At 72.7% G+C, this 57,671-nt stretch carries 40 protein-coding genes (1 of these 40 running past the window's edge); 9 read left to right on the top strand and 31 right to left on the bottom strand.

Features of this window, described 5'->3' with window-relative positions; all coding sequences use genetic code 11:
* From ACFT2C_RS14280 to ACFT2C_RS14250, 7 genes are all read right to left on the bottom strand, one after another.
* Window positions 1-154 carry the 5' end (the start) of a hypothetical protein gene (locus tag ACFT2C_RS14280; protein ID WP_377207715.1) on the bottom strand. Its footprint begins 884 nt before the window's first position, so only the first 154 of its 1,038 coding nucleotides appear in the window; its start codon is at window positions 152-154; its stop codon lies off the left edge, out of view.
* Window positions 155-192: 38 nt separating this feature from the next.
* Window positions 193-1,491: a tRNA 2-thiouridine(34) synthase MnmA gene (gene mnmA / locus ACFT2C_RS14275; RefSeq protein WP_377207714.1), complete on the bottom strand. Its 1,299-nt coding sequence runs from the start codon at window positions 1,489-1,491 to the stop codon at window positions 193-195.
* Window positions 1,488-2,729 (bottom strand): cysteine desulfurase family protein, encoded by a 1,242-nt coding sequence (locus ACFT2C_RS14270; RefSeq protein ID WP_377207729.1) that lies wholly within the window; start codon window positions 2,727-2,729, stop codon window positions 1,488-1,490. Before ACFT2C_RS14270 ends, mnmA begins: the two co-directional genes overlap by 4 nt.
* 243 nt (window positions 2,730-2,972) lie before the next feature.
* Entirely contained in the window at window positions 2,973-5,141 is a 2,169-nt protein-coding gene (locus ACFT2C_RS14265) for a PhoX family protein (RefSeq protein ID WP_377207713.1), read from the bottom strand.
* A 127-nt stretch (window positions 5,142-5,268) separates the two neighbouring features.
* On the bottom strand, window positions 5,269-6,354 hold the full coding sequence (locus ACFT2C_RS14260) for a ThiF family adenylyltransferase (RefSeq protein WP_377207712.1): 1,086 nt from the start codon (window positions 6,352-6,354) through the stop codon (window positions 5,269-5,271).
* Window positions 6,355-6,359: 5 nt separating this feature from the next.
* Complete coding sequence (locus tag ACFT2C_RS14255) at window positions 6,360-7,337, bottom strand: electron transfer flavoprotein subunit alpha/FixB family protein (RefSeq protein WP_377207711.1); 978 nt, start codon at window positions 7,335-7,337, stop codon at window positions 6,360-6,362.
* An 8-nt stretch (window positions 7,338-7,345) separates the two neighbouring features.
* The gene (locus tag ACFT2C_RS14250) at window positions 7,346-8,158 is read right to left on the bottom strand and encodes an electron transfer flavoprotein subunit beta/FixA family protein (RefSeq protein WP_377207710.1); all 813 of its coding nucleotides are present in this window, start codon (window positions 8,156-8,158) and stop codon (window positions 7,346-7,348) included.
* Window positions 8,159-8,231: 73 nt separating this feature from the next.
* Between ACFT2C_RS14250 and glgX the strand changes: the two genes are divergently transcribed.
* Together glgX and ACFT2C_RS14240 are read left to right on the top strand one after the other, a co-directional pair.
* On the top strand, window positions 8,232-10,580 hold the full coding sequence (glgX, locus tag ACFT2C_RS14245) for a glycogen debranching protein GlgX (RefSeq protein ID WP_377207709.1): 2,349 nt from the start codon (window positions 8,232-8,234) through the stop codon (window positions 10,578-10,580).
* Window positions 10,581-10,671: 91 nt separating this feature from the next.
* Window positions 10,672-12,387, top strand: coding sequence for an FAD-binding dehydrogenase (locus ACFT2C_RS14240; protein ID WP_377207708.1), 1,716 nt, complete (start codon window positions 10,672-10,674; stop codon window positions 12,385-12,387).
* A 91-nt stretch (window positions 12,388-12,478) separates the two neighbouring features.
* Here the strand turns inward: ACFT2C_RS14240 and ACFT2C_RS14235 are convergent, their stop codons facing one another.
* The 5 genes from ACFT2C_RS14235 to ACFT2C_RS14215 form a co-directional block, all read right to left on the bottom strand.
* A complete protein-coding gene (locus ACFT2C_RS14235) occupies window positions 12,479-13,546 on the bottom strand; it encodes a prephenate dehydrogenase (protein ID WP_377207707.1) in 1,068 nt (355 codons plus the stop codon).
* A complete protein-coding gene (locus ACFT2C_RS14230; protein WP_377207706.1) occupies window positions 13,543-14,547 on the bottom strand; it encodes a prephenate dehydratase in 1,005 nt (334 codons plus the stop codon). Before ACFT2C_RS14230 ends, ACFT2C_RS14235 begins: the two co-directional genes overlap by 4 nt.
* Window positions 14,544-15,383, bottom strand: coding sequence for a hypothetical protein (locus ACFT2C_RS14225; protein WP_377207705.1), 840 nt, complete (start codon window positions 15,381-15,383; stop codon window positions 14,544-14,546). Before ACFT2C_RS14225 ends, ACFT2C_RS14230 begins: the two co-directional genes overlap by 4 nt.
* Window positions 15,384-15,417: 34 nt before the next feature.
* Entirely contained in the window at window positions 15,418-18,336 is a 2,919-nt protein-coding gene (locus ACFT2C_RS14220) for a VanW family protein (RefSeq protein WP_377207704.1), read from the bottom strand.
* Between the two features lie 449 nt (window positions 18,337-18,785).
* Entirely contained in the window at window positions 18,786-19,181 is a 396-nt protein-coding gene (locus tag ACFT2C_RS14215; RefSeq protein ID WP_377207703.1) for a hypothetical protein, read from the bottom strand.
* Between the two features lie 112 nt (window positions 19,182-19,293).
* On the opposite strand from ACFT2C_RS14215, the gene ACFT2C_RS14210 reads away from it, so the two are divergent.
* Window positions 19,294-19,809, top strand: coding sequence for a hypothetical protein (locus ACFT2C_RS14210; protein WP_377207728.1), 516 nt, complete (start codon window positions 19,294-19,296; stop codon window positions 19,807-19,809).
* A gap of 74 nt (window positions 19,810-19,883) precedes the next feature.
* On the opposite strand, the gene ACFT2C_RS14205 is transcribed toward ACFT2C_RS14210, so the two are convergent.
* The 13 genes from ACFT2C_RS14205 to fdxA all read right to left on the bottom strand — a co-directional run bounded on the left by ACFT2C_RS14205 (window position 19,884) and on the right by fdxA (window position 39,782).
* The gene (locus ACFT2C_RS14205) at window positions 19,884-20,987 is read right to left on the bottom strand and encodes a PIG-L family deacetylase (protein WP_377207702.1); all 1,104 of its coding nucleotides are present in this window, start codon (window positions 20,985-20,987) and stop codon (window positions 19,884-19,886) included.
* A gap of 101 nt (window positions 20,988-21,088) precedes the next feature.
* Entirely contained in the window at window positions 21,089-23,032 is a 1,944-nt protein-coding gene (typA, locus tag ACFT2C_RS14200) for a translational GTPase TypA (RefSeq protein WP_377207701.1), read from the bottom strand.
* Window positions 23,033-23,260: 228 nt separating this feature from the next.
* Window positions 23,261-25,012, bottom strand: a complete 1,752-nt coding sequence (locus ACFT2C_RS14195; RefSeq protein WP_377207700.1) for a dipeptide ABC transporter ATP-binding protein — start codon at window positions 25,010-25,012, stop codon at window positions 23,261-23,263.
* On the bottom strand, window positions 25,009-25,971 hold the full coding sequence (locus ACFT2C_RS14190) for an ABC transporter permease (protein WP_377207699.1): 963 nt from the start codon (window positions 25,969-25,971) through the stop codon (window positions 25,009-25,011). The genes ACFT2C_RS14195 and ACFT2C_RS14190 overlap by 4 nt, the downstream gene beginning before the upstream one ends.
* Window positions 25,964-26,890 (bottom strand): ABC transporter permease, encoded by a 927-nt coding sequence (locus tag ACFT2C_RS14185; RefSeq protein WP_377207698.1) that lies wholly within the window; start codon window positions 26,888-26,890, stop codon window positions 25,964-25,966. The genes ACFT2C_RS14190 and ACFT2C_RS14185 overlap by 8 nt, the downstream gene beginning before the upstream one ends.
* Before the next feature lie 152 nt (window positions 26,891-27,042).
* On the bottom strand, window positions 27,043-28,668 hold the full coding sequence (locus ACFT2C_RS14180; protein ID WP_377207697.1) for an ABC transporter substrate-binding protein: 1,626 nt from the start codon (window positions 28,666-28,668) through the stop codon (window positions 27,043-27,045).
* A 247-nt stretch (window positions 28,669-28,915) separates the two neighbouring features.
* On the bottom strand, window positions 28,916-29,620 hold the full coding sequence (locus ACFT2C_RS14175) for an ABC transporter ATP-binding protein (protein ID WP_377207696.1): 705 nt from the start codon (window positions 29,618-29,620) through the stop codon (window positions 28,916-28,918).
* The gene (locus tag ACFT2C_RS14170) at window positions 29,617-30,669 is read right to left on the bottom strand and encodes an ABC transporter ATP-binding protein (RefSeq protein ID WP_377207695.1); all 1,053 of its coding nucleotides are present in this window, start codon (window positions 30,667-30,669) and stop codon (window positions 29,617-29,619) included. Before ACFT2C_RS14170 ends, ACFT2C_RS14175 begins: the two co-directional genes overlap by 4 nt.
* 40 nt (window positions 30,670-30,709) lie before the next feature.
* Window positions 30,710-33,547 (bottom strand): FtsX-like permease family protein, encoded by a 2,838-nt coding sequence (locus ACFT2C_RS14165; protein WP_377207694.1) that lies wholly within the window; start codon window positions 33,545-33,547, stop codon window positions 30,710-30,712.
* Complete coding sequence (locus ACFT2C_RS14160) at window positions 33,547-36,807, bottom strand: hypothetical protein (protein ID WP_377207693.1); 3,261 nt, start codon at window positions 36,805-36,807, stop codon at window positions 33,547-33,549. The genes ACFT2C_RS14165 and ACFT2C_RS14160 overlap by 1 nt, the downstream gene beginning before the upstream one ends.
* A gap of 91 nt (window positions 36,808-36,898) precedes the next feature.
* Complete coding sequence (locus tag ACFT2C_RS14155; protein ID WP_377207692.1) at window positions 36,899-38,206, bottom strand: citrate synthase; 1,308 nt, start codon at window positions 38,204-38,206, stop codon at window positions 36,899-36,901.
* Window positions 38,207-38,321: 115 nt separating this feature from the next.
* Window positions 38,322-39,452 carry a succinyldiaminopimelate transaminase gene (dapC, locus tag ACFT2C_RS14150; protein WP_377207691.1) on the bottom strand — a complete coding sequence of 377 codons (1,131 nt, stop codon included), beginning with the start codon at window positions 39,450-39,452 and terminating at the stop codon, window positions 38,322-38,324.
* 12 nt (window positions 39,453-39,464) lie between these two features.
* On the bottom strand, window positions 39,465-39,782 hold the full coding sequence (fdxA, locus tag ACFT2C_RS14145) for a ferredoxin (protein WP_108495780.1): 318 nt from the start codon (window positions 39,780-39,782) through the stop codon (window positions 39,465-39,467).
* 137 nt (window positions 39,783-39,919) lie between these two features.
* On the opposite strand from fdxA, the gene ACFT2C_RS14140 reads away from it, so the two are divergent.
* Window positions 39,920-40,222 (top strand): DUF6725 family protein, encoded by a 303-nt coding sequence (locus ACFT2C_RS14140; protein ID WP_377207690.1) that lies wholly within the window; start codon window positions 39,920-39,922, stop codon window positions 40,220-40,222.
* Here the strand turns inward: ACFT2C_RS14140 and ACFT2C_RS14135 are convergent.
* Both ACFT2C_RS14135 and glgP read right to left on the bottom strand, forming a co-directional pair.
* The gene (locus ACFT2C_RS14135; protein WP_377207689.1) at window positions 40,197-40,394 is read right to left on the bottom strand and encodes a ferredoxin; all 198 of its coding nucleotides are present in this window, start codon (window positions 40,392-40,394) and stop codon (window positions 40,197-40,199) included. The genes ACFT2C_RS14140 and ACFT2C_RS14135 overlap by 26 nt on opposite strands.
* A 112-nt stretch (window positions 40,395-40,506) precedes the next feature.
* Window positions 40,507-43,083: an alpha-glucan family phosphorylase gene (glgP, locus tag ACFT2C_RS14130; protein WP_377207688.1), complete on the bottom strand. Its 2,577-nt coding sequence runs from the start codon at window positions 43,081-43,083 to the stop codon at window positions 40,507-40,509.
* A 147-nt stretch (window positions 43,084-43,230) separates the two neighbouring features.
* On the opposite strand from glgP, the gene ACFT2C_RS14125 reads away from it, so the two are divergent.
* The 4 genes from ACFT2C_RS14125 (at window position 43,231) to glgB (ending at window position 51,084) form a co-directional block, all read left to right on the top strand.
* The gene (locus ACFT2C_RS14125; protein ID WP_377207687.1) at window positions 43,231-45,351 is read left to right on the top strand and encodes an alpha-1,4-glucan--maltose-1-phosphate maltosyltransferase; all 2,121 of its coding nucleotides are present in this window, start codon (window positions 43,231-43,233) and stop codon (window positions 45,349-45,351) included.
* Window positions 45,352-45,437: 86 nt separating this feature from the next.
* Window positions 45,438-47,264, top strand: coding sequence for a maltose alpha-D-glucosyltransferase (treS, locus tag ACFT2C_RS14120; protein WP_377207727.1), 1,827 nt, complete (start codon window positions 45,438-45,440; stop codon window positions 47,262-47,264).
* Window positions 47,261-48,757 (top strand): aminoglycoside phosphotransferase, encoded by a 1,497-nt coding sequence (locus tag ACFT2C_RS14115; protein ID WP_377207686.1) that lies wholly within the window; start codon window positions 47,261-47,263, stop codon window positions 48,755-48,757. The genes treS and ACFT2C_RS14115 overlap by 4 nt, the downstream gene beginning before the upstream one ends.
* A gap of 56 nt (window positions 48,758-48,813) precedes the next feature.
* Window positions 48,814-51,084, top strand: a complete 2,271-nt coding sequence (gene glgB / locus ACFT2C_RS14110) for a 1,4-alpha-glucan branching protein GlgB (RefSeq protein WP_377207685.1) — start codon at window positions 48,814-48,816, stop codon at window positions 51,082-51,084.
* 61 nt (window positions 51,085-51,145) lie between these two features.
* On the opposite strand, the gene ACFT2C_RS14105 is transcribed toward glgB, so the two are convergent.
* The 4 genes from ACFT2C_RS14105 to ACFT2C_RS14090 all read right to left on the bottom strand — a co-directional run bounded on the left by ACFT2C_RS14105 (window position 51,146) and on the right by ACFT2C_RS14090 (window position 55,690).
* Window positions 51,146-52,108: a tetratricopeptide repeat protein gene (locus ACFT2C_RS14105; protein ID WP_377207684.1), complete on the bottom strand. Its 963-nt coding sequence runs from the start codon at window positions 52,106-52,108 to the stop codon at window positions 51,146-51,148.
* Window positions 52,109-52,188: 80 nt separating this feature from the next.
* On the bottom strand, window positions 52,189-53,214 hold the full coding sequence (locus ACFT2C_RS14100) for a hypothetical protein (RefSeq protein ID WP_377207683.1): 1,026 nt from the start codon (window positions 53,212-53,214) through the stop codon (window positions 52,189-52,191).
* 65 nt (window positions 53,215-53,279) lie between these two features.
* Window positions 53,280-54,299: a hypothetical protein gene (locus ACFT2C_RS14095; RefSeq protein WP_377207682.1), complete on the bottom strand. Its 1,020-nt coding sequence runs from the start codon at window positions 54,297-54,299 to the stop codon at window positions 53,280-53,282.
* 8 nt (window positions 54,300-54,307) lie between these two features.
* Entirely contained in the window at window positions 54,308-55,690 is a 1,383-nt protein-coding gene (locus tag ACFT2C_RS14090) for a hypothetical protein (RefSeq protein WP_377207681.1), read from the bottom strand.
* Window positions 55,691-56,040: 350 nt separating this feature from the next.
* Here ACFT2C_RS14090 and ACFT2C_RS14085 point away from each other — a divergent pair, with 350 nt between their 5' ends.
* Window positions 56,041-57,603: a DivIVA domain-containing protein gene (locus tag ACFT2C_RS14085; protein ID WP_377207680.1), complete on the top strand. Its 1,563-nt coding sequence runs from the start codon at window positions 56,041-56,043 to the stop codon at window positions 57,601-57,603.
* Window positions 57,604-57,671: the final 68 nt, after the last annotated feature.

The raw sequence follows: 57,671 nt of genomic DNA, 5'->3' as shown, positions 1-57,671 counted from the left end.
CGGCACCGGCACCACGCTCCGGCAGCTGCGTCAGGAACGGCACACCGTCGACGCCAGTCGGCAGCTCCGCGAGCTCGCCCAGAGCCAGCTGCTGCACCTCGAGCACGTCGCGCTCGCCACCGGGCCATGGCCCGTGCCCGCTCACAGCAGTCATCGGCTCTCCTTGTTCACGTTTCGGCGTACGCCGCAGCTCTACCGCGCCGCGGGGGCCCGCCAGGCTCGGCAGACCGTCGCCTGGCCCAGCACGCGCGTGCCGCGGTACACCACCACCGACTGCCCCGGCGCGACACCGCGCAAGGGCGCCCCGGTCAGCTCGATCTCCATCGCGGGAGCGGACGGGTCCGTCCACTCCACGGCCGACGCCGGTCGCGCACCTTCCGGTACGCCGTCACCATACGCGTCCCCGGCCCGTGCAACTGACCGCACCCGCGCCGGGACGGGCGCCCCGTGCGCGCGGACCTGCACCTCGGCGTCGAACCACCCGTCGGCGTCGGGGACGACGTCGGCGGGGGGCTCGACCTCTTCGGCTCGCGGGGACGGGGTCCCGACAGGCTCGACCAGCGGGGCAGGCCCGGCCGCCGGGAGCACACCGTCGAACCACAGGGCCTTCTCCCCCGCGATCCGGTCCACGCTGAGCAGCTCCGCGGACCCCACCACCACGGTGTTCGTCGCGGGCTGGACGTCGACCACGTACCGGGCCTTGCCGTCGGCGGCCGGGCGCCCGAGCGCGAGCCCGCGCCGCTGGCCCACCGTGAACGCGTAGGCGCCGTCGTGCTCGCCGACCACCTCGCCGGAGACGTCCACCACCTCGCCGGGGCGCGAGCCCAGGCGGGACTGCAGGAAGCCGCGGGTGTCGCCGTCCGCCACGAAGCAGATGTCGTAGGAGTCGGGCTTCGCGGAGACCGACAGCCCACGACGCGCGGCCTCGGCACGCACCTCGTCCTTGGACGCGAAGCCGCCCAGCGGGAACATCGCGCGCGCCAGCCGCTCGGGGCCGGCGACGGCCAGCACGTACGACTGGTCCTTGGCGTCGTTCGGCGAGCGGTGCAGCTCGCGCACGGTCCGCCGGCCGCCGTCGGGCAGCGTGGCCTCGCGGGTCTCGATCCGCGCGTAGTGACCCGTCGCGACGGCATCGAACCCGAGGGCCGTCGCCTTGTCGAGCAGGGCCTCGAACTTGATGTGCTCGTTGCAGCGCACGCACGGGTTGGGGGTGCGGCCTGCCTCGTACTCCGACAGGAAGTCGGCCACCACGGTGTCCTCGAACTTCTCGGACAGGTCCCACACGTAGTACGGGATGCCGAGCATGTCGGCCGCGCGGCGGGCGTCGCCGGCGTCCTCGATGGAGCAGCAGCCGCGCGATCCTGTGCGGAACTGGTCGCGGTTGCGGGACAGCGCCATGTGCACGCCGACGACGTCGTGCCCCGCCTCGACGGCGAGCGACGCTGCGACCGCGGAGTCGACGCCGCCGGACATGGCCGCGAGCACCCTCATGACATGCCTCCGATCGCGCGTCCGGACACCAGGCCCGCGGCCTGCGCCCGCGCCACGACCTGCGGCAGGGCTCCGACGAGCCGGTCGACGTCGGACTCGGTGGACGTCGCGCCGAGCGTGAACCGCAGCGCGCCGCGGGCCTCGGTCTCCGGGACCCCCATCGCGAGCAGCACGTGCGACGGCTGCGGCACGCCCGCCTGGCACGCCGACCCGGTGGACGCCTGCACCCCGGCCGAGTCCAGCAGGTACAGGAGGGAGTCGCCCTCCGCGCCGGGGAAGGTGAAGTGGGCGTTGCCCGCCAGCCGGTCGCCGGACGCCGGGTCGGCGCCGCGCAGCACGGCGTCCGGCGCGGCGGCACGCACCCGGGCGATGAGGTCGTCGCGCAGGGCTGCCAGGCGGGCCCTGCGCTGCGGCAGGCAGTCGACGGCGTGCAGCGCGGCGACGCCGAACGCGGCGATCGAGGCGACGTCGAGCGTGCCGGACCGGACGCCGCGCTCCTGCCCGCCGCCGTGCAGCACGGCGTCGAGCGCGAGGTCGCGCTTGGCGAGGAGGGCGCCGACGCCGACCGGGCCGCCGAACTTGTGCCCGGTCACGGTCATGGCGTCCACGCCGGACTCCGTGAAGTCGACCTCCGTCTGACCCACGGCCTGCACGGCGTCGGTGTGCACGGGGATGCCGTACGGGCGCGCGGCGCGCACGACGTCGCGGACCGGCTGGACCGTGCCCACCTCGTTGTTGGCCCACATGACGCTGATCAGCGCCGTCTCGTCAGCGTGGGCGGCCAGCTCGGCGCGCAGGGCGTCGAGGTCGATCCGGCCGTCGCCGTCGACGGGCAGGAGGACGATGTCGGCGCCGGCGTGGCCGGCCAGCCAGAACGCCGGGTCGAGCACGGCGTGGTGCTCGACGGCGGAGACGAGGATCCGGGTGCGGCGGGTGTCCTGCGCCCGGCGCCCCCAGAAGATGCCCTTGATCGCCAGGTTGTCCGCCTCGGTACCGCCCGAGGTGAAGATGACCTCGCTGGGTCGCGCGCCGAGCGAGCCGGCGAGCGTCTCGCGCGCCTCCTCGACGGCCCGTCGCGCCGTCCGGCCCGCGGAGTGCAGCGACGACGCGTTGCCGGTGCGCTGCGCCTCGGCCACGAACGCCGCGAGCGCCGCGGCCGACATGGGCGTGGTCGCGGCGTGGTCGAGGTACGCGCCGTCCGGCTCGCGCGGCGGCTCGCCGTGCGCGCCGCTCACCATCAGGGGTGCGCGCGCGGCGTCGGGGGGCGGGTTGGTCACGGTCATCAAGTCTACGAACGCCGGGAGACCCGAATCGCATCCCGAGGTGTGACGCTGTGCGGACACACGCTCTATCTCGCACACCCCGCAACGCCGAGGTAGAGCGTGTGTCCGGACGCACGCTCTACTTCGGCGAGAGGACGAGCGTGAGGTAGAGCGGGCGTCCGGACGCATGCTCTACCTCACGGTCAGCGGTAGGTCAGGTCAGCGCTTGCGGTAGACCTGCACCGTCGTCGGGCGCGGGCCGCGGAAGTCGCCGGCCTCCGGGGTGACGCCCTCGGCGACGTAGTCCGGGAAGTACGACTGCGGGGCGGCGAACGTGCCGTCCTCGCCCGGGTGCTGGACGTTCACGTAGACCATGCCGTCGCGGGAGTCGACGAGCGGGCCGCAGGTCTCGGCGCCGGCCGGCACCGAGAGGAACTGCTGCACGTGCCCGCGCTGCGAGCCGGCGACCGGCACCTTGAACAGTCCGTCGCACTTCACGATGGAGCTGGAGCTCGGCTGGCCGTCGGTCGAGATCCAGAGGTTGCCCTCGGCGTCGAACGCGAGGTTGTCCGGGCAGGAGATCGGCGAGACCTGCTCCTTCGGGTAGCCCGAGAAGTACGTGCCCTCGACGGCGGGGTCGCCGCAGACGAGCAGCAGGTTCCACGTGAAGCTGGTGGAGGTCTGGTCGCCCGACGGGATGAGCTCGACGATGTGCCCGTCGCGGTTGCCGTTGACGGTAGCGCCGCTCACGACCTTGTGGTCGCGCGGGTTGGGCTCCGTGGCGCCCTCCTTGGTGTTGCCCGGGGTGCGGCTCGAGTTGTTGGTGCACGCGATGTAGATGCGGCCGTTGACCGGGTTGATGTCGACGTCCTCCGGGCGGTCCATCTTGGTGGCGCCGACCTTGTCCGCGGCGAGGCGCGTGTAGACCAGCACCTCCTCGGCGGACATGCCGGGCACCTTGCTGGCGCCGCCGACCACCAGGGGCAGCCACTCGCCGGTGCCGTCGAAGGCGCCGTCGGACGGGACCGCGCCCGAGCCGTCGATCTCGGCCGCGGGCGAGTCGCCCGTGAACTTGGCGACGAACAGGTCGCCCTCGGAGAGCAGCGTCTTGTTGTGGGCGCGGGCCCACCCGGAGTCGCCCTTGACCACCCGGTTCTTGGACACGAACTTGTAGACGTAGTCGAACGCCTGGTCGTCGCCCATGTACGCGACGGCGTGGCCGCTGCGGGACACGGTGAGGTTTGCACCCTCGTGCTTGAACCGGCCCATGGCGGTGTGCTTCACGGGCGGCGCGGACGGGTCGTGCGGGTCGATCTCGACGATCCAGCCGAAGCGGTTGGCCTCGTTCTCGTAGCCGGCTCCGCCACCGAAACGGGGGTCGTCGGCCTCCCAGCCGTAGCTGGTGGTCGCGCCGATGCCGTAGCGGGCGTCGGCGGTCGGGTTCGCTCCGGCGGCCTTGAAGTAGCCGTTGAAGTTCTCCTCGCCCGACACGACGGTGCCCCACGGCGTGGTGCCGCCCGAGCAGTTGTTCATGGTGCCGCGCACCCGAGTGCCGGTCGGGTCCGCGACAGTCTTGAGCAGGTCGGAGCCGGCCACCGGGCCGTCGACGACGAACTCCGTGTCAAGGTGGACGCGGCGGTTGAAAGGGCTGATCCGCTGGTAGGTCCACGGCTTGCCCGGGGCCGGGCGCCGGACCTCGACGACCGACATGCCGTGCGCGGCGCGCTCGATGGCGCGGGCGTAGGCGTTCTTGGTGGTGGTGACGACGCCGGCGGCGTCGGTCTCCCAGTACTTGGCCGTCGGCGGGAACATGATCGCCGCGTTCGTGTACTCCTGGTTCGAGACGAGCAGGCCGCGGGTGCCGCGGCGCTCATCGCCGAGGTCGAACGGCAGGATGTCGAGGTAGTCACAGTTGTAGCCGAACTGCTTGGCCTGCTGCTCCGGCGACTGGTTGTTCGGGTCGAACGTGCGGGCGCCAGGGAGGATCGGGTCGCCCCAGCGGATGATCGGGCTCCAGGTGTAGCCCTCGGGCACCACCAGCGCGTCGACGTCGACGGGCTGCGGGTCGATGGCGCCGAAGGCCAGGCCGCTGCCGCCTCCGTAGCCGGGGAAGCGCCCCTCGGGCAGGGTCGCGGCGGCGGCCGACGGCGCGCCGACGCCCTGCGCACCGATCACCACGGCACCGGCGGCGACCGCCAGCGTGCCGAGCATCGCGCGGCGCGACAGCACCGAGCTCACGACGTCCTTGAAGTACTCGTTGGCGCTCTCGTTCGGAGCGGGGTGTAGGCACGCGTCGTTGCACTTGAGGCGGCACGTGACGGGGCTGCGCTTGCCGCGCGCGTGCGTCTGCACCGTCAGCAGCGTGCGGTGTTCAGGGGCGATCGTCATCGGAGGTTCTCCGGTCCGAGCTGGGGGGTAGGTCGTCGTCAACCTAGGAGCAGGCGGTGTCTCGGCCGCGAAAGGTCCGGTACGTCCAGATGAACGTGACCTGTCCAGCAGGTGGGCCGGCCGGTCTTCACCCGAGGATCGCGCGGCTCGTGACGTCGTGCCACCCCTCGGCGCGGAGCAGCTGCTCGGCGCCGCGCGACCGCAGACCCCGCTCGCACACCACGACCACCGGCTCGTCGACCGGGTGGTCCAGGAGCTCCGGCGGGAAGTTCCCGGCCGCCAGGTCCTCCAGCCGCGCGAACACCGCACCGGGCACGGCCCCCGGCCGCAGGCCGACGTCGAGCACCAGCACGCCGGGGACCGCCGCGGGATCCGCGGCGGCCGGGGCCGGCGCGAGCGCCGTCCCCTCCACGATCTCCGCGGCCTGAACGGCCTCGGCGGTCAGGACGGCGGCGGGGTCCGACGTCGCCGGGGCCAGCTCGATCGTGTCCCACCCGGAGGTGCGCGCGTCGTAGGCGAGCAGCCGCCCCAGCGCCGGGTCGCCCGTGCCGGTCAGGACCTTGACGGCCTCGACCGCCATCGTCGAGCCCACGACGCCGCACGCCGGGCTGAGCACGCCGACCGTCGCGCAGGACTCGCCCTCGGGCGGCTGCGGGCCGAACACGTCCGGGTAGGTGATCCCGCGTCCCTCAGGCGCGGCCGACCAGAAGACGCTCACCTGGCCGTCCCAGCCGAGCACCGTGCCCCAGACGACGGGCAGGCCGAGGCTCGCGGCGGCGTCGGACACGGCGTAGCGCGTCTCGAACGTGTCCGAGCCGTCCACCACCAGGTGGTAGCCGCCGAGGATCACCTCGGCGTTGTCGCGGGTCAGCCGCTCGCTGTGCGCGATCACCTCGACGTCGGGCGCCAGCCCGCGCAGCACGTCGGCCGCCGACGCCGTCTTGGCGCGCCCGACCTCGGCCACGGAGTGCAGCACCTGGCGCTGCAGGTTGGACGCCTCGACGACGTCGTCGTCGATGATGCCGAGCGTGCCGACGCCGGCCGCCGCGAGGTACTGCAGCACCGGCGAACCCAGGCCGCCCGCGCCCACGACCACCACACGCGACGCGGCGAGGCGCTCCTGCGCCGCCAGGCCGAACCCGTCGAGCAGGAGATGCCGCGCGGCCCGGCGCCGCTCGGCGGGGCCGAGCACCGGCACCTCCCGGTCGTGCATCGTGCTCAGCTCCTGCGCTTGCGGATCTCTGCCGCGGCCTGCGGGAGGACGTCGGCGAGCTGCCCCACGACCGCGAAGTCGCAGATCTCGAAGATCGGCGCCTCCGGGTCGCTGTTCACCGCGACGATCACCTGAGAGGCCTGCATGCCGCCGCGGTGGTGCGGCGCGCCCGAGATGCCCGCTCCGATGTAGACGCGCGGGGCCACGGTGACGCCGGTCTGCCCCACGTAGGTGTCCCACCAGCCCTCGAACGCCGCGTCGCGGGAGGCTCCGACGGCCGCGCCCAGCGCGTCCGCGAGCTCTTCCACGGGGCCGAAGTCGCCGTCGGTGCCGCGTCCGCCGGCCACGACTATCGCCGCCTGGTCGAGCGGCGGCCGGCCGCTGGTGTCGGCCTTGACCTCGCGGGAGAGGAGCGTCACCGCGGACGGCGCCACCTCCACGGCGAAGCCCTCGGTCACGGGATCGACGGCGGCCTCGGCGGGCTGCGCGACCGCGGAGTTGGCCCGGACGGTCACGACCGCGACGTCGGTGGTCACCGCGCACTCCGTGTCCCATGAGCCCGCGAAGACCCGCTTGCCTGCCACGATCCGGCCGTCCAGGTCGCGCAGGGACGCCGCGTCGATGACGAGCCCGGCCCCGAGCTCGTGGGCCGCGAGCGCCGCGGCCTCCTTCGCGGCGAACGACGTGGGCAGCAGCACGACGTCGGCGTCGGTGAGGCGCACGGCGGCGGCCAGCCCGGCCGCGACGACGGCGGGCAGGTGCCGCTCGTCGCCGGTCACGCAGGTGCCGTCGCGGGCGGGCTCGGCCTGGTGCACGGTCTCGACGCCGTACGCGCCGAGCTGCGCGAGCACCTCGACCGTGGGTGCCTCCAGGGCGACGGCCTCGACCCGGCCGAGGCCGCGCGCGATGGTGAGCAGCTCGAGCACGCTGGTGCGGACCTCGGTGGCGGGGTCGAGCAGGACCAGGACTGTGCGGTTGGTCATCGTCTCTCTCAAACCAGGTCGTTGCGGATGAGGAAGTCGGCCAGCGCCACGCCGCCCTCGCCCTTGTCGGTGACGATCTCGGGCTCGGCGCGCTCCGGGCGCGGGGCCGCCGACAGCGTCTCGGTGCGTGCCCCGGCGGTGCCGGCGACGGCGGTGTCGAGCCCGAGGTCGGCCGGGGACCACACCTCGATCTCCTTGGTGCGGGCCGCCATGATGAGCTTGAAGCCGGGGAAGCGCGGCTGGTTGGCGCCGTCCGTCACGGACAGGACGGCGGGCAGCGGGCCGGAGATCCGCTCGGTGACGTCGTCGATCTCGCGGGTGATGGTGAGTACGCCGCCCTCGAGCTCGACCTTCTTGGCGAGGTTCAGGGTGGGCAGCCCGAGCTCGGCGCCGAGCAGCGTCGGGACCACGGAGCCGAGGCCGTCGAGGGCGGCCATGCCGGTCACCACGAGGTCCACCGGGGACTCCTCGCCGAGCTTGCGGACGGCCGCGGCGAGCACCGCGGCGGTGCCGAAGTAGTCGGAGCCGGCCAGGGCGTCGTCGGACACGCGGATGCCGCGGTGGACGCCGAGCTGGAACGCCTTGCGGAGGGCGACGTCGCCGTCGGGCGCGGCCATCGTGACGACGATGACCTCGCCGTCGTCCGGCCCGATCCGACCCGCCTCACGCTCGGCCTCGACGAGCCGCAGGGCGGCCTCGATGGCGTTCTCGTCCAGCTCGTTGAGGGTGCCCTCGCCGGCGTCGCGCACTACCCGGTTGTCCTGGAACCCACGCTCGGTGTTGATGTCCGGGACGTACTTGGCGGTGACGACTATGCGCATGGGGTAAACGGTACGACGTCGCGCGGCGTGGCACGGATCTCGTCCACGGCGCCGTCTCTGCGACGATTGTCCCATGGTGCAGTCACGACGAGCAGAACCGCAGCGGGCGCCGGGCGACCCCGTACCCCGGCCGGTGGTCCGCCCGCTGATCCGGCCGACAGCCCGCCGCAGCCACGTCCCGCCCCTGGGTGTGTACGTCACGCCCGACGGCGGGATCGACGCCGCCGTCCTCGCATCGCACGCGACCGCCGTCGACCTGTGCCTGATCGACGTCACGGACCCGTCCCTGGACGAGCACGACCCGGACCGGTACACCGAGCGGCGGGTCGAGATGGTGGGCCCCGTGTACGGCGTCTGGCACACGCACGTCCCCGACATCGGTCCCGGTCAGCGCTACGGCTTCCGGGTGTACGGGCCCTGGGACCCGCGCGCGGGGCTGCGCCACAACCCGACCAAGCTGCTGATCGACCCGTACGCCCGCGGGTTCGCGGGCCGGCTGAGGTACGGGCCGGAGGTCGTGGGCTCGGTGTCCACCCGGCGGGATGAGGGGCCGGGTCCGGGCTGGTGGCTGGGCCACCGCTACGGCCCGCCGAGCGAGACCGACTCGCTGGCGTACGTGCCGCACTCCGTCGTCGTCGGACCGCTGCCGCCGCCAGCTCCCCTGTCGCGGCCGCGCGTGCCCTGGGCCGACACCGTGATCTACGAGGCGCACGTGCGCGGCCTGACGATGCTCCGCGAGGACATCCCCGCCGAGCTGCGCGGCACGTACGCGGGGGCGGCGCACCCGGCCGTCATCGAGCACCTGTTGAGCCTGGGCGTGACCACGCTCGAGCTGCTGCCGATCCACAAGAACCTGGCCGAGGCGCGGCTGGCCGCCTACGGCCTGCCGAACTACTGGGGCTACAACACGCTCGGGTTCTTCGCGCCGAACGCCGCCTACGCGACGCGCGCCGCCCAGGAGGAGGGCGCCGAGGCGGTGCTCGACGAGGTGCGCGGCATGGTGCACCTGCTGCACGAGGCGGGCATCGAGGTGCTGCTGGACGTCGTCTACAACCACACCTGCGAGGGCGGGGACGACGGGCTGCACCTGGCCTGGCGCGGCCTCGACAACCCGGTCTACTACCTGCACGACGGCGCCTCGCCGGCCGCTCTCGCGGACGTCACGGGCACCGGCAACTCGCTGGACTTCCGGCGCCCGCGTGTGATCCAGATGGCTCTGGACTCGCTGCGGTACTGGGCCGAGACCGTCGGCGTGGACGGTTACCGCTTCGACCTCGCGGTCACCCTGGGCCGCGGCAACGCCGGCTTCGACCCGGACCACCCGTTCCTCGTGGCCCTGCAGACCGACCCGGTGCTGTCGGGCCTCAAGCTCGTGGCGGAGCCCTGGGACGTGGGGCCGGGCGGCTGGCAGACCGGGTCGTTCCCGGCGCCCATGGCGGAGTGGAACGACCGGTTCCGCGACGCCGTGCGCGGCTTCTGGCTGGACGCGCCCAAGCAGGGCGCGCGCGGGGACCAGATGCTCGGCCTGCGCGACCTCGCCACGCGGCTGGCCGGGAGCGCCGACCTGTTCGGCCCGGGCGACCCGCCGCTGGTGCGCGGGCCGGTGGCGTCGGTCAACTACGTGACGGCGCACGACGGCTTCACCCTGGCCGACCTGGTGGCCTACGACTACAAGCACAACGAGGCCAACGGCGAGGACAACCGGGACGGGTCGGACAACAACCTGTCGTGGAACCACGGGATCGAGGGCCACACCCCGTCGGGCGACGACGCCACGACGGAGCCGTGGCAGGCGATAGTGCCGCCGCGCCGCAGGTCGCAGCGCAACCTGCTCGGCACGCTGCTGCTCGCGGCCGGAACGCCCATGCTCACGGCGGGCGACGAGTTCGGCCGCACCCAGGGCGGCAACAACAACGCGTACGTCCAGGACAACGAGGTCTCCTGGCTGCGCTGGGCGACGGACGAAGCCTCCACCGACCTCTTGGAGACCACCAGGTACCTGCTCCGGCTGCGGCGGGAGCACCCCGCGCTGCGGGCCGACTCGTTCTACCTGGGCATGCCCAGGCCGCGGGAGTCGGACCCGGACTTGCTCTGGTTCGATCGGACGGGCGCCCCGATGGAGCCCGCCACCTGGAACGATCCGGGCCGCCGCGTGCTGCAGATGCTGCGGCCCGGGCCGGCGCCGGGAGACGCCGACGTGCTGCTGGTCATCAACGGCGGCCTGAGCGACGCCGAGGTGATCCTGGCGCCACGCGCCGAGCCGGGTGACCGGCCGGACGGCGGGCCGGGCGACCTGCCGTGGGAGCTGGTCTGGGACTCCACCTGGGACTTCCCCGCGGTCCCCGAGGACGAGGCGGGGCCGCGGACCTCCGGGAAGCTGGACGCGCTCAGTCTTCAGGTGCTCATATCGCCGGGCGTGTGACCGGTCCCGGGCCGGGGCGATCACGCACTTCACCCCGGATCCGGATCGCCGAATTGCGGCGCGCGAGGTATGCCCTGGTTACAGTTCGCACATGACTGACTCAGTCCACAACAACGACGTTGCCGCGGTGGTCGACACCGACGTCATTGTCATCGGCGCCGGGCTGTCCGGGCTCGTCACCGCCACCGAGCTGACGGCGGCGGGCAAGCGGGTGGTCCTGCTCGACCAGGAGCCGGCCGCGTCGCTCGGCGGGCAGGCCTGGTGGTCGTTCGGCGGGCTGTTCCTCGTGGACTCCCCCGAGCAGCGCCGCCTGAAGGTCAAGGACTCGTTCGACCTCGCCTTCGCCGACTGGCTCGGCTCCGCCCAGTTCGCGCCCGGCGCCGAGCACGGCGAGGGTCCCGACCGCTTCGGGTACCGCTGGGCCAAGGCGTTTGTCGAGTTCGCGGCGGGTGACATGCGGTCGTGGATGCACGCCAAGGGCGTGCGCTGGTTCCCGCTCGTGCAGTGGGCGGAGCGGGGCGGCTACCCGACCGGGGGGCACGGGAACTCGGTGCCCCGGTTCCACGTCACGTGGGGCACGGGCCCGGCGGTCGTCGAGCCGTTCGTCGCCGCAGCGCACGAGGCGAACCGGGCCGGGCTCCTCGACCTGCGCTTCCGGCACAGGGTCACGTCCCTGGTCACCACGGACGGCCGGGTCACCGGGGTCCGCGTGGAGATCCTGGCGGACGACGCCGCGGGCCGCGGCGAGCCCTCCAACCGCACGGTGACCGGCGAGGTCGAGCTGTCCGCGCGCGCCGTCGTCGTCGCGAGCGGCGGCATCGGCGCGAACCACGACCTGGCCCGCGCCCACTGGTCCGCGGACGCCGGGCGCCTGCCTGCTCGGATGCTGTCGGGCGTGCCCGACTCGACGGACGGGCTCATGCTCGGAGTCGCCGCGGAGTCAGGCGCCGCCCTGGTGCACGAGGACCGCATGTGGCACTACCCCGAGGGCATCGCCAACCACTCGCCCGTGTGGTCCAAGCACGGCATCCGGATCCTGCCCGGCCCGTCGTCGCTCTGGCTCGACGCCGACGGCGGCCGCCTGCCCGGCCCGCTGTTCCCCGGCTTCGACGCACTCGGCGCGCTGCAGCACGTGACCAGCCGCGGCGACGACCACTCCTGGTTCGTGCTGAACAAGACCATCATGGAGAAGGAGTTCGCGCTGTCGGGCTCCGAGCAGAACCCCGACCTGACCGGCAAGTCCGTGCCGCTGCTCCTGGACCGCGTGCGCGGGCGGTCGGTGCCGGTCCGGACCTTCGCGGAGCAGTCGGACGAGTTCCTCTGGGCCGACACCCCTGCCGAGCTCGCCGCGAAGATGAACGCCCTCACCGACGCCACGCCCGGGTCTTCGGGGCACGTCGACGGCGAGGCTCTCGCGGCCCTGATGACCGCCCGCGACGCGCAGGTCGCTACCGGGCTGGGCAAGGACCCGCAGGTCGTGGCGACGTCGGCCGCCCGGCACTTCATCGTGGACAAGGCCATCCGCGTGTCCCCGCCGCGCTCGCTGAGCGACCCGAAGGACGGGCCGCTGCTCGCCGTCCGCCTGTCGGTGCTGACGCGCAAGACGCTCGGCGGCATCTGGTGCGACGAGACGGGCCGCGCCCTGAACCCCGCGGGCGAGGTGCTGGAGGGCCTGTGGGCCGTGGGCGAGGCAGCCGGCTTCGGCGGCGGCGGGGTGCACGGCCACCGCGCGCTGGAGGGCACTTTCCTGGGCGGCTGCCTCTTCACGGGCCGGACGACGGGGCGGGCTCTGGCGAAGGCGCTGTAGGTCCCAGCCGACCGCCGGGCATGACGAAGGCGGCTGGGCTGTACGTGGGCACTGCCTGCCGCCTTCGCTCACAGGCTATCGCGGCGGGGCATCAGCGTGGCGACTGCAGCTCCACGCCGCGTTCGTCGAACCCGATCACCACGGCGCCCGCCGCGCAGCGGGTGACCAGCTCCGTCGGCCAGTCGCCCGTCAGCGGCACCACCTCGATGTCCGATCCGACGTCGGCCCCGCTCCCGTCGCCCGGGCGCAGGCCCGTCACGCGGGTGCCGCCGGAGCGGCCGATCCGCTCGCGCACCGGGTCGGGGCGGTCGAAGAACCAGTGCGTCGGCGCGTTCGAGTCCAGCTCGTCCGCGAGCCGCTCCAGGTCCCGGGCCGCGAGCCGCAGCACGGGCGCCACCCAGGCGGCGTTCTCGGTCACCATCGCCTCGGTGCGGCGCGGGTCGGTCAGGCCCACTCGCGTCCCGTCGCGGAACGAGCCGGCGGCCAGCCCCAGCGCGAGGTCCCGCACCGGCGCGCCCGCGACGACCCCCAGCAGCTGGGTGGCCAGCACGTGCGGCACGTGCGACACGAGGGCCACGGCCTCGTCGTGCAGCTTGTCGGTGAGCACGGCCGCCGTCCCGCCCAGCGGGCCCGTGACCAGGCGCAGCACCCGCTCGAGACGGTCCGGGTCGGTCCCCGCGACGCCGGCCTCCGCGTCGCCCGGCCGGCAGGTCACCGCCCACGGGATGCCCTGCATCAGCTCCGCCGACGACGACTCGAACCCGCTCCGCTCCGTCCCGGACATCGGGTGCGCCCCCACGTAGCGGTCGCCCAGCCCGGCGTCGGCGACCGCCTCGCGCACGGGTGCCTTGACCGAGCCGACGTCGGTCACCGTCGGGTCCCAGCCCGGCTCCCCGGCCAGGGCCTCGGCGAGCTCCGCCGCGACGGCCCGCATGGCCCGCAGCGGCGCGGCGAGCACCACGATCTCGGGTCGGTGCAGCGCGAGCCCGGCGACGTCGTCCACCACCGAGAGGCCCGCCGCCCGGGCCTCCTCGGCCGACGACGGGTCGGTGGCCACCACCGGCAGGCCCGCCGCCTGCAGGGCGCGCGCCAGGGAGCCGCCGATCAGGCCGAGGCCCACGATGCCCACCGGCCCGCCGTGGGGGCCGAAGCCGCTCACCAGAGCAGCCCTCGGTCGCGCTCCTGGCCGGAGTCCTTCGCCGACACGGAGCCGACCGGCACGTGGTCCGGGTCGAGCACGCCGTCGAGGGCCCGGAATCCCGCGCCGGCCGGGAACAGGCCGAGCGTCTTGAGCGAGTCGCCCGCGGCGAGCAGGTCGCTCAGCACCTCGCGCGCGCCCTGGTCCCAGGGCGCCTCGTCGAACGTCACCACGAACACGTACTTGCTCTCCTGGGCCTTGAGCGGCCGGGTGATCAGGCTCGACATGTTCACGCCCCGGTCGCCGAACGCGGCGGTGATCCGCGCCAGCACGCCCGGCCCGGTCACGGACGGGGTGATCGCGAGCATCGTCTTCCAGGCCGCCGCCCCGGCTGCGCGCGACCGCGCCAGGTGCGCCTCGGCATCGCCCCGCCTGGTCAGGACGAGGAACCGGGTGCGGCCGCCGCGGAAGTCCTCCACGGCCTTCGCGTACGCCTGAAGCCCGTACAGCTCGCCGCAGATCGTGGGGCCCAGCGCGATCGTCCCGGGCCCGGCATCACGGCACGCGGCCGCGTTGGACGACGCCGGGGCGGTCGCCAGCCCGGTGCTCATGACGAACCCGGCGCACTGCGCCAGGCCGTGCGGGTGCGCGGACACCTCGGTCAGCTCGCCGTGCCCGGGGCGCACGAACGCGTCGAACGACACGTCGAGCGCGACCTCGTCCACGGCGACGACGTCCGCACTGGACAGCAGCGCGTCCAGCGACGGCACCACGTAGCCCTCGACGGAGGACTCGATGGCGACCACGCCGACGTCGGTGTCGCCGGCCGCCACGACGTCGTGCACGTCCTTGACGGTGTCCAGCGGCTCGGCGGTCACCTCGTCGTCGGCGTCCCCGGCGGCGTCAGCGTCCCCCGCACCCGCGTGCCGGCGCGCCCACTCCAGCGCCGCCTGGTGCGTGAACGTGCCCTCCGGCCCCAGGTACGCGGCCCGCACGCCACGCCCCGCGCCGGGCGCGGTCATGCCCATCGCGGTGTCAGGGCGTCGGGACCCGGCACGAACGCCTCGCCGGACAGCACGGCGAGCGTGCGGTGCTCGACGCCCCGGTGGGTGAGTGCGTCGACCAGGTTGCGCAGCGTGTCCGACGTCGGGCAGGAGAACGACGTGAAGAACACGTGCGGCCCGGCCGACGACGGCTGGCTGCGCAGGTGGTCCAGGTCGAGCCCGGCGTCCGCGATGACCGCGAGGGTCGGCTGGAGGGAGCCGAGGTGCTCGTCGGCGGGGCCGAACGCGAGCCACACCTGCGCGGGCTTGCGGAACGCCGGCCAGTCGGCGCGGGACTCCAGGAGCCCGTACCAGACCGGGCCGCCCTCGGCGAGGGCCGCGCTGTCGGGGAGCTCCACGAACCCCGCAGGGACGCGAGACCGCTCGATCACGAGCGACCCACCCTCGCCCGCCAGAGCGATGCGCTCCTCGATGGTCGCGCGCGTGGGCACCAGGCGGGGGCTCGCGCCCAGGCCGCGCAGCACGCTCGCGCAGTCCCGCATGCCCGCCTCGTCGATCACCACCTGGCCGCCCGTGGCGCCCGCGCCGACCCATACCCACTGGCCCGGCACCGCGACGGCCGCCGTCACGATCAGCGACGACGCACCCTCCAGGAGGGCTCGCTCGAGACCCGGCGCCGGGTGCTCCGGGTGTCCCAGGTGCACCACGGCGGCCAGGGCCTCGATGCTCGCCACCGTGGCGAGCGTCTCCGCCGTGGTGCCGAGGTCGAGCAGCTCGACCGGGTCGTTCCAGCCCGCCATCCGCGCGGCAAGCACCGCGTGCGCGGGAGACTCCCGCTCGCTACGTCCAAGCATGTGCGCAACCTACCGCCGGTTAGCCCTTCGAGCCTTACGGCTTGTCACAGACCACCGGGTTGTCCGGGTTGTAGGAGTGGCTGAACGAGTTCTCCTTGGCCACCTGCCCGTTGTGCAGGACCGTGCGGGAGATGGTGACGGAGAACCCGTCCTCGCCACCGGGGTACGGCTCGCAATCCGGCGATGAGTCGTGGATCGTCGTCTTCGGCACGATGTTCGTCCTGGGGCTGGTGCTCTCCTGCACCGTGTAGTACTTGGTGCTCCAGATGCGGACCGTGAGCTCGCCGCCCGACACGAAGGCCTGCATGACCGCCCCGTACGGGGTGTCGTTGGTGAACTTCATGTCCTTGGCGCCCACGTATATTGTGGCCTCGCGCCCCATGGGGTAGCGCGGGAACCAGTACGAGTGCGCGTGGTGCTCGACGTCGTCGTACCCGGCGAAGAAGCCCGCGTTGAACGAGGTGGTGGCCATCTGCGAGAGCCCGCCACCGACCGCCTCCACGTGCTCGCCGTTCTCGACCACGCCCGCGTCGAAGTACCCGTTCTCGAGCGTGATCGGTGCCAGGGCCTCCAGCAGGGAGAACGTCTCCCCCGGCTTGACGAGGTTTCCGGTGATCATCTCCGCACCGCGCACCAGGTTCTGGGTGCGCACGGGCTCGTTCGTCAGCGGCGTGCTGAACTCGGAGATGACCTCCTTCACGCCCAGCTTCTTCAGCGACTCGACGGTCTCCTTCGGGTCCTGCTCGACCAGCTCGACCGACGTCTCGCGGTTGTCGCTCGTCGCGGCGACGCGCACGGCCTTGGCCGCCTCGCCGGCGTCGAGCGTCGTGCCGGACTTGCCCCCGACGACCGTCGGCCTGCCGCCGACGAACTCGAAGTGCGCGTCGTCCGGGACGTCCAGCAGGTTGGTGGTGCCGTCGACGATGGCCGCGACCGTCGCGTCCTTGTCCACGATGATGGCGAGCTGGTCCTTGCGCTGCTCGAACCGGATCAGCCCGGACAGCACCTCGGGCGTCAGCACCGGCTTCTGGTCGCCGACCGACACGGTGACCGGCGCCGAGACGACCTTCTGCGCCACGGCGAAGCTCTCGTCGGTCTGCTGCTGCGTGATCGTCGGGGCGACCGCCTCGACCGGCAGGTCGAACGGGCCCTTCTCGTTGATCCAGCGCTCCTTGATGATGCGGGCCGTCTCGCTCGCGACGATCCGCGAGCCGTCCTCCGGGTCCGTCTTGACGGCCTGCCCGTCGACGAACCCGACGGTGCCGTCCACAGGGTCCACCGCGAGCGAGTCCTCGAGGCCCGCGACCGCGGAGCTGAACTTCTTGTCGTCGATGTCCAGGACCAGCTCCTCCTCGGAGCCGCCGAACATGTGCGCCCACATCCGCATCGGGCTCAGCGAGAACCCGGTGAGGTCGGCCGCCGTCGCCTCGGCGTCGATGGCGAGGCCGCTCGGCCCCGGCGAGAGCTGGGCCTTGCCCTCACCCGCGGTGAGGGCAATCGGCTCCTTGATCCGCGGCGCGAGCTGCTCCGTCAGGGCGGACGCCGCCTCGGCCTGCGTCAGGCCGCCGACGTCGACGCCGGCCACCGTGGTCTCGCCCGGCACCGTGTCGCTCTGGGTCCACGCCACCAGGGCGTAGATGCCGAACAGCACGACAGCGGCCAGGACCGCGAACAACGCAACCTTGGGACCCCGGCTCGGGGCGCCGTCGCCGGCGAGGCCGTAGAAGCTGCCCTGGCCGGCGGGGGCGGGGCCGCCCGGGGCGCCTGGGCTGCCCGGGTTTTGGGGGCCGCCGCCCGGGAAGCCGGGGCCGGCGGGACCGGCCGTACCGCCTGGCCTGCCAGGGCCGTTCGGTCCAGCGGGGCCCTGCTCGGACGCCGCCAGCGGCGTCGCGTCAGCGCGCACGGGCGACCAGCGCGTGCCGGACAACGGGCGCGACACCCGCTGGATGGCACCGGTCAGCGGCTTGAGGAACGCGTTCTGGCCCGCAGGCGGTGCGGGCACCGTGCCCGGTCCCGGGGACGGCACATCGCCCGGAGGCGGCGGCACGGCGCCCGACTGCGGGATGAGCGAGCGCGGCGGGACGGGCGGGGCTGCCGCAGCGCTCGCCGCTGCAGCCGCACCGGCCGACGCTGCACTGCCGGCCGCAGGTGCCGTGCCTGCCGCTGCTGCTGCCCCTGCTGCCGTGCTTGCGGCGGCTGCGGCGCCTGCTGCCGCGGACTCGTCAGGCTCCGCCTTCGCGGGAGCCGGCTCGTCGGGTGCCGCCGTCCCCGGCTCGGTCTTCGCGGCTGCCGCCGACTCGGGTGCCGCAGACTCCGGTGTTGCCTTCGCGGGAGCCGCCTGCTCCGACGTCGCCGACTGGCGTGCGGGCGCCTCAGGTGCCTGCTCCGACGTCGCCGCCTCGGGCTCGCCCTTCGCCGACGGCGCCGACGCCGCGTCCGAGGCGGTCGTCGACGCAGCGGGCGCCGCGTCCGCCGTCTCGTCGGGGGTGTTGCTCGGGTCTGTCACGTCTGGTGCCTGTTCCGCCGTCGAGGGGGCCGGCGCAGTGCCCGGCGTGGTCGTGTCCTGCGGCCGCGTGCCTTGGCTCCCGGTGCTGCTCAACCCGGCCGCCGACTTGGGCGGGCGATCGAACGCGAACACCCGCGGGGTGTAGCCGCTCCTGGGCCGCGTCGCGGCCTTGGTCGTCGGCGTGGCGAGCTTCTCCACGACGGTCTGCAGCACAGCTACCTGGTCTGGGGCGTCCGCGGCAGGCGCAGTGTCCGCGGCGGGCGCGGCAGGCGCGCTCGGGTTCGCCGCCGGCGTCGGGCGCTCGGGGATGCTCGGGGTGTCGGCGGATGCCGCGGCGTCCGCTCCCGTGCCCCTGGGGGCGCTCTCGGGCGCGGACGGCGGCCCTGCGGGCGGCACGACGGGCGGGCGCAGGGCCTTCGGGGCCTCGGACTGCTCCGGAGGGGTCACGGGCTGGACTTTCTCTGGGGATCGGGGGGCCGGCTGAGCGGTTGGACGACCGGCCGGTACTGCGGGCTGTGCGTCCCCCGCGCCCGTCGGTCGGGCCGGGGGTCTCGCCACTTGTCGCGGCACGCTGCCGGGGCGCGTCTGGGACAGGCGGGGAGGCGTCACCGGGGCAGGACTCGTCCCGGCGTTCTCGTCTGACGTCGGCTCGAGCGGTTCGTCACGCTCGGTCGGCTGACCCATCGGCACGCTCCGTGCAACTACCCGAGACGCGGGCTCTCCGCGTCCCCCAAGGGCGCACCGGACCTGCGGCGAATCCGCTGGACGGGTTCGCCCTGCCGGGCATCTTATCCAGCGAGAATCCTGCCGAAGGTCGCGTTCTGTACGCCCCGAGGTGGAGGTTGTGTATCAATCCTGACCACCATCTTGAACTAGTCCGCGGAGAACCGCAGAGCTCAGGCGGCAGGCCGATCTCGGCCTACCGGCTCCGTGAACCACGACGACGGGAGGAACGCGACGACCGCCAGGATGGCGACCCCCGCATACGACCAGACCATGCCCAGCACGCCGGCCGGGACCACAACGTCACCCCCCGAGCCGGGCAGCGACAGGGCCTGCACGATGGCGACCCAGCCCACGCCGAACCCCAGGAGGGTCCCGTAGCCGGCCCAGGCGCGCGAGAGCACGCTCGCCGCCGCAGTCAGCGCCAGCGCGAGGACCAGCCCGAGATACCAGGACTCGTCGCCGAACCGGTGCACGACCGTGCCGAGGGCGCCCATCACGACGCCGAGCAGGACAGCCAGCAGAGTGCGCACGATCGTTCGCCCGAGGGGGCGTCCGGAGGAGTTCACCCAGCCATTCTCCAGCATTCATCTGGGAGGACCCTGCACATGTGGAACACTCCGGCGGGTGAATACGCTTCAGACACAGACGCAGCTCATCGTTCGACAGCGAATCCGCTTGATGGTCAACCAGTACGAGGTGCACGGCGCACAGCCCGACGGCTCCGAGGGCGAGCTCTACGCGTTCGCGCAGCAGAAGCGCATGGCGTTCCGCGAAGAGGTCACCCTCTACACGGACGAGAGCAAGCAGGAGGCGGTGCTCGGGTTCAAGGCCCGCCAGGTGATGGACCTCGGCGCCACCTACGACGTCGTCGACGCCGGCGGTGCTCCCGTGGGCCTGTTCCGCAAGGACTTCGCCAAGTCGCTGATCCGCAGCACCTGGCACGTCGAGCAGCCCGGGCTGGGCACGGCCACCGGGGCCGAGCGCAACATGGCGGTCGCCGTCCTCCGCCGGCTCATCGACATCGCATGGCTGCCCTACCACTTCGACTTCCTGATCGACGGCCAGCCCGGATTCTCCGTGGAGAAGAAGTTTGGCCTGCGCGACCGCTACGTCGTGAACATCCACGACCCGCGGCTCGACCGCCGGCTCGTGACCGCCATGGCGATCGGCCTGGATGCACTCCAGGAACGCTGACCCTCGTCCCGCCGAGGTAGTCGCTTGGCGAGGTAGTCACCTGAAGCATGCTGGGTAACTACCTCGCCAGCCGACTACTTCGGCGCGGTCACGAGGTAGGTCTCGTGGGTGAGGATCGGGGCCAGCACGCCGTTGGACAGGGCGTACCACCCGGCGACCGGCCCTTCGGGACGCGCCAGCGCGGTCGCATGCTGCACCTGCGTGGCGTGCGCCCGCATCGCGCCGACCACCCGCCCCAGCACGGGCCGCACATCGACCCGCACGACGCCGTCGGCGCGTGCGAAGCCGTCGGCCCTGATGATCGGCAGATCGTCAGGAGATCGGTAGTCCGAGGTGCCGATCTCGTGACTTCCTGCCGACCACGCGTCCAGGTCCTCCTTCGCCAGCGGCGGGAGGGGGGCAGTCGGGGGCGGGAAAGTGAGGTGCTCGGCCGCGGCGAGTGTGCTCGCCTCCGGGAGGGCCGCGAGCGTCGCACGCGCCTCCCGGACCTCGTCCGCCGGGGCGACGGCCTGCCACAGCTCGGCTCCGGCCCACGGCTCGGCCCGCTGCCCGACGGCGACGGGCTCGCCCCCGCGCGCCGCCGCACCTGCGCCGTCGGGCCGCCAGGACGGGTCCGCCGCGAGCTCGAGCGCGCGGACCGTCACCTCGTGCACGCGCCGGTGGTCGGGGTGGCCGTAGCCTCCGCCGGGTTCGTACGTGGCGACGACGGCGGGCCGCCGCGCGCGGATCAGCCCGGCGAGCCGGCCCGCCGACTCGTCGAGCGGCACCCGCGCGAACGCCGTCGACGGGGAGTCCGGGGCGGGACCGGCGACGCCGGGCGCCACCCACGCCATCCCGGAGTCCTCGTACCGCACCGACGCGTCCGACGCGCGGGCCACCCCGGTGACCTGCGGGTCCGCTATCGGGAGGGCGTCCAGGAAGACCTGCTCCACCGCGCCGTCGGCGTCGTCGGCCAGCCGCACCAGGGCAGCCGCCAGCTCGGTCTCCCGGTAGGCGCCCAGCGCCGGACCGTCACCTTCGAGGCCGGCCCGGCCCTCCGACGTCGTGCCGGGGCGTGCGATGACCTCGCCGCGCTCGCCGCGCGTGCAGGTCACGACGCAGACGGGCCACCCGGCCGCCACACGACTGGCGATCAGGGCCCCGGTCGACAACGTCTCGTCATCGGGATGCGCATGCACGGCCAGCAACCCCCCGGAAAAAGCACTGAGTGCTGGATATTCGCCCCCAGAACTGTCGTTCACGGGCGAATATCCAGCACTCAGCGACGGGACGGGGAGGGTCAGGAGCGCTTGGCGCGCGCCGTCGCGCGGGCGCGGTCCGTCGCGTTGAGCAGCACCTTGCGGATGCGGACCACCTCGGGCGTCACCTCGACGCACTCGTCCTCCTGCGCGAACTCCAGCGACTCCTCGAGCGTGAGCTTGCGCGGCGGGATCAGGTTCTCGAAGTTGTCGGCGGTCGAGGACCGCATGTTCGTCAGCTTCTTTTCCTTGGTGATGTTGACGTCCATGTCCTCGTTGCGCGAGTTCTCGCCCACGATCATGCCCTCGTACACCTCCTGCGTGGGGTCCACGAAGAAGGAGCCGCGCTCCTGGAGGTTGATCATGGCGAACGGCGTGACCTTGCCGGTCCGGTCGGCGACGAGCGAGCCCGTCATGCGCGACTCGATCGGGCCGTGCCAGGGCTCGTAGCCCTCGGAGATCGACGCCGCGATACCGGTGCCGCGCGTGTCCGTGAGGAACTGCGTGCGGAAGCCGATGAGGCCGCGCGCCGGGACCATGAACTCCATCCGGACCCAGCCGGTGCCGTGGTTCGTCATGGTCTCCATGCGGCCCTTGCGCTGCGCGAGGAGCTGCGTGACGGCGCCGAGGTACTCCTCGGGCACGTCGATGGTCATCCGCTCCATCGGCTCGTGGGTCTTGCCGTCGATCTGCTTGGTGACGACCTGCGGCTTGCCGACCGTGAGCTCGAAGCCCTCGCGGCGCATCTGCTCGACGAGGATCGCCAGGGCCAGCTCGCCACGGCCCTGCACCTCCCACGCGTCGGGACGCTCGGTCGGGAGGACCTTGAGCGACACGTTGCCGACGAGCTCGGCGTCCAGGCGGTCCTTCACCTGACGGGCGGTGACCTTGTGGCCCTTGCCGCCTTTGCCCGCGAGCGGGGAGGTGTTGATACCGATGGTCATCGAGATCGCCGGGTCGTCGACGGTGATGAGCGGCAGGGGGCGCGGGTCGTCGATGTCGGTGAGGGTCTCGCCGATCATGATGTCCGCGATACCCGCGACGGCGACGATCTCGCCGGGGCCGGCCTTGTCCGTCGGCACGCGGTCGAGCGCCTTGGTCTCCAGCAGCTCGGTGATCTTCACGCTCTGCAGGGTGCCGTCGTGGCGGGCCCACGCGACGTTCTGGCCCTTGGTCAGGGTGCCGTTGTGGATGCGCAGCAGCGCAAGGCGCCCGAGGAACGGCGACGCGTCGAGGTTGGTGACGTGCGCCTGCAGCGGCACGCCCTCCTCGTAGGTCGGGGCCGGGATCTTCTCGAGGATCGTCGCGAACAGCGGCTCGAGGTTCTCGTTGGCGGGCAGGCCGCCGTCGGCGGGCTGGTCCGTCGAGGCGCGGCCGGCCTTGGCCGACGCGTACACGACGGGGACGTCGAGGATGGCGTCCAGGTCGAGGTCCTCGACCTCGTCCGACAGGTCGCCGGCCAGGCCGAGCAGCAGGTCGGTGGTCTCGGCGACGACCTCGGTGATCCGCGCGTCGGGCCGGTCGACCTTGTTCACGACGACGATGACCGGCAGCTTCGCCGCCAGGGCCTTGCGCAGCACGAAGCGGGTCTGGGGCAGCGGGCCCTCGGACGCGTCCACGAGCAGCACGACGCCGTCGACCATCGACAGGCCGCGCTCGACCTCGCCGCCGAAGTCAGCGTGGCCCGGGGTGTCGATCACGTTGATGGTGATGCCGTCCGGCTGGCCGTTCTCCGCCGCGGCGGGGCCGGCGTAGCGGATCGCGGTGTTCTTGGCGAGGATCGTGATGCCCTTCTCACGCTCCAGGTCGCCCGAGTCCATCACGCGGTCCTCGAGGTGCTGCCGGGCGCCGAACGACCCCGACTGCCGCAGCATGGCGTCCACGAGCGTGGTCTTGCCGTGGTCGACGTGGGCCACGATCGCGACGTTACGCAGGTCGGATCGGGTCGCACGGGCCGAGGTCGGCGCGGTTGCAGGCACGGTCACGGAGCACTCATTTCCAGAAGGGAGGTCAGGGGCGCGGACTCTGGTCCGAGCGGACCGGTCTCGCAGCAGTACCATCCTACCCGCGAATCGAAATCCCCAGGTGTCGACCGTGTCACTGTGCGGTGAACGCCCCGAGGTAGGTCCGCGAAGTAGAGCGCCTGTCCGAGGGACCCGGGTTGTTGCCGGGGAGACTCGGACAGGCGCTCTACTTCGCGGACCTACTTCGGGTCAGGCGCCGATCTCCAGGCTGGCGCCCGGGATAGCCGCCAGCAGGTCACGCGTGTACTCCTGCTGCGGGTTGTCGAACACCTCGTCGGTGCTCGCGTGCTCCACGATGCTGCCGTCCTTCATCACGGCCACCAGGTCGGCGATCTGCCGCACGACGGCGAGGTCGTGCGTGATGAAGAGGTAGGACAGGCTCAGCTCCGACTGCAGGTCGTTGAGCAGCGTCAGGATCTGCGCCTGGACCAGCACGTCGAGCGCCGAGACCGCCTCGTCGAGCACGAGCACCTCGGGCTTGAGCGCCAGCGCACGCGCGATGGCGATGCGCTGCCGCTGGCCGCCCGACAGCTCGTTCGGGAACCGGCGCATGGTCGCTTGCGGCAGCGACACCATGTCCAGCAGCTCGCGGACGCGCGCCTCGCGCGACTTCCGGTCGCCGACCTTGTGCAGGGCCAGCGGCTCCTCGATCGAGCGGAAGACCGAGTAGGTCGGGTCCAGCGACCCATACGGGTTCTGGAACACCGGCTGCACCCGGCGGCGCAGCGCGAACTGCTCCTTCGGCGACATCTTCGCCACGTCCTTGCCGTCGAACATGACGGTGCCCGACGTCGGCTCGAGCAGTCCCAGCACCATGTTGGCCGCCGTGGACTTGCCGGATCCGGACTCGCCGACCAGCGCGAGCGTGCGGCCCTTGGGCAGCGCGAAGTCGACGCTGTCGACCGCCGTGAAGTCGACGTGCGCACCCGGCCGGGAGCCACGGATGTGGAACACCTTGGTCAGGTCCTTCGCCACGACGACGTCGGCCGCCGCCTGCGCGGCCTCCGGCTCGCCCGCGTGCTCGGCGAGCAGGTCGGCGGCCTCCGTGCCGCGCTCGTGCGCGGACTGGATGCGCCGCGACGCCAGCGACGGGGCCGAGGCCACGAGCCGCTTGGTGTACTCGTGCTGCGGGTCCTTGAGGATCTGCGCCGCCGGGCCGGACTCCACGACCTTGCCCTTGTACATCACCACGAGGTGCTCGGCGCGCTCGGCAGCCAGGCCCAGGTCGTGCGTGATGAACAGGACCGCGGTGCCGAGCTCGGCAGTGAGACCCTCGAGGTGGTCCAGAATCGTCTTCTGCACCGTGACGTCGAGGGCGGAGGTCGGCTCGTCCGCGATGAGCAGCTTCGGCCGCGAGGCCAGGCCGATGGCGATGAGCGCGCGCTGACGCATGCCGCCCGAGAACTCGTGCGGGTACTGGCGGGCACGCTGGGCGGCGTCGGGCAGGCCGGCCTCGCCCAGCAGCTCGGCGACGCGCGCCGTCCGCTCCGCTCGGGAACCCTGGAAGCCGTTGGCCACCAGCGCCTCGTCGATCTGCGTGCCGATGCGCCATACCGGGTTCAGGTTGGACATCGGGTCCTGCGGCACCAGGCCGATCTCGCGGCCGCGCAGGTCCTCGACCTGCTTGCGCTTCAGGCCGACGAGCTCGCGCCCGCCGAACGAGATGGTCCCGGAGGTCACCTTGCCGGTGCCCGGCAGCAGGTCGATGATCGCGTGCGCCGTCGTCGACTTGCCCGAGCCCGACTCCCCCACGATCGCCACGGACTGGCCGGGGTAGACCGTGAGGTCCACGCCGCGCACGGCGTCCACGGTGCCGGTGGCCGTCGTGAAAGAGATCTGCAGGTCGCGGATCTCGAGCAGCGGCGTGCTGTCGTCGCGCTTCTCGGCCGGAACCGGGGCGTCCTCGGTGGTTCCGTCGGTGAGGGGGATCGTGGTGGTCATCGCTTCCTCGCCTTCGGGTCGAGGGCGTCGTTCACGACGTCGCCCAGCATGATGAAGCCGAGCACCGTGAAGGCGAGCGCAGCGGCGGGGTAGAACATGATCTCCGGGTTGGTGCGGATCGAGGCGCGACCGTTCGCGAGGTCCCCGCCCCACGAGACGGTGGACGGGTCGAGACCGATGCCGAGGAACGTCAGGGTCGCCTCGGCGACGATGAACGTACCGAGAGCCACCGTCGAGTACACGATGATCGGCGCCGCCGAGTTCGGCACCACATGCCGCCAGAGGATAGCGGCACGACTCATACCCAGTGCCTTGGCTGCCGTCACGAACTCGTTGTTCTTCACACTGAGCACCGCACCACGCGTGATGCGGGCGATGGTGGTCCAGCCGAAGGCCGCCAGCACCACTGCCACGGTCAGCGCATCGCGCGCCGGCGCGATGCTCAGGATCACGATCGCGGCGAGCACGAAGGGCACCGCGAAGAAGATGTCCGTGAGGCGCGACAGGATCGTGTCGAGCCAGCCGCCGTAGTAGCCGGCGACGGCGCCGATGACCGTTCCCAGCAGGACCACCATCACCGTGGTGAGCAGACCGACCAGCACAGAGGCGCGAGCCCCGTACAGGGTGCGGGTGTAGATGTCGCAGCCGTTCTTGTCGGTGCCGAAGAAGTGCTCGCTCGACGGCGGGAGCAGCGAGTCGGGCAGGGAGCACCCGACGCGCGGCAGCATGTTCGTGAACAAACCCGGCGCGACAGCGACCACCACCACGAGCACGATCATCACAGCCGAGACCCAGAACATCGGGCGATGGCTCATGTCCCGCCAGGCATCACGCCACAGGCTCGTCGGCGCCTCGTCCGTGGAGACGGCGTCGACCACGCCGACGGTGACTTCCTCGGGTGCGGCCACGTAGTGGCCCTGGCCCGGACGCGGGGCCATGTCGTAGCGGTTCTCAGGCATAACGGATCCTCGGGTCCAGGACGGCGTACAGCAGGTCCACGAGCAGGTTGGCGACGATATAGACGAGCACGATCACGGTGGACAGTGTCACGATGGTGACCGCCTCCCCGGAGCCGATCGCCTTGTACAACGTGCCGCCGACGCCGTTGATGTTGAAGATGCCTTCCGTGACGATCGAGCCCGTCATCAGGTTGCCCAGGTCCACGCCGATGAAGGTGACGACGGGAATGAGCGAGTTACGCAGCACATGCCTGCCGACCACCCTGTCGCGCGACAGGCCCTTGGCACTCGCGGTGCGTACGAAGTCCGCGGAGAGATTCTCGATGACCGACGTCCGGGTCAGGCGCAGGATCTGGGCGAACGACGCCGTCGCGAGCACGATGGCCGGCATCAGCAGGCTGTAGAAGTCGGGATCTCGCCCCGCGGTCACGGGCAGCCAGTCGAGGTTGACGCCCACGACGATCTGCAGCACCAGGCCGGTGACGAACGTGGGCAGCGCGATCAGCAGCAGGCTGAAGACCAGCACGGTCGAGTCGAACAGCTTGCCCTTGCGGATCCCGGCGAACAGGCCGAAGGCGATGCCGAACACCGACTCGAAGACGAGTGCCATGAGCGCGAGCTGGAACGTGATGGGCAGAGCCTCTGCCACGACCTCGGCCACCGGACGACCGGTGAAGGTGTTGCCGAGGTCGAACGTGAAGATGCCCTTGAGGTAGTACAGGTACTGGACGATGAACGGCTGGTCCAGATGGAACTGGGTGCGAATCTGCTCCTGCACGGCTTCGGGCAGGCCCCGCTCACCACCCAGTCCGGCCACGGGATCACCCGGGCGCAGGAAGACCAGTGCGTAGAGCAGCAGTGTGGCGCCGAGGAACACAGGGATCACCTGCAGCACCCGGCGTCCGAGATACCAAAGCATCTTAATTTCTCCTTGGGCGGTTTCAGCGAGCCATTCTCCCGGACAACTGCCGGGTCTCACGCCACTGCATAGTGGAAGGCGGGGTACGCATCGCGTACCCCGCCTCTCACCTGGAGCGAAGCGTCACGCCGGGGGTCCGGTCGTGATCAGGCTCACTCCGACTTGGTGACCTGGTACAGGATCGGGTCGCTGTCCCAGCCGAACACCACGTTGTCGACGGCCTCGGACCAGCCGCCCGTCGCGTTGGTGTACCAGAGCGGGATGCCGGGCATGTCCTGGAAGAGGATCGTCTGGGCTTCCTTGTACAGCTCGATCGCCTTGTCGGGGTCGGACTGGCCGTTCGCCTCCTTCATCTTGGCGTCGAACTCCTTGCTCGAGTAGCCCATGTCGTTCGAGCCGGCGCCCGTGCCGTAGATCGGCCCGAGGAAGTTGCTCATGGCCGGGTAGTCGGCCTGCCAGCCGCCACGGAACAGGCTCTTGATCTCGTTGTTGTCACGCGCGTCGAGGAACTCGTCGAACGTGGGGTACGCGTCGAACTCGCAGTCGACGCCGAGCGTGTCGCGGATACCGTTGCAGGTCGGGTCGATCCACGACTGGTGGTCGCTGTCCGCGTTGGACGCGATGAGGATCGGCTGGTCGCCGAACGGCTCGATCTTCTCGGCCTCGTCCCAGAGCTTCTTGGCCTCTTCGGGGTTGTACTGGAGCACCTCGTTGCCCTCGACGTCGTCGCTCCAACCATTGATGACGGGAGAGGTGAAGTCGGTGGCCGGGGTACGCGAGCCGGAGAAGACCGTCTCCGTGATCTGCTCACGGTCGATCGCCATGGAGATGGCCTTGCGGCGCATCAGGCCGGCCTCGCCCTGGAACGCCTTGACGTACTCGGGAACGTTGATCACCTGGATCACCGCCGCGGGCTGGTTGACCGCGCGGTCGCCCAGCTCGTCCTCGAACGTGCCGAATGCGGACGCCGGGACGTTGGTGATGATGTCCAGGTTGCCGTCGAGAAGGTCGTTGTACGCCGAGTCCTCGTCCTGGTAGGCGACGAGGTCGATGCCGCCGTTCTGCACCTTGCGCTCACCGGTGTACGAGTCGCTGGGGCGCAGCTCGATGACCGAGTTGTGCTCCCAGTTCTCCAGGGTGTACGGACCGTTGCCGATCGGGGCCTTGCCGAACGCCTCAGGGTCGTCGAAGAACGACTCGGGAAGCGGGTAGAACGCCGAGTAGCCCAGGCGCAGCGGGAAGTCGGACTCCGGCTGGTTCAGGACCACGGTGAACGTGAGGTCGTCGTCGACGGTGAGGCCACCCTCCTTGATGAGGGAGGTGTTCTTGTCGTACGAGAAGCCCTTGAACGGCTCGAAGAAGTAGCTGAGGTTCTGCGCGTTGTCCAGGGCAGCCCCGTAGTCCCACGCGTTGACAAAGCTCTCGGCGTTCACAGGCGTGCCGTCCGAGAACGTCCAACCATCCTTGAGCGTGATCGTCCAGGTCTGGTTGTCGTCGGACTCGATCGACTCGGCGACCTCGTTGTGCACGACGCCCTCGGCGTCGTAGTAGACGAGCCCGGCAAAGATATTGCCCGTGACCTTGGATCCGAAGACCTCGTTGGTCATGGTCGGGATGATCGGGTTCTGCGGCTCGCCGTTACCGACCGACACGATGCCGGTGCTGGCACCTTCGCCGGTGTCATCGCCGCCGCCGCCGCCACCGCCACAAGCGGTCAGCACGAGCGACGAGGCAAGCGCGAACGCGCCGAGCCCCATAAGTCGCTTTCGAGGTGTCACGTGTCCTCCTGGGTAGCAGTTCACTCCGGTCCGGCGGTCGCCGTCCGGAGCGATTTCGGGCGCTTCTTTGCACCCCGTGGTATCAGAACTAACGTAGCCGCTCCACGCGGATGATAATGACCACCTCACGGCAAACGCCACCGAGTTGTGACCATCTCGGTACGCGCGGGTAACAATCGGTAACAGTTCTGACCAGGTGGTTCTCATGGCCGTAACACGAGCGCCGAGAGGCCTTCCACCAGGAAATTCACCCGTTGCCCCGGGCCACCACCCGGCCGTCGTGCAGCTCCACCACCCGGTCCGCCCGGGCCATCAGCTCCGGGTCGTGCGTGGAGACGACGGCGGCCACGCCGCGCGCGTGCGTCACCCCCCGCAGCAGGTCCATCACCACCGCCGCGGTGCCGGAGTCGAGCTGCCCGGTGGGCTCGTCCGCGAGCAGCACCTCGGGATCCGCGACGAGCGCCCGGGCGATGCCCACCCGCTGCTGCTGCCCGCCGGACAGCTCGTACGGCCGCTGCTTCGCGTGCCCGGCCAGCCCGACGGCGTCCAGCGCCTCGGCCACGCGCCGCGAGCGCTCCGCCGGCGGGGTGCGCCGCAGCCGCAGGGGCACCTCCACGTTCTCGGCCGCCGAGAGCACGGGCACCAGCCCGAACGACTGGAACACATAGCCGATCCGGTCCCGCCGGGCGGCGAGCACCGCCCTCTCCCCCATGGCCGTCAGCTCGGCGTCGCCGAGCCACACGCTGCCCGACGTCGGATGGTCCAGCCCGCCCAACAGGTTCAGCAGCGTCGTCTTGCCCGACCCGGACGGGCCCCGCACCACGAGCAGCTCGCCCGCGGCCACCTCCAGCGAGGCGTCGGCGAGCGCGCGCACCTGGCCGGCGCCGGTGCCGAACACCCGGCTGAGGCCCTGGGCGCGCAGCACAGTGCGGGCCTCGGTCGTCGTCGTCATCGCTCCTCCTCGGTCTTCCGGTGGTCGAGCCCGTCGAGGCCTGGTCGGGTCTCGACAGGCTCGACCAGCGGGGCCGGCTCGACCAGCGGGGCCGGCTCCGCCGTCGGGACCGGCTCCGCCGCCGGGGCCGGCGCCGCCGGCCACACGCCCACGTGGTCCGGCTCCAGGGCCAGCCGCACGCGGTCGCGCAGGTCGAGCGCGTGCACGAAGTCCTGCGGGAGCTGCAGCCGGCCCACCCGGTCGAGCACCGCGAACTCCTCCGACACGTGCCGGGCCTGCCCGTGCTCGTCGGTCTCGGTACGCCGCAGGGTCTCCGTGGAGGTCCGGCCGTCGCGGATCTGGATGGTGCGTGCGACGTGCTCGGACACCGTCGGGTCGTGCGTCACGATCAGCGTGGTCACGCCCGTCTCCCGGTTCACGCCGCGCAGGGCCTCCAGCACCTCGACGGAGGTTGCCTCGTCGAGCTCGCCGGTCGGCTCGTCCGCGAGCAGCACCCGCGGGCTGTTCGCGACGGCGACGGCGATCGCCGTCCGCTGCTGCTCGCCGCCCGACATCTCGCCCGGCCGCCGTCCGGCCACGTGGCCGACCTCCAGCAGCTCGAGGAGCGCGTCGACGCGGCGCCGTCGCTCGCGGCGGGGCACCGCGTTCGCCAGCTCCAGCGGCAGCCGGACGTTCTCGCTCGCGGTGAGGTACGGCAGCAGGTTGCGCGACGTCTGCTGCCACACGAAGCCGACGGTGGACCGCTGGTACCGCACCCGCTCCGCGTGCCCCATGGTCAGCAGGTCGGTGCCCGCGACCACGGCGGACCCGCCCGTCGGCGTGTCCAGCCCGGAGAGGATGGTCAGCAGCGTGGACTTGCCCGACCCGGACGCGCCGACGACGGCGACGATCTCGCCCGGGTCGACGCTCAGCGTGAGGCCCTGGAGGGCCTGCACCTCGACGCCATCCGTGGCGAAGATCCGGACCAGGTCGCCGCACCGGATCTCGCCGCCGGCCGGCCCGGCCGACGTCTGCGCGCCGCCGTCCATCAGCTCGATGGTCGTGCTCATCGGGTCTCCCTTCGAAGGCCTGGGGTCCGGGCTCGTCGTGTCAGTCATTGCTGCCCATCCGGAGCTGGGCGGCGACCTCGCCGCGTCGGCTCAGTGCCGCCGCGATGCCTACCGCCGCGAGCACCACCGCGACGAAGCCCGCGGCGGCCGCCCCAAGCAGCAGCGGGTCGTACTGCGGTTCGGGCTGGGCCGCCCCGCCGGTCAGCGCGGTGACGTCGACCGCGGCCAGCACGAGCGACGGCACGGCCACGCCGAGCACGGCGCCCACCACGAGCGCGACCACTGCCCACGGCCCGATCTCCCACCCGACGAGCCCGCGCCCCTGGCGCGACGACAGGCCGAGCGTCTGCAGCACCGCGAGCAGCCGGGCGCGCGCCGGTGCCGCGAGCATCAGCGTCATCACGACGGCCGCCGCGCACAGCAGCCCCGCGAGCAGCACCGCCAGCACGAATGCGATCACGAGCCCGCCGGAGACCGGCGCCGCCAGCATCGCGTCGGCCTCCCGGTCCGGATCCTCCACCACCGAGGTGGGCAGCAGCCGCGAGATCTCGGCGGTCACCGCCGCACGGTCGGCGCCGTCCGCCAGGCCGACCAGCGCGAGCCGCGGGAAGCTGTTGTCGCCCGTGGCCGCGGCCAGCCGACCGGCGTCGGCCAGCACGAGCGCGCGGCCGGCGGGCAGGCCGGGCAGCTCGTCGACGACGTCGACCACGTCGACGGGTGCGCTGCCCGCTCCCGTCACGAGCTCGATGCCCGTGCTGCCCGGGCTGACGCCGGGGCCGGCCGCCGCGCGGGTGAGGACCACCGGCACGGCGCCGTCCGGCCCGCCCGTCCGGTCCAGCTCGCCGAGCGTCGCGGGGGTGCCGGCCACGTCCTCCTGGACGATCACGAGCGCCGCCGCGTCCACCGTGTACACCTCGGCGCGCGGCGACGACGCCTCGCCCTGCAGCACGCCGTCGCCCACCTCGGCCACCGGCGAGACCGCGTCGACGCCGTCGAGCGCCGCGATCTTCTCTGTCGCCGGTGCGTCGATGAGCGGGCCGGAGATTCGCAGGTCGGCGCCGGTGGCGCGCCACGCCTCGCGGACGATCCCGCCGGAGACCGTCGAGTACAGCACCGCGGACGTCGCCGCGATCGCGACGGCCAGCACGAGCGCCACGGCCGGGACCGGGCCGCCGGCCGGGTCGCGCGTGGCACGCGCGGCGCCGAGGAACGGCACCAGGTCCCGCCGCGGGGCGAGCGCGCGCTCCACCGCGAGGGCGAGCCACGGGTAGGCGCGGACGGCGAGCAGGGTGAGCGCCAGGGAGACCAGCAGCGGGGCGGCGGCCACGAGCGGGTCGACGCCGGCGGGTGAGGCCGAGCCCGCCACGACCCCGCGGGAGAGGAGCAGCCAGGCGGCAAGCGCAGCGCTCGCGACGACGAGCACCTCCAGCACCCAGCGCAGGCGGCTGCGCGAGCGGGGCGCGAGGTCCGCACGGGTGGGGCGCAGGCCGGCGGGTGAGGTGGCGAGCGCAAGGGCGGCCGCCGGCGCGAGGCCCGCGGCGAGGGCGAGCGCGACCTGGCTCGCGGTGACTGGCGCGTCCAGGCCGACGGCGCCTGAGAGTGCGAGCCCGGCCGCGAACCCGGCGACGGCCGAGCCGAGCCCCACAACGAGGCCCTCCCCGCCCATGAGGAGGCGGAGCTGCGTGCCGGAGGCGCCGCGGGCGCGCAGCAGAACGAGCGCCGTCCGGCGCCGGTCCACGACGAGCCGCGCGCCGAGGGCGAGCACGGCGACGGTGGCGCCGAGCGGCCCGACGGCGAGGACGGCGACTATCGCGTCGACGCCGGTGCGCTGCGCGAGCAGGCTCTCCAGGATCTCGCTGAGGCGGGTGCTGGGCCGCAGCTGGATCGGCGAGGGGTCGCCGGGCCCGGCCTCGACGAGGAAGGTCTTGGCCGACTGGCCGTTGGCCTGGGACAGGAGGGTCGGCACGGCGTCGGCCGTCACGCCGTCGGTGTCCACCGGGTACCAGACCCGGGTCTCGGCCATCCCGAGGGTGAGCGGCGTGATCATGGCGGGGTCGACGTAGGCGGTGGCGGTCCCGAGGAGGCCCCGGTTGGGGTCCGTGATCACGGAGGCCCGGGCCCCCAGGGAATGGTGCAGCCAGTAGTCGGCGTCCGGGTCTCCGGTCTCGAAGATGCCGGTCACGACCAGTGACGGGTAGCGGTCGGCCAGGGCGACCACGCCCGAGCCCGAGAGGTTGTCGTACCGGCCGCCGAGTTCCCAGCCGTACGTGTCCGCGACGGCGCGCGAGACCGCCACCTCGAACGGCGGGGCCTCCACCGTGGGATGTCCGAGGAGCTGGTCCTGCCCGTCGTACTCGGGCCCTGCTGTCGCGGCCGGCCAGCGCCCCTCGACGAGCTCGGCGCGCTCGCGCAGGTCGGTGGCCGCGCGGAGGAAGACCTTGGCCTCCGCCAGCTGGGAGCTGCGCGTCGGTTCGGTGTAGGCAGGGTCGGTCGAGGTGACGTGGAACCGTGGCGCGCCCATCACCGAGCGCAGCGGCTCGGGCGTCTCGGCGCGCACGGTGTCCAGGTTCGCGAGGAAGGGTGCCCAGTCCGGCTCGTCCGGCACGCCGCCAGCGGGACTGGCATCCGGGTCGTAGTACATCCCGCTCGTCGGCTCCCCGGGGATCGACCCGGCCACGGAGATCACGTCACGCGCCGGCCCGGAGGCCTTGGCCGTCTCGTAGGCCACCTGGTCGGCGTGCATGGTCGCGACGGCACGCGGAGCGGTCGAGAGCACGCCCGCCGCGAGGAACGCGACCACGCCGAGCGTCGCCGTCGCGCCCCAGGACGTGCGCAGCTGCCGTCGCGCGAGCAGGCCCAGCCCGGACAGTGCCCCCATCAGCGGACCTCCTCGCGGTAGGTGGTGTCGCGGGCCTGCACGGCCACGCGCCCGCCCACCCCGATCGCCACGAGGACGAGCCCGGCCACGGCCGCGGCCAGCACCAGACCTGTCCCTGCGGTCTCGACGACGAACCGCGCGGGCGGGGCGGCGTCGATGCCCGTGAGCGTCGCGGCGGAGAGGCCGCCCACGGTGAACCGCGCGACGGCCCAGCCGGCGACGGCGCCCACCCCGATCGCCACCAGGCCGACGGCGGTCAGCTCGGCGGCCCGGGCACGGGCCTGCGCGCCGGGACCCAGCCCGACGGCACGCAGCACGATGACCTCGCCGCGCCGGTCGCGCAGGGTCGCCACGGCGACGGCGAGCACGCCCGCGAGCGCGAGCACGGTCGCGCCCGCGGCGGCGAGCCAGAACGAGACGCGCACCGGGACGCCGGAGTCCGTCGAGCGGTAGCCGGGGGTCGTGACGGTCGGCTGCTCGCGGCTGCTCTCCGCGGCGGCCTCCGCCTCGGCCGTCGCCTGCTGGGCCAGGCGCGCGACCGCGCCGGAGGGTGCGGCGGCGCCCGGCGGGCCGGCGGCCAGCCAGACCTCGCTGGTCAGGGCCGGCTCGCTCACCTCGCGGACCAGTGCGGCCGCGAGCGCTCCCCGGTCGATCAGGGCGGCGTACGGTTCGAGCGCCCCGGGCACCGTGCCGGACGTCGCCACGGCGACCACGGGCAGCCGCGTCCCGCCGAGCGTGACCTCGAAGGTGTCGCCCGTGGCGATGCTCAGCGCGTCGGCCAGCGACGACGACGCGAGCAGCGGGACCGGCCCGACGTCGGGCGTGGTCAGGAGGCGCAGCCTGCTGGCCCCGGCGGTGGCATCGCCGAGCGGCATGGTCAGCTCGGCCTCGCCGGACGGCGCGTCCCGGCTGATCTCCAGGCCGTCGGCGCCGTCCAGCGTCTCGGACGACGTCCACTCGGGGGTTGTCATGGGCTCGCCGCCCGCCGTCAGGCCCTCCAGGGACAGCGTCGCCTCCGCCATCGACCAGCCGGGTGTCGTGTCGAGGTCGAGGGCCGCGACCCGCCACGCCTGGCCCTCCGGCGGCGCGGGCACCTGGCCGGACAGCTCGTGCGTCGTCGTGTCCGCGCCGAGCGTTCCGCCGGTGCCGTCGCCCTCGACGAGCCGCCCGAGGGGGACCGTCGCCAGCGTCCCCTCGGGCGTGGCCAGCACGAGCGACGCGTCGAGCTGGTGCACGGGAGCTCCTGCCGGCAGCGTCATGTCGACGGTCTGCCGGATCCGGCCGCTCACGGCCAGAGCGATCTCGCGGGCGCCGTCGGGCAGCGCGGGCGCCCCGGCGAAGGCGTCGCTCGCCAGGTCCTCGCTCAGCCGCGCGACGTCGAGCACCTCCGCGGGCGCACGCACCACCTGCGGCGCCGCCGCGGCGGGCAGGGCGAGGAGCGTGACCGGACGGCCGTCTGAATAGGCGGTGCCGGACAGGACCGGCACCGCCGCGACGGCGGCGTCGCCCGGCCCGGACCCGCCCGGCAGGTACGGCGCCGGGTCGAGCGGGCCGCTCTCGGGCGCGATGACCCGCACGTCCGCGCCGTTGGCGAGCACGTCGACGTCGGCCCGCAGGCGTTCCGCGGTGCCCGCATATCCGCCGGCCAGGCTCGCGGCGCCGCCCGCGAGCACGAGCAGGACCACCGGCACGACGTACACGACGAGCCGCCGGGCCACCTGCCGCGCCGCCAGCGGACCGACGACGCCCCGCGACCGCCCGGCGAGCCCCACCCACAGCCGAGTGGCCGGGCCGAGCACCGCCATCGCCGCCACGGCGAGCGCCGCCAGCGCGAGGGCCGGCGCGGCGGCCGCCGTCGGATCGGTGCGCGGGCCGTCGGGCGTGGTCAGGAGGGGCGAGCCGTAGCGCAGCAGCTGGGTCACGCTCACGACGGCGGCGGCCAGCGTCAGCACGACGGTGCCCAGGGCCGCCACCTGGCGCACGCGCCCCGAGCGGTCGGTCACCTGCCGCCGCACCGCCGCCTGCGCCTGCAAGGCCGCGACCAGCACGAGCGTGGCGGTCGCCACGACGGCGACCGCGAGGGCCACGGCCAGGGGCGTCACCGCGGAGACGGCGGCACCGGCGTCGGCCCGGGCGACTATCCGCAGCGCGCCCCATGCGGCGCCGCCACCGGCCGCCGCGGCGGTCAGGGCCAGCAGAGCGCCCTCGACGGCGGCCGCGGCCGTGACGGTGCCCGGCGCCGCGCCCCGCGAGACGAGCAGCGCCACCTCGCCCTCGCGGGTGGCGGCGAGCAGCCGTGCCACCTGGACCAGCGCGACCAGACCCACGAGCGCCAGCAGACACAGGGGCACCAGCGCCACGGCGTCCGCCGCACGCAGGGCGGCCCCGAGATCCGCGGCGGTCGTGGCGAGCGTGCCGGAGAGGGTCAGGCCGCGAGGTGCGACCGAGTCGTCCTCGCCCAGGGTTGCTTCGACCTCACCGGCGAGCGCCGCTAGGGCGGGCAGCTCCGCGGGGGTGAGCGCGGCACGGTCGGGCACCACGGTCCAGCGGGCGAACGGGTCCGTGTCCAGGCCGGCGATGACGTCCTGGCGCACCACGACCGGGCCGGGATAGGCGCCGTCCGTGCCGGTCAGTGCCACGGGGTCGCCGAGCCAGACGGCGGCGTCCGGGTCGGTGACCCGCCAGGTCGCGGCGAGGGTGACGGGAGTGCCGGTGTCCGCGGGGTTCTCGGGGTCGACGTCGAGCCGGATCGTGTCGCCCACGGCCAGCCCGGCCGACTCGGCGGCGTCCGCCTGCACCGCGGCCTCGTCCGCACCCGCCGGCCAGGCCCCGTCCACCAGCGTGACGCCGTCGGCGCCCGCCCCGGCCAGCGCCTCGTCGCGGGACGGGGCGGGCAGGACGGCCAGAGACCAGCGGCCCAGGTCCTGCCCCTCGCTGTCTCTCGTGTACAGGGGCTCGGTCCGCACGTCGTAGGCGACCTGGTGCGGCACGCCGTCGAGCAGCCCGGCCAGGACCTCCTGGACGCGCGCGTCCTGGGCGTCCGCCTCGGAGCCTTCCGCGAGGCGGGTGGCGAGCAGCAGCGCCCGGCCGGACGGCTCGGCCGCGGCGAGCCCGTCGCGCGCGCCCGCGGTGGCGGCGGCCTGCGTCCAGCCGACCGTCACGCCCAGGGCGCCCGTCAGGACGGCGACCAGGAGCCAGACGAGCGCGAGCAGCCCTCGGTGCGCCGTCGACCGGCGGGCTAGGAGGGTGGCTCGACTCACCGGGCCAAACTAGCCCGACCCTGTGACACCCACGACAAAACTAGAGGCGCCCCGGGCAACGATCCGGTCACGCCCGCCCCCTCGCCCCCGGTCAGCGCATCGACGCCGGGATGTACGGGCGCTCCGTGGCGCCCGTGTAGACCTGGCGCGGGCGGCCGATCTTGGTCTGCGGGTCCTTGATCATCTCGCGCCACTGGGCGATCCAGCCGGGCATGCGGCCCAGCGCGAACAGCGGCGTGAACATCTCCGGCTCGAAGCCCATGGCCTTGTAGATGAGGCCCGTGTAGAAGTCGACGTTCGGGTAGAGCTTGCGCTCCACGAAGTAGTCGTCCGAGAGGGCGATCTCCTCCAGGCCGCGCGCGATGTCGAGCAGCTCGTCCTTGGCGCCGAGCTTGTCGAGCACCTCGTCGGCCGACTTCTTCACGATCGCGGCGCGCGGGTCGTAGGACTTGTAGACCCGGTGGCCGAAGCCCATCAGGCGTACGCCGTCCTGCTTGTTCTTGACCTTTTCCATAAAGGTGTCGACGGTCTCGCCGCCCGAGCGGATCTTCTCGAGCATCGTCAGCACCGCCTCGTTGGCGCCGCCGTGCGCGGGCCCGGACAGCGCGTTCACGCCCGCCGCTACCGATGCGTACAGGGTCGCGTTGGACGAGCCGACGACGCGCACCGTGGACGTCGAGCAGTTCTGCTCGTGGTCCGCGTGCAGCACGAGCAGCTTCTCCAGGGCGTCGACGACCGTCGGGTCCGCCTCGTACGCCTCGTACGGCGTCGCGAACGTCATCCGCAGGAAGTCCTCGACATAGCCCCGCGAGTAGTCCGGGTACAGCAGCGGCTCGCCGACGCGGCGGCGATGCAGGTAGGACGTGATGGTGCGCGTCTTGGCGAGCAGGAGCACGGTGGCCAGGTCGACCTGCTCGTCGTCGGCCGGGTCGAGCGACTCCGGGTAGAACGTGGACAGGGCGTTCACCGCGGATGCCAGCACGGCCATCGGGTGCGCGTTCCGGGGGAAGGTGCCCATGAACGTGCGGAAGTCCTCGTGCACGAGGGTGTGGCGGTTGACCCGCTCGGTAAAGGAGTCCAGCTCCGACGGGCTCGGCAGCTCACCGTAGATGAGCAGGTACGCGACCTCGAGGAAGCCCGAGCCCGCGGCGAGCTGGTCGATCGGGTACCCGCGGTAGCGCAGGATGCCGGCGTCGCCGTCGATGTACGTGATCGCCGACTCGCACGAAGCCGTGTTCATGAAGCCCGGATCAACCGTGACCAGGCCCGTGTCCTTGAGCAGTGACGACACCACAATGCCGTCGTTGCCCTCGCTCGCGGCGACGACAGGCAGGGTGTGAGTGGTTCCGTTGACGGCGAGCTCGACGCGGCTCGAGCCGTCCACCGGTGTGGAGGTCATGTCTTCCTTCCTGAATGGCGCACGAGGGACGCTGCTGTGTGAAGAAAGCTGACGGGCAGCGTCGACCTGGGGCACGACAATATCGCGCCTTGCTCTCGTTTTTCCAATCCTTCGGTCAAGCCTCTGTGAGACGTGACACAGCATCGGCAATCTGTGCGTCAGTGGAGGTCAGTGCCACGCGCGTATGCCTGTCATCGCCGTACAAATGACCGGGCGCGGTAAGAATGCCGCGGCCCGCGAACCATTCTGCTATTCGCAGACCGGAACGGCCGTCCGGAGCGGCGGTCCAGAGGTACAGGCCGGCTCCCGACTCGTCCACGACGAACCCTGCCTCGGCGATCGCGGCGGAGAGCGCCCGGCGTCGCGCGCCGTAGACCTCCCGCTGGGCGGCGACGTGCTCGTCGTCGGACAGCGCCGCCGTCATCGCCGCCTGGACCGGCGCGGGCACGATGAGGCCCAGGTGCTTGCGGGTCTGGGTGAGGTCGGCGATCAGCGCGGGGTCGCCCGCCAGGAAGGCCGCCCGGTAGCCCGCGATGCTGGACTGCTTCGACAGGGAGTAGGCCGCGAGCACGCCCTCGTGCGAACCGCCGCACACGCGCGGGTCGAGGACCGACGGGACGCCGCCCCGGCCCGTCTCCGGATCGCGGGGGTAGTCCCACCCCAGCTCGGCATAGCACTCGTCCGAGACGACGACGGCGCCGATGGCGCGCGCCGCCGTCACCACCTCGTGCAGGGCCGCGACGTCCAGCACCCGGCCGGTGGGGTTGCCCGGGCTGTTCACCCAGACCATCCTGACGTCGTCGCGGCCGGCCCAGTCGGCGACGTCGTCCGTCGCGAGCGGCGTGGCACCCGCCGCGCGGATCCCCGCCACATAGGTGGGGTAGGCGACGGCGGGGTGCACCACCACGTCGCCCGGGCCGAGGTGCAGCAGCGACGGCAGCAGTCCGACGAGCTCCTTGGAGCCGATGGTCGGCAGCACCGCGGCGGGGTCGAGGCCGGGCACGCCACGACGCCGGCCGAACCAGTCCGCGACGGCCTGGCGCAGCGCGGGCGTGCCCGCCGTCATCGGGTAGCCGGGCGCGTTCGACGCCGCCTCGAGCGCGCGCCGCACGACCTCGGGCGTCGGGTCCACTGGCGTGCCCATGGAGAGGTCGATCAGGCCGCCGGGGTGGGCCTTCGCCGTCGCCGTGATCTCGGCGATCGAGTCCCACGGGTAAGGCAGGTCCGACAAATCGTGCAGACCCATGCTGGCGGGCCGTCAGGCCTGGGGCGGGAGCGCCGCGATCATCGGGTCGTCCTTCTCGATGACGCCCATCTTCGCGGCACCGCCGGGCGAGCCCAGGTCGTCGAAGAACTCGACGTTCGCGCGGTAGTAGTCCTTCCACTCCTCGGGGACGTCGTCCTCGTAGTAGATGGCCTCCACCGGGCAGACCGGCTCGCAGGCGCCGCAGTCGACGCACTCGTCCGGGTGGATGTACAGGGAGCGGCTGCCCTCGTAGATACAGTCCACGGGACACTCCTCGATGCACGCCCGGTCCTTGACGTCGACGCACGGCTGAGCGATCACGTAGGTCACTTCGAGGGTGTCCTTCCACTTCCGGACTGAGGATCATGCAGACGCAGACCGCGGGACGGGCCCTGCGGCGCGATCCTAGTATCTCCCGGGAGACCCGCAGATCCCCACCGGTCTCACGCAGCGGAAGGAGGACCGACGTGACATTCGCTACACCGCCCGCCCCGGCCGGCGGCTGGCGCGCCCTCCAGCCCGGCACGCGGGTAGTGGTCCGGCGCCGGCTGGCGCCGTCCGGCCCCCTGGTGTCCGACGGCGGCACGGCCCACCGCTGGACGGACCTGATCGGTTTCGTCGTGGATGTGTCCGACGCCGGCCTGCGGCTGCGCACCGACCCGGCCCCCGGACGCGGGGAGCCCCAGGAGGTCGATGTGGCGGCCGCCGAGATAGAGACCGCCAAGCCTGTACCCCCGCGGCCGGTCAGGCGTTCTGGTCCACCCAGATGACGCCCGTCGGGCACATGCTCATCGCCTCCTGCACCGCGAAGTCGAGCTCGGCGGGCGGGCGCTCGTCGAGCAGGATGACCCGGTCGTCGTCGTCCTGCCCGAACACGTCGGGGGCGAGCAGGGCGCACTGGCCGGCGCCGCAGCAGGCGTCGCGGTCCACGTTGATCTTCATGGGGCCACTCTCCCCACCCGAGACCCGGTTCACCTAATCCAGTGCGCCGCAACTCAGCGATCTGGCCCAGAACTCACGCGAGTTCTGGGCCAGATCACTGGGCTGGTGCGGGTCAGGCGTTGGCGACCAGGCCCAGCTCCGCGACGCTCGTCAGGTGCCGGTGCTTCGGCACGATCCGGACCGTGTAGCCGAACGGGCCCGACCTGTCCAGGTCGACCTCGCCGGCGAACGCGTGCCGCCCCGCCTCGTACGACTCGACCAGGGCGAGCGACTCGGCCGAGAACTCGTCGATGACGTCGGCCTCCGTGACCCGGCCGTGCAGGACCTGCACGTCGACGTCGTCGGGCGACAGGGGGCCGAGCGAGACGTAGGCGCGGACCGTGAGCCGGTCGCCGACCTGCACCGCCTCAGCGATGCCGGCGGACTCCACGTGGTCCACGCGCACCTGGGGCCACGAGCCCCGCACGTGGGCCTTCCAGCCCGCCAGGTCCTGCGCCGCGGCGAAGCCGTCGGCGGCGAGCAGCCGGCCGGCCTCGGCCGCCGGGGCGTACAGCCCGTGCACGTACTCGGAGACCATGCGCGTGGCCTGGACCTTCGGGCCGAGCGTGGCGAGCGTGTGCCGCACCATCTCGAGCCAGCGGCCCGGCACGCCGTCGGTCAGGTCGTAGAACGCGGGCACCACCTGGGACTCGACCAGGTCGTACAGCGCGGCGGCCTCCAGGTCGTCCCGGCGGTCGGCGTCCACCACGCCGTCGGCCGTGGGGATGCCCCAGCCGTTCTCGCCGTCGTACCACTCGGCCCACCAGCCGTCCTCGATCGAGAGGTTCAGGCCGCCGTTGAGCGCGGACTTCATGCCCGACGTGCCGGAGGCCTCCAGCGGCCGCAGCGGGTTGTTCAGCCACACGTCGCAGCCCGGGTACAGCGACTGCGCCATGCCGATGTCGTAGTTCGGCAGGAACACGATGCGGTGCCGCACCGCGGGGTCGTCGGCGAACCGGACGAGCTGCTGGATGAGCCGCTTGCCAGAGTCGTCGGCGGGGTGCGACTTGCCCGCCACGACGAGCTGCACAGGCCGCTCGGGGTGCAGCAGGAGCGCCTTGAGCCGGTTCTGGTCGCGCAGCATGAGCGTGAGCCGCTTGTACGTGGGCACCCGGCGGGCGAAGCCGATCGTGAGCACGTCTGGCGACAGGATGTCGTCGACCCAGCCGAGCTCGGCCGGGGACGCCCCGCGCTCGCGCCACGACGCATAGACGCGACGCCGGGCCTCGGTCACGAGCTCGCCGCGCATCTGGCCGCGCAGGGCCCACAGCTCGGGGTCGGACACCCGGCTCGGGTCGAGCCAGAGGGGCGCCGCCTCGGGGGCGGTGATCTGGTCGAGGCCCATACGCTCCTCCTCCACGGCCGCGAGCCGGGGCGCGACCCAGGTGGGCGAGTGCACGCCGTTGGTGACCGACGTGATCGGCACCTCGCGCGCGTCGAACCCGGGCCACAGGCCCTCGAACATCTCCCGCGAGACCTGGCCGTGCAGCAGGGAGACCCCGTTCGCCCGGCCGCCGAGCCGGAGCCCCATCACGGCCATGTTGAACACGGTGGGGTCGCCGCCGTCGTAGTCCTCGGAGCCGAGGGCCAGCACGCTCTCCAGCGGCACGCCCTCCATCGCGTTGTCGCCGCCGAAGTACGCGGTGACCAGGTGCTTCGGGAACCGGTCGATGCCGGCGGGCACGGGCGTGTGGGTGGTGAACACCGTGGCGGCGCGCACCGCCTCGTGCGCCTCGGCGACGCTCAGCCCCGAACCGACGAGCTCGCGGATGCGCTCCACCCCGAGGAAGCCCGCGTGGCCCTCGTTGGTGTGGTAGACCTCCGGCTGCGGCGCGCCGGTGAGCCGCGACCAGGCGCGCAGCGCGCGCACGCCGCCCACGCCGAGCAGCAGCTCCTGCTGCAGCCGGTGCTCGCCGCCGCCGCCGTAGAGGCGGTCGGTCACCTTGCGGGCGGCGTCGTCGTTCTCCGGCACGTTCGAGTCGAGCAGCAGCAGCGGCACCCGGCCGACGGCGGCGACCCAGACGTGCGCGTGCAGCGTGCGCCCGCCGGGCAGGGCGAGCGAGACGACGGCGGGCGTGCCGTCCTCCTCCCGCAGGACGGCGAGCGGCAGGCCGTCCGGGTCGAGCAGCGGGTACGTCTCCACCTGCCAGGCGTCGCGGGTCAGCGACTGCCGGAAGTAGCCGGCGCCGTACAGCAGGCCGACGCCCACGATCGGCACGCCCATGTCGGACGCGCTCTTCAGGTGGTCGCCCGCCAGGATGCCGAGGCCGCCCGAATACTGCGGCAGCACCGAGGTGATGCCGAACTCCGGCGAGAAGTAGGCGATGGCGCGCGGCAGCTCGCCGCCTGCCGCCTGCCCCTGGTACCACCGGGCGTCGCGCAGGTAGTGCTGCAGGTCCTCCGACGCCGCGCGCACCCGGCCCGTGAACGCCTCGTCGGCCGCGAGCGCATCGAGCCGCTCGGACCCGAGCGCGGCGAGCAGCGCGACGGGGTCGCCCCGGACGTCCGACCAGAGCTCGGGGTCGATGCTCGCGAACAGCTCGCGTGTGGGCGCGTGCCAGGACCAGCGAAGGTTCTGGGCCAGCTCGTCGAGCGCCGCGAGCTGCTCGGGGAGGACCGTGCGGACGGTAAATCTGCGGATCGCTCTCACTGGAGGAAGACTACGCACATGTCCGGGCGAGCACACATCGCCTGGTGCGGCCCTATGTGCCACCTCCGCAGAGCCCCTCCACCGACACTTTTCAAACACGGCGCGCCCGTATCGCATCTCGACCGCCCAGGTCGATAGCGTGTTCCAGTGAGCTCGTACACCACGTCCGGCCGGATCGGCCGCATCCCCGTCCTTGAGGTCGCCCCTGTCGTCGAGGGCGGCCGATGGCCGGCGAAGGCGGCAGTAGGTGAGGTGGTCCCGGTCGAGGCCACGGTCTTCCGCGAGGGGCACGACGCCGTCTCCGCCACCGCCGTCCTCGTGGCCCCGGACGGCTCGGACCATTCGTGGGCCCCGATGGTCGACATCGCCCCTGGCCTGGACCATTTCCGCGGGTTCCTGCAGCCCGACGCCGAGGGCGACTGGTCCTTCCGCGTCGAGGCGTGGTCGGACCCCTACGCCACCTGGGTGCACGACGCGGGGATCAAGATCGGCGCGGGCATCGACACCGAGCTCATGCTCGCGGAGGGCGTGCGCCTGTTCGAGAAGATCTGCCGCCTGGTGCCGGACGACGCGCTGGTCGCCCCGGGGCGGACCACCCGTGCCGCGCGCGCCCTGAGCGCGGCGCGGCGCGCCCTGGCCGACGACACCCGCCCGGCGCCGGCCCGGTTCGCGGCGGCGACGTCCCCCGAGGTCACCGAGGCGCTGCGCCGCGCGCCGCTGCGCGAGCTGGTCTCGGCGTCGGACGCCTACCCGCTGCGGGTGTCGCGCCGGCTCGCGCTGGCGGGCTCCTGGTACGAGATGTTCCCCCGCTCTGAGGGGGCGTACCAGAAGAAGAACAAGAAGAAGAGAAGCGGCACGTGGGTGTCGGGCACGTTCGCGACGGCTGCGAAGCGGCTGCCGGCCATCGCGGCGATGGGGTTCGACGTCGTCTACCTCACCCCGGTGCACCCGATCGGCACCACGTTCCGCAAGGGCCGCAACAACACGCTCGCCGCCGAGCCGGGCGACCCCGGCTCCCCGTACGCGATCGGCTCGCCCGACGGCGGGCTGGAGGCGATCCACCACGACCTCGGCACGGAGCAGGACTTCCGGGACTTCGTCGCGGCGGCGCAGACCGAAGGGCTGGAGGTCGCGCTCGACATCGCGCTCAACTGCTCCCCCGACCACCCGTGGGTCACGGAGCACCCCGAATGGTTCACCACGCGCGCCGACGGGTCAATCGCCTATGCCGAGAACCCGCCCAAGAAGTACCAGGACATCTACCCGCTGAACTTCGACAACGACCCCGACGGGCTGGGGCGCGAGATCCTGCGCATCCTGCGCCTGTGGATCGACCGGGGCGTCACGCTGTTCCGGGTCGACAACCCGCACACCAAGCCGCTGAACTTCTGGGAGTGGGCCCTGGCGGAGGTGCACGCGACGAACCCCGAGGTCATCTTCCTGTCGGAGGCGTTCACCAAGCCGGCGATGATGCAGACGCTGGCCAAGATCGGCTTCCACCAGTCGTACACCTACTTCACCTGGCGCAACACCAAGGAGGAGGTCGCGGAGTACCTCGCCGAGGTGAGCGGGCCGCAGGGCTCGGTGCTGCGCCCGTCCTTCTGGCCCACCACCCACGACATCCTGCCGCCCTACCTGATCGACGGCGGCACCGCGGCCTTCGCCGTCCGGGCGGTGCTCGCCGCCACCGGCTCGCCGACGTGGGGCATCTACTCGGGCTACGAGCTCGTGGAGAACACGCCGCGGCCCGGCGTCGAGGAGCAGATCGACAACGAGAAGTACGAGTACCGGCCCCGGGACTGGGCCCGCGCGGACGAGTACGGGATCGCGCTGCTGCTGGGCAAGCTCAACGAGGTGCGCCGCGCGCACCCCGCGCTGCAGCAGCTGCGCAACCTGACGGTCCACCCCACGACGAACGGGCAGGTGGTCGCGTACTCGCGCCGGATCGGCGTCGATCACCTTTCGCGCGCGACAGCGGCGCCCCCGGGCCGCACCATGAGAACTGGGGGCAACGATCGTCGTTCCCCACGGCACGACGACGTGGTCGTGGTTGTGCTGAACCTGGACCCCCGGAACGTGCAGGAGTCTGTAGTGCACCTAGACCTATCGGCCCTCGGCCTCAGTGCTCCCGAGGGCGACGAGAACGCCCCGTTCTTCGTGGCACACGACCTGTTGTCCGGCGAGACCTACGGCTGGGGAGCGCATCCCTGGGTCCGGCTCGACCCGCGGGTCCGCGTGGCCCACGTCCTTCAGGTGGGTCCGGCATGACGACGTTCGGGCCGGGAGGCCCCGCCGTCGGGCCAACGGAGGGCTACCCCGCGCCGCCCGAGCGTTCCACGCCGGAGCGCCCCAGCATGCCCAACCCGCCGTCGGTTCCCGTGCCCGTCCAGGCGCTGCCGCCGCGGCGGCAGCCGCGCCTCGACGCCCGGCGCAAAGGCCTGTCGGACGACCCCGAGTGGTACAAGAAGGCGGTCTTCTACGAGGTCATGATCCGGTCGTTCTCCGACTCGGCCGACGGCGGCTCGGGCGACCTGCGCGGCCTCGTGGAGCGCCTCGACTACCTGGAGTGGCTGGGCATCGACTGCCTGTGGCTGCCGCCGTTCTTCCCGTCGCCGCTGCGCGACGGCGGGTACGACGTCGCCGACTTCACGGCGGTCTCGCCGCAGTTCGGCACCATGTCGGACTTCAGCGACCTGGTCGCCGCCGCGCACGAGCGCGGCATCCGCGTGGTGATCGACCTGGTCATGAACCACACCAGCGACGCCCACCCGTGGTTCCAGGCCTCGCGCGCCGACCCGGACGGCCCGTACGGCGACTTCTACGTGTGGAGCGACGACCCCACCCGCTACGAGGGTGCGCGCATCATCTTCGTGGACACGGAGACGTCGAACTGGACCTTCGACCCGGTCCGGCGGCAGTACTTCTGGCACCGGTTCTTCAACCACCAGCCGGACCTGAACTTCGAGAACCCGCGCGTGGCGGAGGCGATGCTCGACGTCGCGCGGTTCTGGCTGCAGCTCGGCGTGGACGGGTTCCGGCTCGACGCCGTGCCGTACCTGTTCGAGAACGAGGGCACCAACTGCGAGAACCTGCCCGAGACGCACGCCTTCCTGCGCCGCATACGGCGGATGGTGGACACGGAGTTCCCGGGCCGCATCCTGCTGGCCGAGGCCAACCAGTGGCCGGCGGACGTCGTGGAGTACTTCGGCACGGACGACGACCCCGAGTGCCACATGTGCTTCCACTTCCCCGTGATGCCGCGCATCTTCTACGCGATCCGCGACCAGCGGGCCCGCCAGCTCCTGGAGATCCTCGCGGACACCCCGGCCATCCCGGCGGGCGGGCAGTGGAGCACGTTCCTGCGCAACCACGACGAGCTCACCCTGGAGATGGTGTCCACCGAGGAGCGCGCCAGCATGTACGGCTGGTACGCCCCAGACCCTCGGATGCGCGCGAACGTGGGCATCCGACGGCGGCTCGCGCCGCTGCTCGACAACTCCCGCAAGGAGATCGAGCTGGCCAACGCGCTGCTCCTGTCGATGCCCGGCACGCCGTGCATCTACTACGGCGACGAGATCGGCATGGGCGACAACATCTGGCTGCCCGACCGCGACGCCGTGCGCACACCGATGCAGTGGACGCCGGACCGCAACGCCGGCTTCTCCACGGCCGACCCGGGCAAGCTGTACCTGCCCCTCATCCAGTCGCTGGTGCACCACTACCAGCACACCAACGTGGAGGCGCAGCTCGCGCAGCCCACCTCGATGCTGCACTGGATGCACAACATGCTGGCGTTCCGGAAGCTGCACCCCACGTTCGGGACGGGCGACTTCACGGCGCTCGACTGCAACGACGAGTCGGTCATCGCGTTCACCCGGTCCTCCGCGGACGAGACGCTGCTGGTGGCCGCGAACCTGTCCGCGACCGCGCGGTCGTCCACGATCAAGCTCCCCGGGTACGCCGGCTGGACGCTCACCGACGTGTTCGGCGGCGCCGGGTTCCCGAGCGTGGGCGACGACGGCGTCCTGACGATGACGTGGGGCGCGCGCGACTTCTACTGGCTGGTGCTGGCCCCGCCGGTGCGGGCGGCGGCGGCCGGCGCGGTCGGCGTCGTCGGCGTGGTCGGCTCGGCGACGGCGCCAGGGTCGACCGGGGCGCCAGGGCGGGTGAGAGAGGTGTGAGCCCGGCGCGACCCGTCCACGTCCTCCCCGGAGCCGCGCACCTCGCGCCCGAGGTGCTGCGGCTGCTGGACACGTGGCTGCCCGAGCAGCGCTGGTACCCGGTGCCACCCGGGGACGTGACGCACGAGCCGTGGCTCACGGTCACGTTCCCGGGCGTGGCCGACGTCGTCATCGCGCTGCTGCGGCTGGCCGGCCCGGGCCTCGCCGCGGGCGACGAGTCGCTGGTGATCCAGGTCCCGCTGGTCCTGACCCCCACGGCGGAGCCGACGGCCGACACCGTCGACACGGAGGCGGCGGGCCTGATCGGCACGGTGCGGACGGCGTCGGGCACCGTTACCGTGCACGACGGCGGGGTCCACCCCGCGGCCTGGCACGCCTATCTCGCTGCCGCCCTCCCGGGTACGGGCGAGCCGGAGAACGGCACCGAGCTGGCCGGGGCGCGGCGCATCTCGGGCGAGCAGTCGAACACCTCGGTGATGGTCCCCGCCCTGCCGCACGAGGCCGGGCGGGGCGGGATGCTCAAGATCCTGCGCACCGTCGCGCTGGGCCCGCACCCCGACGTCGTGATCCCGGAGGCCCTGACCCGGGCCGGCTGGGACGGCGTGCCGCGGTTCCTCGGCGCCGTCCAGCTGCCCGCACCCGTTGCTGTGCCGGTTGCGGTGCCGGGTGCCGTGCGCGGCGTCGTCCCGAGCGTCCCGGCCGAGCCGCTCGCCCACCTCGCCGTGCTCTCCGAGCTGGTCGGCGACGCCACGGACGGGTTCGAGCTGGCCTGCGCGTACGCGGCGCGCGACGAGGACTTCGGCGAGCGGGCGGCGGAGCTGGGCGCCGTCGTCGCGCACCTGCACGCGATGCTGCGCCAGGCGCTCGGCCCCGGGCCCGGGCTGGAGCCCGCCGGGTTCATGGGCGTGCTGCGGCGCCGGGCCGCCGAGGCGTTCGCCGACGTCCCGGAGCTCGCACCGCACCGCGCCGGCGTCGCCGCCCTGTTCGACGCCGTGAGCGCCCGGCTGTCCGCCGTCGCCGAGCGCAACGGCGGCCTCGTGCCGCTGCAGCCGATCCACGGCGACCTGCACCTTGGCCAGGCCCTGTACTCGCCCGGCGGCTGGAAGGTGCTCGACTTCGAGGGCGAGCCGCAGCGCCCCGTGTCCGAGCGCGTGGCCCCCGACCTGCCCCTGCGCGACGTCGCCGGGATGCTCCGGTCGCTCGACTACGCGGCCGCCGTCGGCCAGGCCACTGACCCGCACTGGGCCGGGCACGCCCAGGTCAGCTTTCTCGAGGGCTACCGGCAGGCCAGCGGCGAGGCGCACGAGGGCACCGTGCGGGCGGTGCCGGGCGCCGCGGCGTCGGGCAGCGAGCTCGACGTGGCCACCGCCGAGCTGCTGCTGCGCGCCCTGACCGTGGACAAGGCGCTGTACGAGGTGGTGTACGAGTTCCGGCACCGGCCCGCGTGGATGCACATCCCCCTGGCCGCCGTGGAGCGCGTGCTCAGCTCGTGACCCGGTCACGGCGTGACGTGTCGCACACGACGCACCCGGCGTGGAAAGGTAACCCCATGGCAGACCTGCCCGACGTCGACCTCGAGGTCCTGACCGCTATAGCGTCCGGATCCCACCACGACCCGCACCACGTGCTCGGCCCGCACCCGCTCGACGGGCCATGGGCTGTCGTGCGCACGCTGCGCCCGCTCGCCGACGAGGTGGTGGTGACCACCTCGGACGGGGAGGTGGCGGCCACCCACCAGGGCGCGGGGGTCTGGGCCGCCGTCGTGTCCGCCACCGAGGACCCGGACGGGTCCCGGCACGCCCCCGACTACCGCATCCGCACCCGTTCGGGCACGGACACCTGGACCGCCGACGACCCGTACCGGTTCCTGCCCACGCTCGGCGAGGTGGACCTGCACCTGATCGGCGAGGGCCGGCACGAGCAGCTCTGGCAGGTGCTCGGCGCCAACCTGCACCGATACCCGAGCGCGGCCGGCGACATCGCGGGCGTCGCCTTCGCGGTGTGGGCGCCGAATGCCCGCGGCGTGCGGCTCGTCGGCGACCACAACGGCTGGGGCGGCACGCACCCCATGCGGTCGCTCGGCTCGACGGGCGTGTGGGAGCTGTTCGTCCCCGACGTCGGCCCGGGCCTGCGCTACAAGTTCGAGATCCTGGGGGCCGACGGCGTCTGGCGCACCAAGGCGGACCCCCTCGCCAAGGCGACGGAGGCGCCGCCCGCCACGGCGAGCGTCGTGACGGCCTCGGAGCACGAGTGGCACGACGACGCGTGGCTGTCGGCCCGGGCGGCCACCGACCCGCACTCCGCCCCGCTGAGCGTGTACGAGGTGCACCTGGGCTCGTGGCGCCCCGGCCTCGGCTACCGCGAGCTCGCGGAGCAGCTCACGGCGTACGTCACCGAGCAGGGCTTCACGCACGTCGAGCTGATGCCCGTCGCCGAGCACCCGTACGGCGGGTCGTGGGGCTACCAGGTCACCAGCTACTACGCGCCGACGGCGCGGTTCGGCTCGCCCGACGACTTCCGGTACCTCGTGGACGAGCTCCACCGGGCCGGGGTCGGCGTCATCCTCGACTGGGTGCCCGCGCACTTCCCGCGCGACGAGTTCGCCCTGGCCCGGTTCGACGGCTCGGCCCTCTACGAGCACCCGGACCCGCACCGTGGCGAGCAGCAGGACTGGGGCACGCTGGTCTTCGACTTCGGCCGTCGCGAGGTGCGCAACTTCCTCGTGGCGAACGCGACCTACTGGCTCGAGGAGTTCCACGTCGACGCGCTCCGCGTGGACGCCGTCGCCTCCATGCTCTACCTCGACTACTCCCGCAAGGACGGCGAGTGGACGCCCAACGTGCACGGCGGGCGCGAGAACCTGGAAGCCATCGAGTTCCTCCAGGAGGCGAACGCGACGGCCTACCGGCGCACGCCGGGCGTCATGATGATCGCTGAGGAGTCCACGGCGTTCCCCCAGGTCACGGGCACGACGTCGAGCGGAGGGCTCGGCTTCGGCCTGAAGTGGAACATGGGCTGGATGAACGACACCCTCCGCTACCTGGCCGAGGACCCGTACAACCGGCGGTACCACCACGGCGAGCTCACGTTCTCGCTCATCTACGCCTTCACCGAGCAGTTCGTGCTGCCGATCAGCCACGACGAGGTGGTGCACGGCAAGGGGTCGCTCCTGGGGAAGATGCCCGGCGACCGGTGGCAGCAGCTCGCGGGCGTCCGGTCCTTCCTCGCCTACCAGTGGACCCATCCCGGCAAGCAGCTGCTGTTCATGGGCTGCGAGTTCGCGCAGGACTCCGAGTGGTCCGAGTCCGGCGGCCTGCGCTGGGACCTGCTCGGCGACGGCGGACACGCGGGCGTGCAGCACCTGGTGCGGGACCTGAACGCGTTCTACCGCGCGACGCCCGCCCTGTGGGAGCTCGACTTCGACCCGGCGGGGTTCGAGTGGCTCGACTCGAACGACGCCAACCACAACGTGCTGGCCTACGTGCGCCGCTCGCGCTCCGGGGACCCGGTGGTGGTCGTGGTGAACTTCGCGGGGATCCCGCACGAGGGCTACCGCCTGCCGCTGCCGGCGCTCCCGGTGCTGGAGCGGTCGGCAGCGGTCGAGCCCGTGTCGCCCAGCGAGACCTCGACTACCGACGCCGCAAGCCACGTCTGGCTCGAGGTCCTCAACACCGACGCCATCGCCTACGGCGGCTCGGGCGTGGGCAACATGGGCCGCGTCCAGGCCGAACGAGTCCCGCACCACGGCCGCGAGTGGTCGGCGGTAGTCCGTATCCCCCCACTGGCCGCGATAGTCCTGACCCCGGACACCCACCGTTGAGTGCTGGCTATTTGCGCTGCTGACGATCGAAACAGCGCAAATAGCCAGCACTCAACGGGACTCAGTAAAGGTAGAGGGCCAGGCGCTTGCGGGCCTTGCTCACGCGGGGGTCCGTCGTGCCCGCGACCTCGAAGAGCTCCAGCAGCCGCACGCGGAGCTTCTCCTTGCCCTCGGCGTCGGCGTCGGGGAGCAGGTCGAGCAGGCGGGCGAAGGCGTCGTCCACCTTGCCGCCCAGCATGTCGATGTCGGCGACGGCGAGCGCCGCGTCGACGTCGGACGGCGCGTCGGCCGCGGCCTGGCGTGCCGCGGCGAGGTCGGCGTCGTGGGTGCGCTGCATGAGGTGCACCTGCGCGAGGCCGGCGGTCGCGTCGGCGTCCTTCGGGTCCTGGCGGAGGGCCTTCTCGTAGGCGGCGGCCGCGGCGTCGAGGTCGTCGCGCTCGATCGCGTCGTACGCCTCCTGGTGCAGCGGCGGCAGCGGCTGCTCCGGCTCGGCCTCCGGCTCGTCGGTCGCGGGCGCCGCACCGGGAGCCCGGCCCTTGACGCCGTTCTGGTCGGCGGCGGCCAGCACCTGGTCCAGCACCCCGCGGATCTGCTGCTCGTCGGCGCCGCCCTGGAACAGCGGCAGGGGCTGGCCCTGCAGCACCGCGACGACCGTCGGCACGCCCTGCACCTGGAACGCCGCGGCGACCTGCGGCGACGCCTGCGCGTCGACGCGGCCCAGCAGGAACCGGCCGCCGTACTCCTGCGCGAGACGGCCCAGCGTGACGCCGAGCTCGGCATTCGCCTGGTCGGTAGGGATCCAGAGCAGGATCACCACCGGGTAGGTGGACGAGTCGCGGATCAGCTGTTCGAAGTTCGCCTCGCTGACGTCCACCACGAAGCCACCGGCTTCGGGTGCGCCACCGGGTTCCCCAGGCGGCGGCGCCTGGGGACGGTTGAGGGCGGACAGGTCGACGGCGCCGCGCACCGCGAACTCGGGCTGTGCGCTCCGGGCGGAACCGGGCGGAGGGGTGGCACTGCTCATGGGGCAATCCTAATGACCCGCGAGCTGCGCACCCGTCGACTCCGCTCTCGGCGATCACGTCGTCGTGCTGGCAGCGCCGGTCAGCCGTTCGACACGGCGTAGGGCACCCGGTGGAAGCCCAACAGGCTGATCTGATCCTCGGAGCCGGCGGGCGGCACGTACAACGCCACCATGTCACGGTAGGCGACCTTCATGACGTCGGTCCCTTCGGCGTCACCCCAGAGCGCCTTGGCCGACGGCGCGAGCGGCGTGAGCCGCCATCCCTCCTCGGCCTCGAGCGTCTCCTGGCTCAGCAGCGCCGCGAGCACCACTGCGCCGCCGTCCGCCGTCCGTACCGCCTTGACGGGATCCTTCGTCGGCTCGTACGCGACCTCGAAGCTGCCCTCGCCGTCCTCCTTCTCGATCGCGGCGATCTGGTTCTCGCCGCTCTCGCGCAGGTCCTGCCGTAGCTCGTCGTCGGCGACGCTGTCGGCGTACTTCGAGCGCTCGTCGACCGTCAGCACGGACGCATACTGCTCGACAGCGGCCTGGGGCGACACCTTGAGGCTCTTGTCGTCCGCCGCTACCGTCGCGCTGCCTAGCTCGGCCTCCGCGAACCGCGGCATGGTCACCCCCCGCAGCAGCTGGACGAAGCCCCACAGCTTGTACTGTTCCCGGGCGGTCGGCTGCTCGAACACCGTGAGCACCGGGACGCGCCCGTCCTCGGGCTGCATCGCGATGGCGTAGCTCGTGCGCGGCCAGCCCTGGTCGGACGGCAGGATCACCTGCTGCATCTGCATGGTCAGGTCGGTCAGCCCGTCGTCGTCGCCGCGGGCTGCGGCAGCCTTCAGCTCGGCCTGGCGCATCAAGAGCGCCGGCCCGGACAGCCGCGCAGCCAGCGAGTCCGCCTTGGTGGCGTCGTCCGCTGCTTCGACCACCCCCGACACCCGGTCCAGGATCTTGCGCTCCTGCGCTGCGCTGACGACGGCAGCGACCACCGGCGGCTCGGGCGCGGGAGTGGGCGGCTCGACCGTGCAGCCCGCGAGCAGGACGAACGCAGCGCCGCCCGCCGTCAGGCCGACGACCGCCCGCCGTCGGGCCGAGAGAAGAGCTCCGGGACGCGGCAAGGGTGGCCTCCGTGGGTTCACGGGGGCCACCCTAGCGGCGCCGAGTCAGTCGACCGGCGGCGAGGTCAGCCGTTCGAGACCGAGAACGGCACGTGCTCGTAGCCGACCAGGCTGACCTGGTCGTCCGAGTCCTTGGGCGGCACGTACATCGCCACCATGTCCTCGTAGTTGACCTCGACCACGTTGCTCACGTCGGCGTCGCCCCAGAGTGCCTGGGTCGTCTCCGTCGGCGGGCCGATCTCGCAGCCCTCCTCCTTCGCGGTGATGGTCTCCTTGCTGATCATCCCCGCGAGCACGAGAGCACCGCCGTCGGCCGTGCGCACTGCCTTCACCGGGTCCTTCGTGGGCTCGTACGCGACCTCGAAGGCACCGTCGCACTTCTCCTTGTTGATCGCGTCGACCTGGAGCTTGCCGTAGTCCCGGAAGAACTGGCGCAGGTCGTCGTCAGCGAAGTTGCCGGCGTACTTGGAGTCGTTGTCGACGGTGAGCACCGACGCGTACTGCTGGATGACGTCCTTGGGTGCCGCCTTGAGGCTCTTGTCGTCCTCCGACACCGCGGAGCTGCCCAGGTCGGCCTCCGCGAAGCGCGGCATGGTCACGCCCGGCAGCAGGCGGACCCAGCCCCACAGCTTGTACTGGTCACGCGCGGTGGACTGGTCGAAGGCCATGAGCACCGGTGTGGTCAGGTCCTTGGGCTGCACGGTGATCGCGAAGCTGGTGCGCGGCCAGCTCTGGTCGGACGGCAGGATCACCTGCTGCATCTGCATCGTCAGGTCGGTCAGCGGCTCCTTGTCGCCACGCGCGGCGGCGACGTCGAGCTGGGTCTCGCGGATCTTGAGCGCGGGTCCGGACAGCCGCGCGCCGAGCGCGTCGGCGTCGCTGGCCTTCTCGACCTTGTCGACGACGCCGGCCACCTTGTCCAGGATCTTGCGGTCCTGGGACTGTGTGACGACGGCGGCCGCGACGGGCGCCTCCGGCTTCGGCGTGGGCAGCTCCTCGGCACAGCCGGCGAGCAGCCCCGTGGCGAGCACCGTCGCCACCACTGCGGTGGCGCGCGTGCGGGCGGTGGCCCGTGTCCTGGTCATGGTCCGGTTCATCGCTTGTCTCCGTCCCCGGTGACTCCCCAGGTCTGGCGCCACGCGGCAGCTCGGCTGCTCGGCGTCTCCGGCTGCTCCGCCTCGGGCTCGGGTTCTGGTTCGGACGCGGGCACGGCGGGCATCGCGCCCGTCGCGGCCCGACGCTGCGCCTGGTCGCGCATGCGCATCTCGCGTCGTGTCATCGGCTGGCCCGACGCCGTCGAGGCGGCCGGGGCGGGCTGTGCGGGGGCGGACGCCGCGGACTGAGCCGGCGTCTGCTCGGGTGCGGCGCCGCCGAACGACGGCCGCTGGGCCGGAGCCTGGGCGGGGGCAGCGGGAGCCGCCCCCGGGGCCGGGGCACGGCGGCTGCGCCGGATCCCGCGGACCGACGCCGCGGGCGCGGCCGCCGGCTCGGGTGCGGGGGCCGGTTCGGGCGTCGGCGGCGGGGTGATCGGAGCCGCTCCGCCGAACGGCGCGGGCGGGCCCCAGGCCTGCGCGGGCCCGGGCTCGGGTGCCGGCTGCTCCGGCGCTCCCCGGCCCGGCCGCAGCGGGGCGGCCGGCGGGAAGACCGATGTGCCGCCGTCGGCCGGGTCGCCCAGCGCGGGCGGGAAGCCGGCGGCGGGCTCGTGTGCGGCCGGGCCCGACTGCTCGCCGTCGACCCCGAAGACCGCGTCGCGACGCGGCAGGTCGGCGTCCGGCCGGGGGGTACGGGCCGAGGACGGCGAACGGCCCTTGCTGCCGCCGCCCTTCTTGCCGCGGCGCGCGCCGATGGCCATGAAGATGCCGAGGATCAGCGCGAAGCCGCCGCCCAGCACGCCGGGCCACAGGTACGGGGTGTTGACCGGGCGCGGCCAGGTCAGCTCGAGGGTGGGCGCCTCGGCGTTCTTGCCGACGCCCGCGGCCAGCAGCACCACACGGCCGGGCTCCTCGGTCCAGCGCATCCGGACAGTGGTCTCACCGCTCACCTCGGAGATCCACATGTCGGACCCGGCGGGGTCGGGGCCGGTGCTCGGCTTCTTGGCCGGTGCATCGTCCGTCTCCTCGCCCTCGGTCTCCTCCGCGCTGGCCAGGCCCGTGCCGGGAGCGACGCTCAGCGTCTCCCAGGAGGACAGGCCGGTCACCGAGTCGTAGGGGTCGTCGCCGACCCAGCCGAGCACGTCGACGTCGGACCCGAGAGCGAGCGTGACCTTCTGTCCCTCTGGAACAGTGGCCCGGACGGTCACCTGGTCGTCTACCAGACCGAGCACTCCGGGCTCGGTCACGACCATGGTTCCGTCACCGCTGGGGGTCGCGGTCGCGACAACGGTGTCGGACTCGCGCAGGACGGTTGCCGTCGCGACCCCGTAGCCGATCCCGCCGAGTCCGGCAAGGATCAGGAGAGTCGCCAAAAAGCGTTGCACCACCGATTCCCTTCCAATTTTGGGCGCGTGCCCGTCGATCAGGTGGGTGCTCCAGCATAGGGACCGAACGCTGAGCACTGTCCAATGAAAGGTGTGCTTGTGCGGTTCGGCCGGGATCCTCACCCTTCCTTCACTGGGCCCTTCACGGGGCACCTGAACCGTCACCGCGGTCCGGGCCGCGTGAGCCAGCGGAGAGTATTCCATGCAATTCGTCCATTGCATCCGCTAGTGGGAGTATCCACAGCAGCACAACGCACGTATCCTGGGCGCCGGACGGGCGGTATAAGCCACGTCCCACGGGGGGAGCCTGACCCGCGCCTCACCAAGTTCCGACACTGGAGGTCTGCACCGTGTCCGACGAGCGCTCGCTCTTTCCGACTGCCATGCGCGGATACGACCGCGACCAGGTGCACGCGCACCTGGACCGGCTGAATCACGCCCTCGAAGAAGCCCGCCGCCAGGTCGAGGCCTCCGACAGCCGCGCCATGCAGCTCACTCAGGACCTCACCGACGCCAAGCGCAACCTGCGCGAGACCGAGAAGCCGTCGTACGCCGGCCTCGGCTCCCGCATCGAGCTGCTGCTGCGTTCCGCCGAGGACCAGTCGACCGACATCATCAACCAGGCCAACCAGCAGGCCGCGGACATCATGGCACGCGCGAAGCTGTCCGGCGGGCAGGTGCGCTCGCGCGCCGAGTCCGAGGTCGCCGAGATGCTCGCCAGCGCTCGCCGCGAGGCCGAGGAGATCCGCACCACTATGGCCGCCGAGGCCGAGGGCCACCTGCTGGCCGCGCAGCGCCGCGCCGAGGAGCTCGTGGGTTCGGCGGAGCGCGAGTCCGCGCAGATCGCCAGCGCGATCAACGCCGAGGAGAGCGAGCGCCGGGCCAGCCTGGAGCGCGAGCTCGGCACCCTGCGCTCGACCGTCGAGCGCGAGACCACAGAGCTTCGAGTCAACACGGAGCGCGAGGCCGCCCAGCTCCGCGCCAGGGTCAACACGGAGACCACCGAGCAGCGCGAGACCGCCGAGCGCGACTCGTCCGCGATGCTGGCCAGCGCCCGTGCCGAGTCCGAGCAGATCCTCTCCGAGGCACGCCGTCAGGCCGCCGAGGCCTCGAACGCCGTCACCAGCGAGATGGAGGACCTGCGCGAGCAGGCCCGCGCCGCGCTCGCCCAGGCGGACCTCGACGTCGTCACCCAGAAGGAGGCGGTGGAGCGGGAGCTCGCCGAGCGGCACGAGACGGCGAAGTCCGAGACCGCCAAGCTCGTCAGCACTGCCGAGGAGCACGCGGCGGAGGCCGAGAAGCGCGTGGCCGTGGCCCTCGAGCAGGCGGAGAAGATCCGCTCCGAGTCCGACATGTACGTCAAGGACCTCGTGGCCGACGCCCGCAAGTCCGCGGACCGGATCGTGGCCGAGGCCAGGGAGTTCGCGGAGCAGACCATCGACGACGCCCGCGCCGAGGCCGAGTCGAGCCGGTCGGCAGCGCAGCACCAGCTCGAGGACCTGACGCGTCAGCACGACTCGATCAACTCCTACCTCGACGAGCTGCGCGGCATGCTCGGTGGTCCGGCCACCCCGGGTGCCCCGGCCGCGCCGACGCCGACCCCGCCGGCCAAGCCGTCGAGCCTCGCGGGGGCGACGCCCGCGCAGCAGGCCCGCTTCGCCGTCGTCGGCGACGGCACCGAGGCCGAGCCCGAGATCGCCGAGTCGACCGACACCGGCTCGATGCCCGCCTCGATCCCGCCGAGCAACCCGACGCCCGTGCCCGTCGGCACCGCGACCGTCGTCATCCCGTCGGTCAAGGGCACCAAGGCGAGCACGAAGGCCGGCCAGAACGGCTCCGACTCGGCATCGTCTCCGTCGGAGAACGAGGACGCCGACGCGCCGGTAGCCGAGAAGGCCGGCGCCTCCAGCTGACCAGCTTCCGCGAAGTAGAGTTCCGCGAAGTAGAGCGCCTGTCCGGTTCTTCCTGGCAACACCAGGGA

This window comes from Promicromonospora sp. NPDC057138 (assembly GCF_042670845.1).
In the GTDB taxonomy this organism is placed as follows: Bacteria; Actinomycetota; Actinomycetes; order Actinomycetales; family Cellulomonadaceae; genus Promicromonospora.
The sequence above is the reverse complement of the archived record's forward strand: the minus strand, read 5'-3'. Positions and strand labels throughout refer to the sequence as shown.

Bases quoted from the DNA above. Each gene is read 5' to 3' on its own strand.
- ACFT2C_RS14175 (WP_377207696.1), bottom strand. From the start codon at position 29,620: ATGACGACGACGACCGAGGCCCGCACTGTGCTGCGCGCCCAGGGCCTC.
- ACFT2C_RS14095 (WP_377207682.1), bottom strand. From the start codon at position 54,299: ATGACCAGGACACGGGCCACCGCCCGCACGCGCGCCACCGCAGTGGTG.
- ACFT2C_RS14170 (WP_377207695.1), bottom strand. From the start codon at position 30,669: ATGAGCACGACCATCGAGCTGATGGACGGCGGCGCGCAGACGTCGGCC.
- ACFT2C_RS14225 (WP_377207705.1), bottom strand. From the start codon at position 15,383: ATGCTTGGACGTAGCGAGCGGGAGTCTCCCGCGCACGCGGTGCTTGCC.
- glgB (WP_377207685.1), top strand. From the start codon at position 48,814: ATGGCAGACCTGCCCGACGTCGACCTCGAGGTCCTGACCGCTATAGCG.
- ACFT2C_RS14250 (WP_377207710.1), bottom strand. From the start codon at position 8,158: ATGCGCATAGTCGTCACCGCCAAGTACGTCCCGGACATCAACACCGAG.
- ACFT2C_RS14190 (WP_377207699.1), bottom strand. From the start codon at position 25,971: ATGCCTGAGAACCGCTACGACATGGCCCCGCGTCCGGGCCAGGGCCAC.
- ACFT2C_RS14265 (WP_377207713.1), bottom strand. From the start codon at position 5,141: ATGACGATCGCCCCTGAACACCGCACGCTGCTGACGGTGCAGACGCAC.
- dapC (WP_377207691.1), bottom strand. From the start codon at position 39,452: ATGGGTCTGCACGATTTGTCGGACCTGCCTTACCCGTGGGACTCGATC.
- ACFT2C_RS14260 (WP_377207712.1), bottom strand. From the start codon at position 6,354: ATGCACGACCGGGAGGTGCCGGTGCTCGGCCCCGCCGAGCGGCGCCGG.
- ACFT2C_RS14135 (WP_377207689.1), bottom strand. From the start codon at position 40,394: ATGAAGATCAACGTGGACCGCGACGCCTGCTGCGGCGCCGGCCAGTGC.
- glgX (WP_377207709.1), top strand. From the start codon at position 8,232: ATGGTGCAGTCACGACGAGCAGAACCGCAGCGGGCGCCGGGCGACCCC.
- ACFT2C_RS14105 (WP_377207684.1), bottom strand. From the start codon at position 52,108: ATGAGCAGTGCCACCCCTCCGCCCGGTTCCGCCCGGAGCGCACAGCCC.
- ACFT2C_RS14210 (WP_377207728.1), top strand. From the start codon at position 19,294: ATGGTCAACCAGTACGAGGTGCACGGCGCACAGCCCGACGGCTCCGAG.
- ACFT2C_RS14195 (WP_377207700.1), bottom strand. From the start codon at position 25,012: ATGACCACCACGATCCCCCTCACCGACGGAACCACCGAGGACGCCCCG.
- ACFT2C_RS14230 (WP_377207706.1), bottom strand. From the start codon at position 14,547: ATGACCGCGCCCGGCGCGGGGCGTGGCGTGCGGGCCGCGTACCTGGGG.
- ACFT2C_RS14155 (WP_377207692.1), bottom strand. From the start codon at position 38,206: ATGACCTCCACACCGGTGGACGGCTCGAGCCGCGTCGAGCTCGCCGTC.
- ACFT2C_RS14240 (WP_377207708.1), top strand. From the start codon at position 10,672: ATGACTGACTCAGTCCACAACAACGACGTTGCCGCGGTGGTCGACACC.
- ACFT2C_RS14165 (WP_377207694.1), bottom strand. From the start codon at position 33,547: ATGGGGGCACTGTCCGGGCTGGGCCTGCTCGCGCGACGGCAGCTGCGC.
- ACFT2C_RS14270 (WP_377207729.1), bottom strand. From the start codon at position 2,729: ATGGTGAGCGGCGCGCACGGCGAGCCGCCGCGCGAGCCGGACGGCGCG.
- ACFT2C_RS14255 (WP_377207711.1), bottom strand. From the start codon at position 7,337: ATGACCAACCGCACAGTCCTGGTCCTGCTCGACCCCGCCACCGAGGTC.
- ACFT2C_RS14185 (WP_377207698.1), bottom strand. From the start codon at position 26,890: ATGCTTTGGTATCTCGGACGCCGGGTGCTGCAGGTGATCCCTGTGTTC.
- mnmA (WP_377207714.1), bottom strand. From the start codon at position 1,491: ATGAGGGTGCTCGCGGCCATGTCCGGCGGCGTCGACTCCGCGGTCGCA.
- treS (WP_377207727.1), top strand. From the start codon at position 45,438: ATGCCCAACCCGCCGTCGGTTCCCGTGCCCGTCCAGGCGCTGCCGCCG.